The 54,933-nt window shown below is 57.2% G+C and carries 58 protein-coding genes and 4 pseudogenes (1 of these 62 only partly in view); 37 read left to right on the top strand and 25 right to left on the bottom strand.

Going from position 1 to position 54,933, the window contains the following annotated elements; genetic code table 11:
* Positions 1 to 53, top strand: partial view of a DUF6021 family protein gene (locus tag ACK1VC_RS25580; protein WP_232858851.1) — the 3' end only. It extends 112 nt beyond the left edge of the window; the window shows 53 of its 165 coding nt (coding positions 113-165); its start codon lies beyond the left edge, outside the window; its stop codon occupies positions 51 to 53.
* Positions 54 to 123: 70 nt separating this feature from the next.
* On the opposite strand, the gene ACK1VC_RS25575 is transcribed toward ACK1VC_RS25580, so the two are convergent.
* Positions 124 to 663, bottom strand: coding sequence for a type 1 glutamine amidotransferase domain-containing protein (locus ACK1VC_RS25575; RefSeq protein ID WP_012272634.1), 540 nt, complete (start codon positions 661 to 663; stop codon positions 124 to 126).
* A 166-nt stretch (positions 664 to 829) separates the two neighbouring features.
* On the opposite strand from ACK1VC_RS25575, the gene ACK1VC_RS25570 reads away from it, so the two are divergent.
* The 3 genes from ACK1VC_RS25570 to ACK1VC_RS25560 all read left to right on the top strand — a co-directional run bounded on the left by ACK1VC_RS25570 (position 830) and on the right by ACK1VC_RS25560 (position 3,186).
* Positions 830 to 1,072, top strand: a complete 243-nt coding sequence (locus tag ACK1VC_RS25570) for a hypothetical protein (RefSeq protein WP_049278007.1) — start codon at positions 830 to 832, stop codon at positions 1,070 to 1,072.
* The gene (gene xth, locus ACK1VC_RS25565) at positions 1,069 to 1,866 is read left to right on the top strand and encodes an exodeoxyribonuclease III (RefSeq protein ID WP_012272632.1); all 798 of its coding nucleotides are present in this window, start codon (positions 1,069 to 1,071) and stop codon (positions 1,864 to 1,866) included. The genes ACK1VC_RS25570 and xth overlap by 4 nt, the downstream gene beginning before the upstream one ends.
* A 180-nt stretch (positions 1,867 to 2,046) precedes the next feature.
* Complete coding sequence (locus ACK1VC_RS25560) at positions 2,047 to 3,186, top strand: glutathione-independent formaldehyde dehydrogenase (RefSeq protein ID WP_012272631.1); 1,140 nt, start codon at positions 2,047 to 2,049, stop codon at positions 3,184 to 3,186.
* A 92-nt stretch (positions 3,187 to 3,278) separates the two neighbouring features.
* On the opposite strand, the gene ACK1VC_RS25555 is transcribed toward ACK1VC_RS25560, so the two are convergent.
* The 7 genes from ACK1VC_RS25555 to ACK1VC_RS25525 form a co-directional block, all read right to left on the bottom strand.
* Entirely contained in the window at positions 3,279 to 3,527 is a 249-nt protein-coding gene (locus tag ACK1VC_RS25555; RefSeq protein ID WP_028698527.1) for a hypothetical protein, read from the bottom strand.
* 78 nt (positions 3,528 to 3,605) lie between these two features.
* Positions 3,606 to 4,070 (bottom strand): hemerythrin domain-containing protein, encoded by a 465-nt coding sequence (locus ACK1VC_RS25550; protein WP_232858855.1) that lies wholly within the window; start codon positions 4,068 to 4,070, stop codon positions 3,606 to 3,608.
* A gap of 93 nt (positions 4,071 to 4,163) precedes the next feature.
* Complete coding sequence (locus ACK1VC_RS25545) at positions 4,164 to 4,517, bottom strand: hypothetical protein (protein ID WP_449118095.1); 354 nt, start codon at positions 4,515 to 4,517, stop codon at positions 4,164 to 4,166.
* Positions 4,462 to 4,896: a trehalase-like domain-containing protein gene (locus tag ACK1VC_RS25540; RefSeq protein ID WP_449118094.1), complete on the bottom strand. Its 435-nt coding sequence runs from the start codon at positions 4,894 to 4,896 to the stop codon at positions 4,462 to 4,464. The genes ACK1VC_RS25545 and ACK1VC_RS25540 overlap by 56 nt, the downstream gene beginning before the upstream one ends.
* Positions 4,897 to 5,452: 556 nt before the next feature.
* On the bottom strand, positions 5,453 to 5,896 hold the full coding sequence (locus ACK1VC_RS25535) for a DUF421 domain-containing protein (protein ID WP_449118093.1): 444 nt from the start codon (positions 5,894 to 5,896) through the stop codon (positions 5,453 to 5,455).
* A gap of 9 nt (positions 5,897 to 5,905) precedes the next feature.
* Positions 5,906 to 6,412, bottom strand: a complete 507-nt coding sequence (locus ACK1VC_RS25530; protein ID WP_232858859.1) for a hypothetical protein — start codon at positions 6,410 to 6,412, stop codon at positions 5,906 to 5,908.
* 11 nt (positions 6,413 to 6,423) lie between these two features.
* Positions 6,424 to 6,927, bottom strand: a complete 504-nt coding sequence (locus ACK1VC_RS25525) for a CinA family protein (RefSeq protein WP_084966253.1) — start codon at positions 6,925 to 6,927, stop codon at positions 6,424 to 6,426.
* Positions 6,928 to 7,080: 153 nt separating this feature from the next.
* Between ACK1VC_RS25525 and ACK1VC_RS25520 the strand changes: the two genes are divergently transcribed.
* Entirely contained in the window at positions 7,081 to 7,242 is a 162-nt protein-coding gene (locus ACK1VC_RS25520; RefSeq protein ID WP_012272624.1) for a hypothetical protein, read from the top strand.
* A gap of 52 nt (positions 7,243 to 7,294) precedes the next feature.
* On the opposite strand, the gene ACK1VC_RS25515 is transcribed toward ACK1VC_RS25520, so the two are convergent.
* Positions 7,295 to 8,152: an SDR family oxidoreductase gene (locus tag ACK1VC_RS25515; protein ID WP_232858861.1), complete on the bottom strand. Its 858-nt coding sequence runs from the start codon at positions 8,150 to 8,152 to the stop codon at positions 7,295 to 7,297.
* Positions 8,153 to 8,348: 196 nt separating this feature from the next.
* On the opposite strand from ACK1VC_RS25515, the gene ACK1VC_RS25510 reads away from it, so the two are divergent.
* The 3 genes from ACK1VC_RS25510 (at position 8,349) to ACK1VC_RS25500 (ending at position 11,143) form a co-directional block, all read left to right on the top strand.
* Positions 8,349 to 8,873 carry a hypothetical protein gene (locus ACK1VC_RS25510; protein ID WP_232858863.1) on the top strand — a complete coding sequence of 175 codons (525 nt, stop codon included), beginning with the start codon at positions 8,349 to 8,351 and terminating at the stop codon, positions 8,871 to 8,873.
* A 32-nt stretch (positions 8,874 to 8,905) separates the two neighbouring features.
* Positions 8,906 to 9,979 carry a M42 family peptidase gene (locus ACK1VC_RS25505; RefSeq protein ID WP_449118092.1) on the top strand — a complete coding sequence of 358 codons (1,074 nt, stop codon included), beginning with the start codon at positions 8,906 to 8,908 and terminating at the stop codon, positions 9,977 to 9,979.
* A 216-nt stretch (positions 9,980 to 10,195) separates the two neighbouring features.
* Complete coding sequence (locus ACK1VC_RS25500) at positions 10,196 to 11,143, top strand: alpha/beta hydrolase (RefSeq protein ID WP_449118091.1); 948 nt, start codon at positions 10,196 to 10,198, stop codon at positions 11,141 to 11,143.
* Between the two features lie 24 nt (positions 11,144 to 11,167).
* Here the strand turns inward: ACK1VC_RS25500 and ACK1VC_RS25495 are convergent.
* Positions 11,168 to 12,046 (bottom strand): annotated as a pseudogene (locus ACK1VC_RS25495) (hypothetical protein); the annotation flags it as partial.
* 4 nt (positions 12,047 to 12,050) lie between these two features.
* Here ACK1VC_RS25495 and ACK1VC_RS25490 point away from each other — a divergent pair.
* The 6 genes and pseudogenes from ACK1VC_RS25490 to ACK1VC_RS25465 all read left to right on the top strand — a co-directional run.
* A pseudogene (locus ACK1VC_RS25490) lies at positions 12,051 to 12,296 on the top strand (catalase); the annotation flags it as partial.
* Between the two features lie 116 nt (positions 12,297 to 12,412).
* Entirely contained in the window at positions 12,413 to 12,706 is a 294-nt protein-coding gene (locus tag ACK1VC_RS25485; RefSeq protein WP_232858872.1) for a DUF6555 family protein, read from the top strand.
* 38 nt (positions 12,707 to 12,744) lie between these two features.
* Positions 12,745 to 12,903, top strand: a complete 159-nt coding sequence (locus ACK1VC_RS25480) for a hypothetical protein (RefSeq protein ID WP_232858873.1) — start codon at positions 12,745 to 12,747, stop codon at positions 12,901 to 12,903.
* A 16-nt stretch (positions 12,904 to 12,919) separates the two neighbouring features.
* Entirely contained in the window at positions 12,920 to 13,144 is a 225-nt protein-coding gene (locus tag ACK1VC_RS25475) for a DUF2188 domain-containing protein (protein WP_154211841.1), read from the top strand.
* On the top strand, positions 13,141 to 13,575 hold the full coding sequence (locus ACK1VC_RS25470) for a DNA methylase (RefSeq protein WP_449118090.1): 435 nt from the start codon (positions 13,141 to 13,143) through the stop codon (positions 13,573 to 13,575). Before ACK1VC_RS25475 ends, ACK1VC_RS25470 begins: the two co-directional genes overlap by 4 nt.
* An 82-nt stretch (positions 13,576 to 13,657) precedes the next feature.
* Entirely contained in the window at positions 13,658 to 14,092 is a 435-nt protein-coding gene (locus tag ACK1VC_RS25465; protein ID WP_232858876.1) for a response regulator, read from the top strand.
* Here ACK1VC_RS25465 and ACK1VC_RS25460 read toward each other — a convergent pair.
* Positions 14,089 to 14,505 (bottom strand): low affinity iron permease family protein, encoded by a 417-nt coding sequence (locus tag ACK1VC_RS25460; RefSeq protein ID WP_449118089.1) that lies wholly within the window; start codon positions 14,503 to 14,505, stop codon positions 14,089 to 14,091. The genes ACK1VC_RS25465 and ACK1VC_RS25460 overlap by 4 nt on opposite strands.
* A 165-nt stretch (positions 14,506 to 14,670) precedes the next feature.
* On the opposite strand from ACK1VC_RS25460, the gene ACK1VC_RS25455 reads away from it, so the two are divergent.
* Entirely contained in the window at positions 14,671 to 16,014 is a 1,344-nt protein-coding gene (locus ACK1VC_RS25455) for a cation:proton antiporter (protein WP_449118088.1), read from the top strand.
* Positions 16,015 to 16,073: 59 nt separating this feature from the next.
* Here ACK1VC_RS25455 and ACK1VC_RS25450 read toward each other — a convergent pair whose 3' ends face one another.
* A complete protein-coding gene (locus ACK1VC_RS25450) occupies positions 16,074 to 16,292 on the bottom strand; it encodes a con-10 family general stress protein (protein WP_004573951.1) in 219 nt (72 codons plus the stop codon).
* A 261-nt stretch (positions 16,293 to 16,553) separates the two neighbouring features.
* Positions 16,554 to 16,745, bottom strand: a complete 192-nt coding sequence (locus ACK1VC_RS25445) for a hypothetical protein (protein WP_232858924.1) — start codon at positions 16,743 to 16,745, stop codon at positions 16,554 to 16,556.
* Positions 16,746 to 17,079: 334 nt separating this feature from the next.
* Here ACK1VC_RS25445 and ACK1VC_RS25440 point away from each other — a divergent pair, with 334 nt between their 5' ends.
* A complete protein-coding gene (locus tag ACK1VC_RS25440; protein ID WP_049275154.1) occupies positions 17,080 to 17,328 on the top strand; it encodes a hypothetical protein in 249 nt (82 codons plus the stop codon).
* 53 nt (positions 17,329 to 17,381) lie between these two features.
* Positions 17,382 to 17,687 carry a hypothetical protein gene (locus ACK1VC_RS25435; protein ID WP_152906045.1) on the top strand — a complete coding sequence of 102 codons (306 nt, stop codon included), beginning with the start codon at positions 17,382 to 17,384 and terminating at the stop codon, positions 17,685 to 17,687.
* A gap of 124 nt (positions 17,688 to 17,811) precedes the next feature.
* Here ACK1VC_RS25435 and ACK1VC_RS25430 read toward each other — a convergent pair whose 3' ends face one another.
* Positions 17,812 to 18,177: a response regulator gene (locus ACK1VC_RS25430; protein ID WP_232896649.1), complete on the bottom strand. Its 366-nt coding sequence runs from the start codon at positions 18,175 to 18,177 to the stop codon at positions 17,812 to 17,814.
* Between the two features lie 168 nt (positions 18,178 to 18,345).
* Here ACK1VC_RS25430 and ACK1VC_RS25425 point away from each other — a divergent pair, with 168 nt between their 5' ends.
* Positions 18,346 to 19,467 (top strand): sensor histidine kinase, encoded by a 1,122-nt coding sequence (locus ACK1VC_RS25425; RefSeq protein ID WP_449118087.1) that lies wholly within the window; start codon positions 18,346 to 18,348, stop codon positions 19,465 to 19,467.
* 188 nt (positions 19,468 to 19,655) lie between these two features.
* Here the strand turns inward: ACK1VC_RS25425 and ACK1VC_RS25420 are convergent, their stop codons facing one another.
* Positions 19,656 to 19,889: a PLDc N-terminal domain-containing protein gene (locus ACK1VC_RS25420; RefSeq protein WP_114942200.1), complete on the bottom strand. Its 234-nt coding sequence runs from the start codon at positions 19,887 to 19,889 to the stop codon at positions 19,656 to 19,658.
* A 13-nt stretch (positions 19,890 to 19,902) separates the two neighbouring features.
* The gene (locus ACK1VC_RS25415; RefSeq protein WP_449118100.1) at positions 19,903 to 21,105 is read right to left on the bottom strand and encodes a zinc-dependent alcohol dehydrogenase; all 1,203 of its coding nucleotides are present in this window, start codon (positions 21,103 to 21,105) and stop codon (positions 19,903 to 19,905) included.
* Between the two features lie 205 nt (positions 21,106 to 21,310).
* On the opposite strand from ACK1VC_RS25415, the pseudogene ligD reads away from it, so the two are divergent.
* The 4 genes and pseudogenes from ligD to ACK1VC_RS25395 all read left to right on the top strand — a co-directional run.
* Positions 21,311 to 23,482, top strand: a pseudogene (gene ligD / locus ACK1VC_RS25410) (DNA ligase D); the annotation flags it as partial.
* Between the two features lie 438 nt (positions 23,483 to 23,920).
* On the top strand, positions 23,921 to 24,313 hold the full coding sequence (locus ACK1VC_RS25405; protein ID WP_114942198.1) for an NUDIX domain-containing protein: 393 nt from the start codon (positions 23,921 to 23,923) through the stop codon (positions 24,311 to 24,313).
* A gap of 234 nt (positions 24,314 to 24,547) precedes the next feature.
* Positions 24,548 to 24,781: a hypothetical protein gene (locus tag ACK1VC_RS25400; protein ID WP_080983681.1), complete on the top strand. Its 234-nt coding sequence runs from the start codon at positions 24,548 to 24,550 to the stop codon at positions 24,779 to 24,781.
* Between the two features lie 425 nt (positions 24,782 to 25,206).
* Positions 25,207 to 25,479 (top strand): PepSY domain-containing protein, encoded by a 273-nt coding sequence (locus tag ACK1VC_RS25395; protein WP_449118099.1) that lies wholly within the window; start codon positions 25,207 to 25,209, stop codon positions 25,477 to 25,479.
* Positions 25,480 to 25,541: 62 nt separating this feature from the next.
* Here ACK1VC_RS25395 and ACK1VC_RS25390 read toward each other — a convergent pair whose 3' ends face one another.
* Positions 25,542 to 25,994, bottom strand: a complete 453-nt coding sequence (locus ACK1VC_RS25390; RefSeq protein ID WP_449118086.1) for a four-helix bundle copper-binding protein — start codon at positions 25,992 to 25,994, stop codon at positions 25,542 to 25,544.
* Positions 25,995 to 26,308: 314 nt separating this feature from the next.
* Between ACK1VC_RS25390 and ACK1VC_RS25385 the strand changes: the two genes are divergently transcribed.
* Together ACK1VC_RS25385 and ACK1VC_RS25380 are read left to right on the top strand one after the other, a co-directional pair.
* The gene (locus ACK1VC_RS25385; RefSeq protein WP_449118085.1) at positions 26,309 to 26,896 is read left to right on the top strand and encodes a hypothetical protein; all 588 of its coding nucleotides are present in this window, start codon (positions 26,309 to 26,311) and stop codon (positions 26,894 to 26,896) included.
* A gap of 78 nt (positions 26,897 to 26,974) precedes the next feature.
* The gene (locus ACK1VC_RS25380; protein WP_449118084.1) at positions 26,975 to 27,400 is read left to right on the top strand and encodes a hypothetical protein; all 426 of its coding nucleotides are present in this window, start codon (positions 26,975 to 26,977) and stop codon (positions 27,398 to 27,400) included.
* Positions 27,401 to 27,459: 59 nt separating this feature from the next.
* Here ACK1VC_RS25380 and ACK1VC_RS25375 read toward each other — a convergent pair whose 3' ends face one another.
* Positions 27,460 to 28,362 (bottom strand): LysR family transcriptional regulator, encoded by a 903-nt coding sequence (locus ACK1VC_RS25375; protein ID WP_449118083.1) that lies wholly within the window; start codon positions 28,360 to 28,362, stop codon positions 27,460 to 27,462.
* An 87-nt stretch (positions 28,363 to 28,449) separates the two neighbouring features.
* Between ACK1VC_RS25375 and ACK1VC_RS25370 the strand changes: the two genes are divergently transcribed.
* Positions 28,450 to 28,950: an SRPBCC domain-containing protein gene (locus ACK1VC_RS25370; RefSeq protein WP_449118082.1), complete on the top strand. Its 501-nt coding sequence runs from the start codon at positions 28,450 to 28,452 to the stop codon at positions 28,948 to 28,950.
* Between the two features lie 221 nt (positions 28,951 to 29,171).
* Here the strand turns inward: ACK1VC_RS25370 and ACK1VC_RS25365 are convergent, their stop codons facing one another.
* The gene (locus ACK1VC_RS25365) at positions 29,172 to 29,510 is read right to left on the bottom strand and encodes a stress-induced protein (protein WP_449118081.1); all 339 of its coding nucleotides are present in this window, start codon (positions 29,508 to 29,510) and stop codon (positions 29,172 to 29,174) included.
* A 671-nt stretch (positions 29,511 to 30,181) separates the two neighbouring features.
* Between ACK1VC_RS25365 and ACK1VC_RS25360 the strand changes: the two genes are divergently transcribed.
* On the top strand, positions 30,182 to 30,373 hold the full coding sequence (locus ACK1VC_RS25360) for a hypothetical protein (RefSeq protein WP_449118080.1): 192 nt from the start codon (positions 30,182 to 30,184) through the stop codon (positions 30,371 to 30,373).
* Positions 30,374 to 30,552: 179 nt separating this feature from the next.
* Here ACK1VC_RS25360 and ACK1VC_RS25355 read toward each other — a convergent pair.
* Positions 30,553 to 31,035, bottom strand: a pseudogene (locus ACK1VC_RS25355) (DUF1264 domain-containing protein); the annotation flags it as partial.
* Between the two features lie 79 nt (positions 31,036 to 31,114).
* On the opposite strand from ACK1VC_RS25355, the gene ACK1VC_RS25350 reads away from it, so the two are divergent.
* Positions 31,115 to 31,840 (top strand): DUF72 domain-containing protein, encoded by a 726-nt coding sequence (locus ACK1VC_RS25350; protein WP_449118079.1) that lies wholly within the window; start codon positions 31,115 to 31,117, stop codon positions 31,838 to 31,840.
* A gap of 121 nt (positions 31,841 to 31,961) precedes the next feature.
* Here ACK1VC_RS25350 and ACK1VC_RS25345 read toward each other — a convergent pair whose 3' ends face one another.
* Positions 31,962 to 33,749, bottom strand: coding sequence for a thiamine pyrophosphate-requiring protein (locus ACK1VC_RS25345; protein WP_449118078.1), 1,788 nt, complete (start codon positions 33,747 to 33,749; stop codon positions 31,962 to 31,964).
* 146 nt (positions 33,750 to 33,895) lie between these two features.
* Here ACK1VC_RS25345 and ACK1VC_RS25340 point away from each other — a divergent pair, with 146 nt between their 5' ends.
* Positions 33,896 to 34,420: a cupin domain-containing protein gene (locus tag ACK1VC_RS25340; RefSeq protein WP_449118077.1), complete on the top strand. Its 525-nt coding sequence runs from the start codon at positions 33,896 to 33,898 to the stop codon at positions 34,418 to 34,420.
* A gap of 42 nt (positions 34,421 to 34,462) precedes the next feature.
* Here ACK1VC_RS25340 and ACK1VC_RS25335 read toward each other — a convergent pair whose 3' ends face one another.
* Positions 34,463 to 34,843, bottom strand: a complete 381-nt coding sequence (locus ACK1VC_RS25335) for a Rho termination factor N-terminal domain-containing protein (RefSeq protein ID WP_449118076.1) — start codon at positions 34,841 to 34,843, stop codon at positions 34,463 to 34,465.
* A gap of 589 nt (positions 34,844 to 35,432) precedes the next feature.
* The gene (locus ACK1VC_RS25330) at positions 35,433 to 37,976 is read right to left on the bottom strand and encodes a bifunctional diguanylate cyclase/phosphodiesterase (RefSeq protein WP_449118075.1); all 2,544 of its coding nucleotides are present in this window, start codon (positions 37,974 to 37,976) and stop codon (positions 35,433 to 35,435) included.
* Positions 37,977 to 38,456: 480 nt separating this feature from the next.
* Between ACK1VC_RS25330 and ACK1VC_RS25325 the strand changes: the two genes are divergently transcribed.
* The 8 genes from ACK1VC_RS25325 (at position 38,457) to ACK1VC_RS25290 (ending at position 52,094) form a co-directional block, all read left to right on the top strand.
* Positions 38,457 to 39,452, top strand: a complete 996-nt coding sequence (locus ACK1VC_RS25325; RefSeq protein WP_449118074.1) for a DNA-binding protein — start codon at positions 38,457 to 38,459, stop codon at positions 39,450 to 39,452.
* A 78-nt stretch (positions 39,453 to 39,530) separates the two neighbouring features.
* The gene (locus ACK1VC_RS25320) at positions 39,531 to 39,782 is read left to right on the top strand and encodes a hypothetical protein (protein WP_151884164.1); all 252 of its coding nucleotides are present in this window, start codon (positions 39,531 to 39,533) and stop codon (positions 39,780 to 39,782) included.
* Entirely contained in the window at positions 39,776 to 40,123 is a 348-nt protein-coding gene (locus ACK1VC_RS25315; RefSeq protein ID WP_151884163.1) for a hypothetical protein, read from the top strand. The genes ACK1VC_RS25320 and ACK1VC_RS25315 overlap by 7 nt, the downstream gene beginning before the upstream one ends.
* A gap of 573 nt (positions 40,124 to 40,696) precedes the next feature.
* On the top strand, positions 40,697 to 41,926 hold the full coding sequence (locus tag ACK1VC_RS25310; RefSeq protein WP_449118073.1) for a Druantia anti-phage system protein DruA: 1,230 nt from the start codon (positions 40,697 to 40,699) through the stop codon (positions 41,924 to 41,926).
* A 22-nt stretch (positions 41,927 to 41,948) separates the two neighbouring features.
* On the top strand, positions 41,949 to 43,616 hold the full coding sequence (locus ACK1VC_RS25305; protein WP_449118072.1) for a competence protein CoiA family protein: 1,668 nt from the start codon (positions 41,949 to 41,951) through the stop codon (positions 43,614 to 43,616).
* Positions 43,613 to 45,502 (top strand): hypothetical protein, encoded by a 1,890-nt coding sequence (locus tag ACK1VC_RS25300; protein ID WP_449118071.1) that lies wholly within the window; start codon positions 43,613 to 43,615, stop codon positions 45,500 to 45,502. Before ACK1VC_RS25305 ends, ACK1VC_RS25300 begins: the two co-directional genes overlap by 4 nt.
* A gap of 228 nt (positions 45,503 to 45,730) precedes the next feature.
* Positions 45,731 to 46,543, top strand: a complete 813-nt coding sequence (locus tag ACK1VC_RS25295; RefSeq protein WP_449118070.1) for a hypothetical protein — start codon at positions 45,731 to 45,733, stop codon at positions 46,541 to 46,543.
* Complete coding sequence (locus tag ACK1VC_RS25290) at positions 46,536 to 52,094, top strand: DEAD/DEAH box helicase (RefSeq protein WP_449118069.1); 5,559 nt, start codon at positions 46,536 to 46,538, stop codon at positions 52,092 to 52,094. Before ACK1VC_RS25295 ends, ACK1VC_RS25290 begins: the two co-directional genes overlap by 8 nt.
* Positions 52,095 to 52,312: 218 nt before the next feature.
* On the opposite strand, the gene ACK1VC_RS25285 is transcribed toward ACK1VC_RS25290, so the two are convergent.
* Together ACK1VC_RS25285 and ltrA are read right to left on the bottom strand one after the other, a co-directional pair.
* A complete protein-coding gene (locus ACK1VC_RS25285) occupies positions 52,313 to 52,618 on the bottom strand; it encodes a hypothetical protein (protein WP_449118068.1) in 306 nt (101 codons plus the stop codon).
* A 191-nt stretch (positions 52,619 to 52,809) separates the two neighbouring features.
* The gene (ltrA, locus tag ACK1VC_RS25280) at positions 52,810 to 54,576 is read right to left on the bottom strand and encodes a group II intron reverse transcriptase/maturase (RefSeq protein WP_349676079.1); all 1,767 of its coding nucleotides are present in this window, start codon (positions 54,574 to 54,576) and stop codon (positions 52,810 to 52,812) included.
* Between the two features lie 185 nt (positions 54,577 to 54,761).
* On the opposite strand from ltrA, the gene ACK1VC_RS25275 reads away from it, so the two are divergent.
* Positions 54,762 to 54,933: transposase (locus ACK1VC_RS25275; protein ID WP_449117878.1), on the top strand; the 172-nt coding region annotated here is incomplete at its 3' end.

Below are 54,933 nucleotides of genomic sequence, written 5' to 3'. Positions count from 1 at the left end.
TGGACCCACAAGGCCCGGCGAAAGCGCCCAGGGACGTGGAGAAGAAACCGTGAGCTTGCCTACCTTGAACCCTGCCTGAGCAGAACAGGAGGTTGAGGTGTTTGCTCGCCCACGGTCAGCAAACTAACCAGCAAGGGCTCTGATCAACTGCTCGTTGAAGGCGGGGATATCATCCGGCTTGCGGCTGGTGATCAGATTGCCGTCCACCACCACCTCTTCATCTACCCAGTGGCCACCTGCATTTCGGATATCATCCTGCAACGTCTTGAAGCTGGTCATGCGTTTGCCCTTGGCCAATCCACTCGATACCAGCAGCCAGGCGCCGTGGCAGATTACCGCCAGTGGCTTGCTGGCCGAGTTGTGGCTTTTCACCAGTTTCTGGGCGCCAGGTATCAGGCGAATAGTGTCGGAATTTTGTACCCCGCCCGGTAGCACGATGGCATCGTAAAGATCGAGGAGGGCGCTGTCGAACGTCGCGTCTACCGCAAATTCGTCGGCCGGCTTGTCATGGTTCCAGCCGCGGACAGTGCCTTCCTTGTCACTCAGGATGTCGACCACGGCCCCGTTTTTCTGCAAGGCTTCACGAGGCCCCGTCAACTCGACTTGTTCGAAGCCATCGGTGACCAGAAAGGCTACCCGCTTGCCACTCAATTTTGCACTCATCGTTCAATCTCCGTTTTCGTCAGGTGTGGATGTGGGACGTCCCGGACGGGGTTGGAAGTTCCAATGCAATACTTCAGCGGTAGGGGTGCTGACCGGCTGACCATTGCGGTTGAACATTCCAAGGCGGTTGGGTTCTCACTTGCAGGAATAGAACGAGGCGGCCGTCATGAGCATCGAACGCAGCATTCCTGAACTTGAAGCCTGGTACGCGCAGTACGACGACATCAGTTACCGGAGTGAATCGCCGGACGCCTACCACCATGAGCTGGTGCGCACGGCTGAGGCGCTCAGGGACGATGGTGCCATTGACTGGGATGACTGGCTGGCGCTGAAGTCACTGGCCGACCAAGCACATATCAGGGCACTGGAAGATGCCGTGCAGGCCCACGTGAATGACCCTGACGCATGAAAGCGCTGAAGATCGCCACCTTCAATATCAATGGTATCCGCAGCCGGCTGCCCGCACTGTTGGCCTGGCTGGAACGGGAGCAGCCGGACATTGCCTGCTTGCAGGAACTAAAGGCGGCCAATCAGCAGTTTCCTCGCGAGGCCATCGAAGCGGCAGGTTATGGTTGCCTTTACCAGGGGCAACCCTCATGGAACGGCGTGGCTATCCTGGCGCGTGATAGCGAGCCGTTGGAGGTACGTCGTGGGCTGCCTGGCATGCAGGACGATCAGCAAAGCCGCTATCTGGAAGCTGCGGTGCACGGCGTGCTGGTGGGCTGTTTGTACTTGCCCAATGGCAACCCGCAACCCGGCCCGAAGTTCGATTACAAACTGCGCTGGTTCGAGTGCCTGATCAAGCACGCCCAAACACTGCATGTCAGCAGACATCCTACGGTGTTAGCAGGGGATTTCAATGTTGTGCCGACCGATCTGGACATCTATAGCCCGCGCTCATGGCTCAAGGACGCGCTGTTGCAGCCTGAGTCGCGGGCGTGTTTTGAAGCGTTGCTGGCCCAGGGCTGGGTCGATGCTGTCCGTCACCTGTATCCCGAGCAGCGCATTTACACGTTCTGGGACTATTTTCGCAATCACTGGGCGCGTAATGCCGGGCTTCGTATCGATCACCTGCTGCTCAACCCGGGTCTCAGCCCTTATCTGAAGGGGGCGGGCGTGGATGCCTGGGTGCGCAACGAAGCCAAGGCCAGTGATCATGCGCCGGTCTGGATCCAGTTGGGCGGGCGCCGACAGCAACGCTAGCTGTCAGGGCGCAATCCCTCGCTTCCAACCTCATTGCTCACGATTCCTGTTCCGATGGGAGCGACAGCAATTAGCGCCACCGGTCTGCCTCTACAGTTAACACGCTGAACGTACGGACGCTGCGTTCACCTGAACAGAGTAGGGCGCATTTCAATCGCCCCTGATTATCGGGAGTTCAGCATGAAAGCAATCGTGTACAACGGCCCACGTGACGTCGCGGTGAAGGATGTACCGGACGCAAAAATTGAAAAGCCTACGGACGTGCTGGTACGCATTACCACGACCAACATCTGCGGTTCTGATTTGCACATGTACGAGGGCCGAACCTCGTTCGAAGCCGGGAGAGTTTTTGGTCACGAAAATCTCGGTGAGGTAATCGAGGTAGGGGCAGGGGTCGACCGGGTCAAAGTCGGTGACCGAGTCTGTCTACCTTTCAATATCGGCTGCGGGTTCTGTGAGAACTGTGAGAAAGGCCTCACTGGATTCTGCCTTACAGCGAATCCTGGTGCTGCGGGCGCTGCTTACGGTTTTGCCGAGATGGGCCCGTATCAGGGCGGGCAGGCCGAGCTGCTGCGTGTGCCCTATGCGGATTTCAACTGCCTGGTACTGCCGGAAGATGCCCAGGAGCGTGAGGATGACTATGTCATGCTCTCGGATATCTTCCCTACAGGCTGGCATGCAACAGAGCTTGCCGGTTTGCTGCCGGGTGAAAGCATTGCGATTTACGGCGCAGGGCCTGTCGGCCTGATGGCGGCCCATTCGGCAATCATCAAAGGCGCGTCCCAGGTGTTTGTCATCGACAACCAACCGGATCGCCTGCAACTCGCCGCGCAGCTTGGCGCAACCCCTATCAATGCAGTCGAGCAGAAGGCCGTGGAAGAGATCATGAACCTGACCCATGGCAAAGGTACTGACCGGGGCTGTGAGTGCGTGGGTTACCAGTGTTGCGACAAGCATGGCCATGAAGCGAACTACCTCACCATGAACAACCTTGTCGCTTCCACCAAGGCCACAGGCGGCATAGGCGTGGTTGGGGTGTTCGTTCCAGAAGATCCTGGAGCGAAAAACGAACTGGCGAAGGAGGGCAAGATGGCCTTCGACTTCGGTGCGTTCTGGTTCAAGGGCCAACAGATCCGGACAGGCCAGGCGAATGTGAAGGCCTATAATCGCCGCCTGGCAGAGCTCATCCATCATGGGCGCGCCAAGCCCTCGCAGATTATTTCCCATCGTTTGAAACTGGCCGAAGGCCCCGAGGCCTATAAACACTTCGATGCGCGGGATGATGGCTGGACGAAAGTGGTGCTGAAGCCTGCGGCTTGATTCGCTCTCACTGCTTCCAGGGAAGGAAGCTTGGCGAGAGGGACAACCTGCCTGTTTTAGAAGCTAGCCCTCACCGGGTTGTCAGGGCATTATCACCCGGCAATTTCCAGTTGCGTGTTCTTGCGCCACCCTCGCAGATTCATGGCGCAGAGGCAGAACTGCAGGATGATCAGAGCCCAGGCATGTGCTTGCCAGCCCCACACAGCCCACAGCACGTTGCTTGCGATGAAGCAGCAGAACCCTATCTTCCTTCTACCCGGACGGCGCGAACCAATGCACCAGGCTGCCAGTACGGTCATCACCATGGCGGGCCATTCAAGTAATCCAATCCAATATTCCATGAAACCTTCCAACTGATGATGGGGTATCTGAAGCTGATCACCTGCCAGCGTCCTGAGCGCTGGCAGGTGATCGCTCGACTAAGCCGCTCGCTGCTCGCCCTTGAGCATCTTTTTCTGCATTTCCATCGTTCGCCCCAGCTCCTCGAGGGCGTCCTTGCTGAGCAGTTTTTTCGCCGTGGGGAAGAGCTCGCCTTCTTCTTCCTCGATGTGATGCTCCAACAACTCTTTCATGACCTTGACCCGCCCGGCGAATTCGACGGTGCCGGTTTCGGTATGCAGAAGGTCGGGTAGGACGAGGGCGTCAACAGTCCGGTGTTCTTCCTTGGCCTCGTAGTACATCTTCGCTTCTTCCTTGCCTCCCGCTTCCTTGATGGCCGGGTAGAGAATTTCTTCTTCGAGCGCGGTGTGTATCTGCAGCTCTTGCTCGATGCGGTGCAGCAGTTCAGCGCGTTTTTTCACAGCCCTTTCGGTGGTGGTAGATAGCTCCTCAAGCAGCTTCTTTACCAGCTTGTGGTCTTGAATCAGCAAGTCGATAGCGTTCATGGCGTTACCTCATCACGGATTGAAAGAATGGAGAACTTGCCTGTGGTTGAGTAGCCGCCAAGCGAGACGGTTCAACGCAGATGATGACTGGCCTCATCGTTCAGGATGGCAGCCCCCGATGGCCATTGCGGCTTTGAGGGCTGCCAGGTGAGTCAGGCCCTGCGGAAGGTTGCCCAGATAGTGTCCCGTCTGCGGATCGATCATCTCCGAGTAGATGCCTACACCGTGTGACAGCCCTTCCAAAGCATCTGCATAGGCGGCTTCGGCGCGCTCCTGGTTACCCAGAATGGCCCAGGCTTCGATTAACCAGAATGTGCAGGCTAAGAAGCAACCTTCCTCTTCCTGTGCATCGGTGTAGCGATAATGGAAAGCGCCGGCTCCCAGATCATGGTCAATGGTTTCCAGCGTGCTGCGTAGACGTTTCTTGCTGGGGTATTCGACCCGCATGAAAAACACAGGCATTGTCATTCGGCGCCACGTAGGGGCTTACCGTGTCGGCTTGGGTTCCGAAGTCGATAGCGATGTCTAAGTCGACCTTACCCTCGATACCTTCGATGCGTCTGCCAAGTTCGGCCCAAGGCAGGCGTCCAGCAGGGCCACTGTTCAAGGATTCCGTCAGCCGGGCACGACCCTGACTGGTAATGAAGATTGTCTCAAGGACGTTGCTGCCTGGCAGGTAGCGGCGCTCAGCAACGAAGGGCTCGCTAGGGGTAATGGAAAAGAAGCCTCCTGTTTCAGGGGCCAGCAGCTTGTCGAATAGGGGCGGTGAATCCATGTGCGGCACACACCACCAGTCGATGGAACCGTCCAGGCCAATCAGTGCCACGGAACGTCCATCGCCGAGTGCACCATACTGCTCCAGGGGCAACCATCCACCCTCATCTCGCTGAGGGGCACCCTGTTGAGCTTCTACCGGTTCTCTTTCCATCAGTATGCCTTCGAGATCACGTGTTCTGATTCCGACATGGCTATCTGGCGTCTGGTTCGTCTTATGTGAGCGCTGCGCAAATAGAGGGAATTTAGGATTGGCATGGATATCTCATGTAAAGCGAGACATAAGGGAGCTTCGTCCCTCGCATTTACCCTGCAGGGAACAAGAACAAAAGGGGGCTTACATGAGTTGTCTGATTTGCGCGGGGCAAGCTGACTCCGTCGAATGCACCGGTGACTGGGAAGAGCGACACTGCTCTCAATGCGGCTGTTACCGAATGTCCCAAGCGCTCATTCTGGTGATGATGGAAGAGGGTCAGATTTTTGATACCGAGCGCATGCGGGCCTGGCTGGTCTCTCGGCGCGAATTGATGCCCATCCCTACCATAGACCATAGCCAGGCGATATTGGCACTCTAAAAGGCCTGGCTCCAAGAGGTGGAGACTCGTGCCTTACTCGGCAGGAATGATCGAAATCTTTCCATTGCGTTCGACGATGGCGAACTTGACCTGCTCAATGTTCTCGATGCCTTGGCTGTCCCGCGCTGACTCAAGGATATCGTCCTCCGTGAGTCGTGCCCGACGCATGCGGTGATGCAGGAAGCGCCCATTTTCAACCACCAGGGTAGCGTGCCCATCCAAAAACCTGGCCAAGGGCTTGGAGTTCAGCTTCGCGAGTGAAAGGCCGACGTCCAGAACGATCAGTGTGGCAATCACCAGCATGGCATTGATGAATGAGAAGTCGTCACCCAGAAGCGCCTGCTGGGTGGCTTCCCCGATGATAAGCAGCAAGACGAAGTCAAAGGTCGTCAGGTCGGCCAGTGAGCGCCGCCCGGCTACGCGAAACAGCAGCATAAGGGCGACGTACATCCCGGCTGCGCGGAGGATCGAATCCATGACGCACTCCTAGGGGTAAAGGAATGTGGAGAAGTGAACGACGCTTTCAGGGCCAGCCCTGACGCTGCCCCCCAGCGTCCCCACGTGCTCACTTCGAAGGGTCAAGTACAAGGTGGCGATCCCATCTTGCTTAGTACCCAATTGGAACAGCATGGCCTGGCCATGCGACATCGACTGTTGTGGCTCCGGTTGCAACGTCTCAATACTGGCGTCCCGGAGCAATGATCCCTCGAGTTGCACCTCCACGGGCTGACCAGGGATACCCTGAACGGTGATGAAAATGCTGTCTGTCGTGCCGCTTCGACTGAGGCGCTGGTACTCAACCCGTACCCGTCCATCCTGGCTCACCACCTCCGCATCGCTCAATGGGCCATTACCGAACAGGCCTGCCAAGGCAAGCAATACGATGGCCACAAGCACGTACCACCCCACGCGCTCGAAGCGCCAAACACGCTGCTGCATCGGCATGTCTTCTTGAACAGGATGACGCCTGGATAGCAGTTCATCTTCCGACATGATCACACCCCTCAGGCGCGCTCACCGCGTAGCCAGCGCTGGTGATAGTGGGAAAGCCGGGTCAACCCGAACAGGGCACCTTGGCGCATGACCTCAGACCGCTCGCCGAAGAAACGTTGAGTGCGCGTGAAAACGGCAATTGGCTCGCCGGCGAAAGCCCACGCGAAGCACATCGTCCCCGGGGGTATCCCGGACTCTGGCGCCGGCCCGGCTACTCCGGTGGTGGCGATCACAACATTCGCATCGCTGTCTCTCAAGGCGCCCAAGGCCATTTCCCAAGCTACTGCTTCGCTGGTCAGGCCGTATCGTTCGATGGTTTCGGCGCTGACCCCCAGCAGGCGTTTCTTGGCGCTGGGTGAGTAGACGACGTAGCCGCTTTCCAGCACCTCTCCGGTACCCGGTACCGCCGCCAATAAAGCCACAAGGCAGCCTGCAGTGCACGATTCTGCTGTACTCAAAATCAGTTTGTTGTTTTTGAGATATCCAAGGGCGGCCAGTACAGGGTCGTTTTCCATTTCAGAGTCGACTCGCTTGTTTTGCGGTGGACGCGATGCTGGGGTATTTGGTTCATCGAATCTAACGCCCGGCTATCTCGAGGCGTGAACCTGACCTGAACTTTGCCTCGTACATTGGCTTCTTTTACTCAAAGGCACGGGTAGGAGAGCAAGATGAAGAAGGAGAGCGATAGGCAAAAGGCAGGTGCGCAGACGAAGCCGCATGGGGAAGAGGAGCGAGATAACGATGCTCATCGTCCGGATGGATCAACGGGGACAGACCACGACTCCACGGCGCAAAAAACGGCCCGTGATCACGATCAGCAAAAACGCTGAAACTGCCCACGAAAAGGGTTTGAGGCTCGCCAACTTGGCGAGCCTCTTTTCGCTAAAGGATCGGTTTACCGCCAGTCACTGCGTAACGTGAGCCACTGATGTAGCTGGCCTCGTCGGAGCCCAGCAGCACGTAGATCGGCGCGACCTCCACCGGTTGACCCGGGCGACCCATCGGGTAGCTGGAACCAAAGTTCTGGACGGCCTCGTCCGGCATGGTTGCCGGAATCAAAGGCGTCCAGATAGGGCCTGGCGCGACGCTGTTGACCCTGATGCCTTTCTTGGCTAGCAACTGAGCCAAGCCAGCAGTGAAGTTGGCAATGGCCCCCTTGGTCGTGGCATAGGCCAGCAGGCTGGGGGATGGATCGTCGGAATTGACCGAGCTCGTATTGATGATCGAGCTTCCCTTGGGCATGGAAGGCAGAGCCGCCTGGCAAATCCTAAAGATCGCGGTGATGTTGGTATCGAAGGTCTTCACCCATTCGTCATCGTCGATTTCTTCCAGGGTCTCGTGGGACATCTGGAACGCCGCGTTGTTGACCAGGATGTCGATACGCCCGAACTGGCTAACGGTCTTGTCGACGATGTCGTAGCAGTGCTTTTTCTGCGCCAGGTCTCCGGGCAACAGCAGGCATTGACGGCCCGCGGACTCAACCCAGCGCGCGGTTTCTTGGGCATCTTCATGCTCATTCAGATAAGCGATGGCGACATCGGCCCCTTCACGGGCATAGGCAATCGCTACTGCACGCCCGATGCCGCTGTCTGCTCCGGTGATGAGTGCAACCTTGCCTTCGAGTCGATTGTGGCCGGTATACGACTGCTCTCCACAATCCGGGTAGGGCTCCATCTTGCGCTGTGAGCCGGGGACATCTTGAGGCTGCGAAGGGAAGGGCGGGGTAGGGAAGTCTCGCATGGTAGAAGCTCCTGCAGTTGAGAACGTTCATACCGGTTCGAAAGGCCCTGCCTCCGCGTGTTGGTTTCAATCTGCGGTTGGTACGACGAGCGGTGCGGGATATGAATCCAATTGAATTCCATGCCCCGTCGCCTGTTCTACCGGACTCAGCTCCAGGCTCATCTCGTCGCTCGGAGCCCAATTCCCGGAGTAGCGAGTGCCTCGAATCATTACCCCAACGACCCCTGAGCATGAGATCAGCGAACACAATGCCAGGATGTTTGGCTCTCCCAAGGAGCGTCTGGATTTTTACCGGTGTGAGATCCAGTACGAAACCAGCATCCTGGCCAACCGCACGGATGCCTACCTGGCGGCGCAGTCATTCCTGGTTATCGCCTTCGTCTCTTCCATGGGCAACCTCAATCAAGGATGGGGCGAGATGTTCACCCTCATCGTGCCCGCGTTCCTCGCCTTGCTCGGGGTACTGAGCTCGCTCAACGCCTGGCCTGGCATCCGGGCGGCGTACAACATTATCGAACACTGGCAGCTCAAGCAGAGCCACTTGCTGCGCAGCGAGCCGTTGATGGGGTTGGCTTACGACGAATCGCCGCTGTTCTGCGAGGCGGAAACCTCGCGTACAGGGCATCGAAAGTCATTGTTGTTCTCGCTACGGACGCCGTGGATCTTTTTGGTGTTCTGGGTGCTATTGGGTAGCTACTCGGTGTACATCCAGCTGGCCTGAACGCGTTTGCGTGCAAACATGGAGGTAAGTTTTTGAAGACTGAGGCATTACTGACCGAGCTCCTCAACGCCCGAGGGCCGGGCGGACAAGAAGATGAAGTACGGGCCATTTGTCTGCGCGAGCTGCGCCTATTCTGTGATGACACGCACGTCGACCCTGCTGAGAATGTGGTGGGGGTGATTCGTGGGGGCCGCGCTTGTACCCCCGAGGCAGCCATACGCGTTATGGCCCACCTCGATGAGATCGCGATGATCGTCAAAAATGTGCTGGAGAACGGCACCCTGGAGGTGCTCGCTCTAGGGGGTTCGCAACCGATAAGCTTCGGCGTCTGCCCTGTCGATATCCTGGGCGATGAACACATCCTGCCGGGTGTTTTGTCCTACGGTTCAATGCACAACAGCGGTCGAACTTCGAATGGAAGAGACGTGCTGGCAGGTAATGTTCAGTGGAAAGATGTCTACATCGTCACGCGCAAGAGCAAGTCAGAGCTCCAGAAGCTGGGCGTTCGGCCTGGTACTCGAGTCGTGCTCAGTCAGCATTGGCGTAAGCCCTTCAAGGTACATGACTGTATTGCCGCTCACTTCCTCGACGACCGAGCTCCGCTGAGCGCTGTCATTCTCTGTGCGAAGCTGCTGAGTGAACGGCGAGAAAAGCTGAAGCAGGACGTTTGGTTCGTGCTTACGACGCTGGAGGAAGAGTCGAATGCCGGCGCCATGTACGCAGCTTCCCGGTTGCCCGGCGACACCACAATCGCGGTCGAGGTCGGCGCTGTACTTGAGGAGTATGGCACGGAGCTTTCGGCCAACCCGATCATCAATACCGGCGACCAGAAGGGATACTACGGCCGCACCGTGGTGCAGGGCCTGATCGCCGCTGGCCGAAAGGCCGGCTTTAAGCCCCAGTCGGCATTGCTCGTCGATTTTGCGTCGGATGCGAGCGCGGTGATGAGCGCCGGGATGGATGCCCGGGCTGGTTGCATTGCGATACCGACCGAGAATACCCATGGCTTCGAAATGGTGCTTCTGGAGGGGACTACAGCCTGCGCCGCAACACTGGTCGAATTCCTGCTGGATGCCCATCTGTCCGACATTTCAAGAACTGGCTGAACGCCATTGGAGTAGGGCGCCCTGAGCTTAGAACAGGCGAAGAAACCTTCGCCCTCGCCTTGGGAGTGTCCTATGCAAAAGTGCCATTGGGTAGCTGCGGTTTCGGTCTTGGGGATCTCGATAGCGCTGGCCGGGTGCGCACGCGATCCTGAAAAACGCTCGGTCTCCGAGATTGCTGTGAGTGGCACCAAAAGTCTTTTGCGCACGGATTCCGACATGCAGAAGCTGCTGAACAAGTTTGCCAGCTTCGATGCCAAGGCCATCGAGAAGACCACTCCACAGGAGGCCCGTCAGCAGCCGACCATGGCCGATGCTGTGAAGGGCGTGCTGGAAGATCAGAAACGCAGTTCGAGCCCCGAGTCATTGGTGCCCGGCGTCACCACGCGGGAAATCTCGATACCCAGCCCGTCAGGCTCCATGCCGGCCACGGTGTATACGCCGCCAGGCAATGGCCCTCACCCAGCGGTGCTGTTCTTCCACGGCGGCGGCTGGGTGATAGCAAATCGGAAAGTTTACGATGGCGGCGCACGCGGGTTGGCCAAGCAAGCCGATGCCGTGGTGGTATCGGTCGATTACCGTCTGGCGCCAGAGCACAAATTCCCCGCTGCGCATGACGATGCCCTGGCGGCTTACCGTTGGCTGGCGAGAAACGCCGCCTCCGTTGGCGGCGATCCAGAGCGCCTGGCATTGGCCGGCGAAAGCGCAGGCGGCAACCTCGCCGTCGCTACTGCAATGGGCGCCCGAGATGCTGGCCTGACAGCACCCAAACACGTGCTGTCGGTGTATCCGGTTGCGCAGTCGAGCACCGATACCGCTTCCTACCTCAAGTACGCCGATGCCATGCCGCTGAATCGTCCGATGATGCTGTGGTTCATCGGCCAGGTCACCAGCTCGCCTGCGGATGTCCAGGATCCACGTATCAACCTGGTCAAGGCTGACCTGCATGGCTTGCCCCCGGTGACCATCATCAACGCGGAAATCGATCCGCTGCGCGACGATGGAGCCCAGTTGGAACAGGCACTACGCACAGCCGGTGTGGCGGTAGATCGCAAAGTCTATGACGGCGTGACGCACGAGTTCTTCGGCACTGCCGCCGTAGTGAAGAAGGCCGAAGACGCCCAGGCTTATGCGGGTCAGCGCCTGAAAACTGACCTCGCCAAATAGAGCGCACGCATGCGTTAACGCCAATCAGTGCCCTTGAGGCAGCCGGAGAATCCTGATGAATAACCAACCGGATACACCCGTTGCAATTATGCCGCTGCGCTTCCAACCCTCTTTCGAGCAAATTCCGGATGACGAAGCCGAGACGAGCAGGGAGTTGGCTGAAACCCTGCGGCAGATCATGGAGACCACGTTCAAGGACAACGGCCACGCCAACCGCAGTGTCCATGCCAAGGGACACGGGTTGCTGCGCGGGAAAGTGACCATCCTTGATGCGTCCTCGATGGGCATCTTCTCGATGCCAGTGGCCAGCTGCACACGCAGTTCCCAGGTGCCGCCGCTCTGCCTGAAAAACGCCTCGACGGCATGGCGAAGCCCATCCGGATCGTCCTTCAGATCCACTTTGAGATCAGTCAACGCGGTCAGCGAGGTCGACACAGGAACAATGGCCAGCTTGGCGTAATAGGGGCCGTAGAGGATCGGCACCACGGTGGTGAAGGTCTCGCCCAGGATATGCGTCTGGGGATGGCCACCAAGGCTCTTCAGCGTAGCGCTTTCGCCGCCAACCGATTCGACCAGCGATTCCACTCCCCGCAGTGCAGCTGAGAGTGCCTTCTTCATACCAGGTGCCTTGTCCGTCGTCTTCGCGAGCATCTTCAGCGTTTTCAGGAACGCCTTGGGCGTTGCCGCGGTGAAGGCTTTGGCATTCTCGGTGACGAAGTCCTGGGTCACCTGCCCCTCACTGCCAGGTAGGCGGGAGCCTTCGACACCCACGATCTTGAGTGCCAAGCCCCTCGGGGTCGATACCTTGTCATCGAGCACATCCCCTGGGTTGGTGGAAAACCGCAGATAGGCCGGTAGCGTACCGGGCTTGGCAAAGGCACCTTGTGCCAGTTCCGTTGGCAGTCCTTCAGTGAAATGGTCGGAAGCGTTGAGCCCGTATGTGACGGTCGCCAGGGTAGAGGTCGAACCACAGGCAGCCTGGGATGATGAAAAGGTGCGCGCCATCGATGATGGTATGGCGTTCAGCCCCTGGCATGGGTTGGCTGTGCATCGTCCCCTCGGAGGCATCATGCGGGTGCGCAGGCCCTCATACGAAATGTCAGCGCAGTTTCGCGCTACGCACAATGGGTGCCCGATTCACGAACCGCGTTGAATTTACGCCGTTGGCATATTTCCCATCCATGAGCGATGTGCATGCCCCCTGGCGATCCGATGGAATTATCTCTTCTACGGCTTGCTCAATAGCGTATGAACTAGGGAGCGGATCTTGTGCCAGCACTTCAATTGTACGTAATCGAGTATGACCTGCACGGTGACCATCGGACGTTCATCATCCGCTTGGAAAAAATGGACAACGCCGTGGCTTGGCACTGGGCCAGTTGTGATGCCGGCGTTGGCATCATCCCAAGATTCAGTCAGCAGAAAATCAAGTTGGTCAGTCGACCGATGGCCGAGCGCTATGGCATCGCTCAGGTGAAGTGGCGGCTCGCCGGCGATGGCCCTGAATTCGTAGCGCAACCTATCGATGTCAAAAAATTCTCGGGGGTTGCTGAAGGTACTTGAAGCCCGGCGCCCCGATCCATCTGCTTTGAGGTATTGCCATGCAGCCGAAAACCGAAGGCTCCGAAAAAAAAGGGCCAAGCGATGTGCCCTTCATTAACGATCCGGAAAAGCCCACGTCGCCGCCACTCAATGACGCTGATGCAACGGAGGCAGCCGAGGCAGAGGAAGACATCCAGGATGACGGCAAATCCATTTAACCAAGAGGAGCACACGATGGACAATTACCACCTCAGCCCGACATCAGAAGGATGGGAATTGAAGAAAGCCGGTGCTGAACGCGCCTCCAAACGAGCGTCGACGAAGCACGAGCTCGTCAGCGCCCTTGCGGACTTCTTTGATGGCAAGACGGCGTCGGTGAAGATCCATAAAGCGGATGGCACTATCGAAGAGGAACGCACCTACCCACGATCTGCTGATCCGCGCCGTAGTAAAGGTTGAAGACTATAACTGCCTGTGACCTCGGCATCGAGGTCACGGATGCCCTTGGCGTGTTCAGATGGTTGCTGGCCAGTTTTCTCATGGGGAAGCGCATCCGCGCCACCGTAGCAGTGCAGGCGTACCGGATGCTTGTCGATCAGCAGGGCCTGGATACGCCGATTAAGCTTGCCCAGACTTCTCATTCCACACTGGTCAAACTCCTCGGCCAGGCCGGCTATGCGCGCTACGATGAATCCACTGCCCGACGACTGCATGATCTTGGCAACAAGGTAGAAGTGGAACTGGCTGCTCAACTTGAGGCACTGCAGGAAGAATCAAATGCTGAGGGATTTAAGCGCTGGCTACTGAGTTTCGAGGGCGTAGGCCCAAAGACCGTGGAGATTTTCATACGTGAAGGCTTGGCCCATTTGACGAAGTTGGAAGGCCATTGAGCATGGGTGGCCTTTAGCCCCCATCGACGCATGTCCGGATGAGTGAAACACTCGAAAATCTAACCATGGACTGGAGAAGGTGATGAAGCTCGACATCGAGGGTTTGTCGTTGTCAGGTAAGACGGTGATTGTGGTAGAAGACGATCCAACGCTTCAGACCCTACTGGTGGACATCCTGATCGAGCTGGGCGCTACCTGCGATGCGTTCGATAACTCCGAAGATGCCTTGATTCACTTGATGGGACTCAAGAGCGACTGCTCGTTGGTCATTGTCGACCATGGTGTTCCGGGAAGCATCAAAGGTATGGAGTTCATCTCCATGGCACACGAAAGGTGGCCTGGACTACCCGCTATTCTGACCTCGGGCTACCAGCTTGATGCTTCTCAGGTCACACCACCCGTTACCTACCTCTTCAAACCGTGGTCGATAGACGAGCTCGCTCAAGCTATTGGCCAGGCGCTACACTCTGCAAATGTACCTTCAACTCTCCCGCCGTCCGACCAACAAGGTCTCTAGCGCTGCAGGTTATCCCGAGCAGCATCGTCCGTCTGATGTTCAGCAGGCGCCTGATGGTGGGGATAACATTCGCTGCCCATCGCCTGATATTCCTTGCGAAGTTTATGGATTTCCCGGTTATCGAGCGCTTCGAGATCCAATACCGACTGCTCCGCAGATTTTGTAGCGCGGATGAGCTCGTCGAGCTTCACGTGGATGATGTCGTTATCCCGGTTCTGGGTGTTCTGGATCAGGAAAACCATCAGGAATGTGATGATGGTGGTCGACGTGTTGACGATAAGTTGCCAGGTATCGTTGTAATGAAACCAGGGCCCGGATGCAGCCCACATGGCAATCAACACCACGGCGATCAAGAAGGTGCTCGGCTTACCGGCGTGGTTGGCGAGCCATTGGCAGAACTGGGCGAATTTCATGACGTAATCTCCACTGCGATCTATAGGGTTTGACCGCAGCAGAGCGCTGAAATCTTTTTTTACATTTACCTCTGGTATTGGGTGAGCCCACTAAGCGCAGCTGAACGACGTGGCGTGCCGGAAAGTCAAAAAATACTCGGAAACCTTCCCTGGGCTTCTGCGGAAATGACCTTCACCGTCTGGTTCGCCATGCTGGGCGCAGTCTTGCTGCTGCTCGCACTCTCATCCTCCTACCTGCGCTGGATCCCTGTGACCTCGTCTGTAGTGTGCCTTGCCCTGGGCATCGGCCTGGGTACATCGGGGCTGGGTTTTCTTCAGCTGGACTTGAGCAAGTCGAGCGGGTGGATGGAGCACCTCACAGAGGTCGCGGTGTTGTTTTCGCTGTTCTTCAGTGGGTTGAAATTGCGCCTGCCTTTGCACAATCGCCGTTGGTGCAGCGCCTTTTTTCTAGCGGGGCCGGTGATGCTGATCTGCATCGGTGGGGTAACGCTGGTGCTGCATTACGGCCTGAACCTGGGGTGGGGCGTCTCGCTGCTGATCGGGGCCATCCTCGCACCCACTGACCCCGTGCTCGCAACCCTGGTGCAGGTGGTTGATGCCCAGGACGATGATATTGTCCGCTTCAGCTTGTCGGGTGAGGCAGGGCTCAACGACGGCGTGGCGTTTCCCTTCGTCATGCTCGGGCTGTTCCTGCAACAGGACAATGGCCAGGCCTGGTTCAGTGACTGGTTGCTCAAGGACATGCTGTGGGCAGTAACCGCAGGCCTGTTGCTTGGCTACTGGATGGGGCGCGGCCTGGGCAAGCTCACGCTGTTCTTGCGTCTGCGCAACGACGACAGCACCGTCTCGCCCAATGACTATCTGGCCCTTGCCCTCATTACGTTGGCATACGTGAGCGCCGAGTCGATACAGGCCTATGGGTTCCTTGCGGTGTTCGCTGCGGGCCTCGGTCTACGGCAGGCGGAGGTTCAGACCGCCAATAGCCCAGAAGAGCCGGCTGCTGAACATCTGGTACAGCCTGTGGTGGGTCACCAGCACGTTGCGCCGGAGCTGGCCGTAAAAGGCGACGTGAAAGGGCTCGATGACTCGCAGGTAGCAGCGGGGATCATGTTGGGTGACATGCTGGCTTTCGGTAGCCTGATCGAGCGGGCAATGGAAGTATTTCTGGTGACCATGCTCGGGGTAGTGCTCATTGAGCACTGGGACTGGCGGGCAGTGCTGGTTGCCGGCGCTTTGTTTTTTGTCATTCGCCCCATCAGCATCCTGCTGTTCCCGGCTCGAGGAATGCTGGATATCCGTCAGCGCGGGCTTTTAGGGTGGTTTGGCATCCGCGGTATCGGCAGCTTCTACTACCTGTTCTATGCCCTGAATCATGGGCTGCTTCCCCCCTTGGCCGCGCAGAGCGTCAACCTGGTGCTGTCCGTGGTGGCGTTGAGCATTCTGCTGCATGGGTTGAGCGTCCAGCCACTCCTTGCCAGATACGAAGCGTGGAAGGAGAGGGTCTCCTGATGGCCGTTCAGGAGAAAAGTGCCAGAGCAGCTAATGCCCTGGCACTGGATCACCGCCAGTTAGCGGTTTTCGCTACCGCGACCGCCGCCGTGGCTGTTTTGCCCGCCTTTACGGCCTGCCTCTGAGGCACGCTCACGGTCGTTGGCAAAATTGCCGCCTGAGCTCTGCCCGCCTTTGCGACCTGCCTCCGACGCCTTCTCGCGATCATTGGCAAAATTGCCAGGATTGTTCTGAGCAGTACCACCTTGATGGCCACGATTGGTTTGGTTATTAGCCATGATCTTTCACCTCATGTCGTCACACAGGAAAGTCTGTGTTCAACTCGGACGTCGCGTCGCGGGGTGTTTACTCCGTGAGTTTTGGCCGAGGCCGACGGGTTGCGCGAAAGAACCGGTGCAGGCGTGTGTGGCGTCCTTAAGCTTTGTTCGCGAACGTTTGGGTAACGATCAAGCTTGCATCCAGTCTGCAGACGCCGAGCTGTTAGCCCCGCCGGCGTTGTTGAGCTGAGAGCAGAGGAGTTACTGAAGCCGGGTTAGTGTTCACGGTTTAGCCAGGAACTCCGCACCTGGCGGCACCAATCGTCCTGCAAATTCGTAGTAGCCGCTCATTACGATGATGCGCGTCGGAGGTTTTTTGCTGGCTTGTAAACCAGGCGTTTGTACATCCGTTAGCAGCAGCGTCCAATCTTGCTTCCTCAACGCCTCATTGCCGTCATCGGCAGTTGTCAGCATGGCCACCTAGTCTTCTAGGTACAGGCTTAAAAGCTCTCGGATCATGGGTTCGTCCTCAACGACGAGGACACTGGGTGAAGAGGATGTAGATGCGTGATCCAGCTTTTACATGACAATACTCAAAATTCGCCTGCCTGAAGGGAAAGGACATCCAGGTCTTCTCGCTGGTCGCCAGCGAGACGTAGCAGTGCGCCATCAGTCTGACATCGCGGCTCTTCAAAAAATTGGAAGGCCGAGCGTGCCCATGTGAATTTAGTTGCGAGCCGCTGACACTGCTGTACTGAACCTCTGGGAGCAAGGGCGACTCAACCCTCCATCAGGGTGAGGTACTCAGATGCGAACGCTCGAGAAAAACCTGTCTGCTGCCCAATTGCTTAAGCTCAACTGTTTGGCGCTTTGGTATCGGGTGCTTGAAGACAAGGTATTGCGCATGGACTCGCCTGACGACTATCACGAGGAACTGCTTCGACAGGCTGATGAGATGGATCGGCGTGGGATTATTACCTGGCAGGAGTGGCGTGACCTTCGTATCGAGGCCGACGAAGCGTATCTGAGGGTAGTGGCGGGAGAGGACTATCATTGAAATTTTTTATTAATTGGATTCGAGCTCAGGGGGATTAGATAGGAGAACAGATTATGAAATTCGATTATGTACCTGCTGCTGACTCGCTAGCTGCCATGCGACGACGGAATCGGGAGATTGGTGTTTTAGCTTCTATTATCTTTGATGCGGTTAGATATAGTAACGTCTGTACAAGATCTACGAGTAATGTCTTGCTTGGTTTGCTATGGGACTGGTGCGGCAATGCACCTGGTGCGGCGGATTATGTAGTGAAAAAAATATTTGAGTTGGAGCGATGTGGAGCGCTCAGCTACGGGGAAGCAGACTTTGTAATTTCACAAGTTTATTTCTTGGAAAGTTCAAGGGGGATAAACGGATAGCAAAAAAGGCCCGCCTTTCAGCGGGCCAAACCTGATGTGAAGAGACACAGACCCTTCATTTCATATGAAGGCCGCATCCCTCCCGAATTCACCGTGAATTTAGTTAACAGGATGAACGGTATCCTTAGTGTTCATTTGGCGATAATAAAATTTTTATGGTGCTGCTGAGTCCGTCAATGGTACACGGCTTTTTGAGAAATCTTGAATTCGCTGGCAAGAAACCAGGTGGCAATTCGGTGTGGCCTGAGATGATGAGCACAGGTAAATCTGGGCGGGTCAACCAGACGATTTTGGCTAGACCTAACCCATCGATACTCCCCGGCATCCTGACGTCCGTGATGAGGAGAGCAAAAGACTTAGCCCGCTCCAGCACGCCCAAAGCCTCGTCGGCACTGGCGCACTCTGTTACTCCATAGCCCAAGTGCTCAACAGCTTCTGCCATCAGCCATCGAAGCGTCGGATCGTCTTCGACCACCAGCACGTTGCTCATCATAGATCTTCATATTTATGGGCTTAGCTCTCAGATTCAGCTTATGCCGAGTCGTTTCAAACGCCAGACGGAAGGATTACTTTCCGTTGCTTTGCCCATCCTAAGGTATGGGCTAGGCTGGTTAAAAATGGCATGAGCACAGCCCCACGTTAGGTGAAAGGGATCGGCATGAGACTGTATGAGTTTATAGAAACCGATATGGAGGCAATCCTTCAAGGTTGGGAGAATTTTGCCCGCACTGTAGAAACCCCGCTCCCTGCTCTAGATGCGGCTGGCCTCCGAAATCACTCGGAAAAGATCCTGCGCACCGTCGCGGCTGACATGCGAACCCTGCAGAGCACGCATCAACAATCTGAAAAATCTCAAGGCAGAGGCCCCAAAAAATCCAGCGAAACCGCTGCCCAGACGCACGCCATGACGCGCCTGATCGCCGGTTTCTCCATGGATCAAATGGTTTCTGAGTACCGGGCCTTGCGCTCGAGTGTGCTCTCGCTATTGCTTGCACAAGAAGTCCATGAAGCGTCCTCCCACGTCCAAGACATGATTCGATTCAACGAAGCGATAGATCAAGCGCTTGTCGAATCGATAGCCGCTTACGGTGACGCAGTCGAGTCAACGAGAAAGATGGTGCTAGGGGTTTTGGGGCACGATCTGCGCTCGCCATTAGGTGCCGTCCTGATGGCCGGCGATCTGATTCGCCGGCAAGAAGGGCTAGATGAGAAAAGCAAAGGGTATGCCGCACAGGTATGCACGAGCGCCCGGCGTTGCAATGACATGGTGAATGATCTGCTGGATCTGGCGCGCTGCAATCTGAGCACGGGAATTCCTGTTCATCCAGAGCCGACCGAGTTGAATCGGATATGCCGGGACGTAGTCCAAGAGCAGCGAGCCGCTCATACTAATGCGCGGATCGTTCTGCACGAGACAAAAAGCGTCGTAGGTGAATATGACCCGGCCCGCATAGCTCAGGTGTTCTCGAACCTGGTTAGCAACGCTGTGCGACATGGCGATCCATCACTGCCAATTCAGGTGACTATCGGCCAAGATGCGGACGCTGCCCGCGTCACTGTGCAGAACTGGGGGGAACCTATTCCACCCGAGGCTATGCCTTACCTCTTTAAACCAGAAGGTCGGTATTCCAATTATGCCTCCCAGGAGACCGGCTCATCAGCGGGACTGGGTCTCGGCCTGTTCATCGCCGCAGAAATTGTGGCGAGTCACGGTGGCAAAATCGAAGTCGAGTCGTCAGTGGAGCACGGAACGACATTCGAGGTAATTTTTGCTCGGTAGCCCTTAAACCACAGTGGGTAGGTTTCGTGAAACGCTGCCCAGCACTTGCCGCGAGCACTAAGCGCGCACCTTCGCAGAAAAAAGCACGGGTCTCGGCCCGTGCCGCTGGATGTGCCCACCTAAGACCTTGCTACTTAGCCATTGTGTTGGACGATCATTACAAACCCCTTAGATGGCGTTCAGAAATGTCAGCCTTTGCTGTGCTCGTCGGAAGTGGGCCCAGTGCCTCGCTTGATGCCTCGCGGGCCGGCAACGCCCCAGATACCCAGACCAACCAGCGGTAGCGCTAGGATCAGCAGGGCCCAGGCAGCTTTGACAGCATCGCTTTTGTCACTTCTGAACACGCTGACGATGGCCCACAGGTCGATGAGTAAAAGGATTGCCGCGACGGCAATCCAGAAGTAGCTGGCGACTTCATTCATGACCTTGTCTCCTCTACACGTAGTCAGGGCCCAAGGTGCCCGGTGCAGCGCCCGGCACCAGGATGACTTTGCGACAGTTGTCCTGCTTCTGGTCGAACATCTTGTAGCCCATGGCCGCTTCTTCGAGGGCCAGGCGGTGGGTGACGATCAGTTCCGGTTGCAGGCGTCCTTCTTCGATGTGCTCTAGCAGTTCGGGTAGGTATTTCTGGACATGGGTCTGGCCCATCTTGAAGGTAAGACCCTTGTCGAAGGCATCGCCGAACATGAAGGCGTGGATGAAGCCGGCGTACACACCGGGGACGCTGACAACGCCACCACGACGCACGGCAGCAATGCTCTGGCGCAGCGCCTTGCCGCTGCTGCCTTCGATCTTCAGCGCCGTCATTACCGTTTCGGCAGTGCTGCCCTTAGCCTCGAAGCCGACCGCATCGATCACCGCATCGACGCCGCGCATGCCTGGCGTCTGACGGATGATGCTATCTGCGGGGTCGTCGTCCTGTTCGAAGTTGATGGGTACCACACCGTAAGCGTCCCGGGCATATGCCAGGCGGTAATCGTTGTCGTCGACCATGAAGATGGTCTGAGCCCCGAGCATCCGCGCACAGGCGGCGCTTAGCAAACCCACTGGCCCGGCGCCGTAGATCGCCACCGATGAACCCTGGCCAATCTCGGCATTGATGACCGCCTGCCACGCGGTCGGCAGGATGTCTGAGAGGAACAGCACCTTGTCATCAGCCAAGTCGGTGGGCACTTTGAACGGGCCGACGTTGCCCTTGGGTACCCTCACGTAATCCGCTTGGCCGCCGGGGATACCGCCATAGAGATGGCTGTACCCGAACAATGCGGCGCCCGGGGGAATGCCTTTTTTGTTAATGATCGAGCCACGACCCGTATTGGTGGTTTCACAGGCAGCAAAGAGATCGTGCTGGCAGAAGAAGCAGCTGCCGCAAGCGATCACGAAGGGAATCACGACCCGGTCACCGATCTGCAGATTGGTGACGGCACTGCCGGTGTCTTCGACGATGCCCATGAACTCATGGCCGAAGATATCGCCCGCTTCGGTTTCTGGAATTTTGCCTCGGTAGAGGTGCAAGTCAGAGCCGCAAATGGCCGTGGCGGTGACCCTGAGGATAATGTCGTCTTCTTGCTCGATGATGGGATCGGGGACGCTATCGACCCTGACGTCGTGTGCTCCGTGGTAGGTCAGTGCTCGCATAAGGTCAGCTCCTGCAGGCGTTTTTCCGTGATAGGTATGCAGGGGAAGCCAGGACAGATGGCAAAGTTCAGACCAACAAGTTCGGTGGTACTTAAAACTCATTCTCGACGCCACCATTTCAAGCTGAACATTCCTGATCACACCGGTATCGAACGATCTGAGCCCGTGCCACAAGAGCCAGGCCGATTAAACGAGGGGCGTGGCGATGGACGACACGATGTTGGCATTCATGGTGTTCGCTGCCTCACGACCTGAAGTGCTTGAGCAGGTACAAGCGCTTACGGAAGCGGAGGCATTGGAGGCTGGCGAAGCACTCCCGGATCTGCGTGAAACCATGGCCGTACAGATCCTCAGTGCTGAAGCCAAGGCTCAGCGCAAAACCCTGGCCAAGCTCGTTGAGGTGATTTTGGGCAAAGTCGTCATCGAGCCCGATACGGCCACCAATCCCGGTGCCTCCAGCCTTGAAAAATACAACCGGATGCGAGATTTCGACTCGTCTCCTGAGCCCTCTGGAAATCGTAAGCAGTCGAAGCGGAAGGTTCACGCCCTCCAATTTTGCGTCCAGAAGCATGACGCCACACGGCTGCATTACGACTTTCGCCTGGAGCTCGATGGCACGTTGAAGAGTTGGGCGATCCCCAAAGGGCCCTGTCTTGACCCCAAAGTCAAGCGACTGTCGGTGCACGTGGAGGATCACCCGCTGGACTATGCCTCGTTCGAAGGCACCATTCCCGAAGGCCATTACGGGGCCGGTGATGTGATCGTCTGGGATCGCGGCGTTTGGATTTCTCAAGGCGATCCAGCTGAGGCGTATAAGAAGGGACGCCTGAAATTTGAGCTTCAGGGTGAGAAGCTGTCAGGCTTGTGGAACCTGGTTCGGACGAACATGGAAGGGAAGCAGGAGCAGTGGTTCTTGATCAAACATCAGGACGATGCTGCTCGCCCCCTTGCTGATTACGACCTGGTAAGCGAGTTGCCCAATAGCGTATTGAGCGACCGAACCATCATTCCCAGAAAGCGTGGTGGAGCCAAGACGACGAAGGTGAAGCCTGAACAGACTGCACGTTCAATGTCCATGGAGGGGGTGGTAAAAGCGCCGTTGCCGGAGAAGCTCCCCCCACAGTTGGCAACTCTTGTCGACTCAAGTCCGCGAAGTGAAGACTGGCGCTACGAGATCAAATTCGACGGTTACCGCATGCTTTGCCGCGTAGACGGCAAGGACGTCCGGCTCTTCACCCGTAACGGACATGATTGGACGTCGAAATTGCCCAAGCAAGCGGCTGCGGTCGCTTCGCTTGGTCTGCAAAGTGCCTGGCTGGACGGTGAGATCATCATTGCCGATGATGACGGAGTACCCGATTTCCAGATGTTGCAGAATGCATTTGACGCGGGTAAGAGCCAGCACATCGTTTACTACCTGTTCGACCTTCCGTACTTGAACGGTACGGATCTTCGCTCCATCCCAGTCGAGAGCCGCAGAGCATTGCTCAAAAAACTGCTAGAAGATCCCATCGACCCGACACTGAGGTTCTCCGAAGACTTTACCGAGGATGTCGATGCCCTGATGAACAGCGCCTGCCAGATGAAAATGGAAGGGCTTATCGGCAAGCGTCTTGGCAGCCCCTATGTCTCTCGGCGTAGCGATAGCTGGATCAAACTCAAGTGCAAGCATCGCCAAGAATTCGTGATAGTGGGCTACACCGATCCGAAGGGAGCAAGAAGCGGATTCGGCGCGCTCGTCCTGGCCCTTACAGATAAGGCTAACGCAGCTCTGAGATACGCCGGTAAAGTCGGCACTGGATTTACCGAGTCAACGCTCGCCACCATCCTGCAGAAGTTGAAGCCACTGGAGCAGAAAAAAACACCTGTGGCCAATCCTCCTCAAGGTGTTGATGGCAGAGGCATTCATTGGTTGAAGCCGAGCTTACTGGCCGAAGTTTCCTTCGCTGAGATCACCTCTGACGGGGTCGTCAGGCATGCCGTGTTCCAGGGCATACGAACAGACAAGCCGCCTGAAGAAATCACCCAGGAGGAGCCGGCTACGCCGAAGCAGCGATCCGTATCCAAACCATCGGCATCACCTTCCAAGACGGCTCGGATTACGCATCCCGAGCGTGTGATTGATCCCAGCAGTGGTCTGACAAAGCGAGACCTCGCCGAGTATTACGCCCAGATCTCGCCATGGATCCTTCCCCATCTCATAGATCGACCCATTGCGCTGGTGAGATCACCGGAAGGTATCAATGGTGAGCTGTTCTTTCAGAAAAACGCTGATCGGTTGGCCATACCGGACATCACCACCGTGCCCAAGGCTGAGGCGGGTAAAGCCGGCATGGTGATCAATTCAGTTGAAGCGCTTGTCGGCGCGGTGCAGATGATCAACCATTGTCTTGTCCTCCTACTCCATGTGCTGCTTTGGTTCCAAGGCGGATAGAGCCAGCGCATGACCTCAGCCAGCACCCCACGCCATGGCTCAAGTCATCGATTCAACGGAGCATTTTGCATAGCCTTCCTCAGTCCTTGCCAAGCCCGAGCGCTCGTAGACCCCGACGAACAACAGCGTGTCCCCAGTGCGGGAGAGCTGAACCTGAATATCGAGCTTGGCTCTGTCATTTAGCTCTTCCTGGTGGAAATGGAGAGCAGCGCCCATCCAACAGAGGTGATTGTCCGAGCCAGGCATTTACATTTCTTCGCCAGTGCAGCTTCCATATCGCTGTTGAACAAGTCGTCTTATCCAGGAGTCTCTAAGGGAGAATCCCTTCTCAAAGCCACAGCGAGTTGGACTAGACCCTGATGTGAACAGCTGAGCCTGCGGATGCCAGACAGGAAAAATAGAAGGCTTAAAGCGAGAGCCACAATCATCTGCCTGCGCAGTGGTAGGGTGCTGATGGTGCGCAAGAAAGGCGGCAAATGGAATTTCCCTGGTGGTTCGATTGAAGCAGGCGAAACGCCTTTTGCAGCGGCTGCTCGGGAACTTGAGGAAGAGACGAGCATCACCGGTCATGACTTGCTTCACCTATGCACCATCACCGTGGAATCGACCATTCACCACATTTACACCACCCACTTTCAAGCCGGAGATAAAGCCGTAGCTTGCAATGAGATTGCGGCGTGCAAATGGGTGCCGCGCGCCAAGCTCAAACCTTCCTTTCTCAAAGCCACGGCTGCGGGCCTTATCGCGATCCACCTGCCGGCCCTGATCGTTTAATGGTGCGATGTTGCTCGGCGCTCGCTCATAGCGCGGCGTGGTTTTGAGGGGCTATCCAGCCTGGAACTATGCCAATAGCTCTTGCGCATGGTCACTCGCACGAGCCGTGCCTGTCCTAATTACTCAACCTCGACGCCTCCAGCGGACATTTGCCGGTAACCTCAGACACGCAGCATGAGTAGCCTTGAGGTTTCTGCATAATGGAACTAATACTTAGGTCACGCCGGATGAGGGATGGTCATGCAGAAGCGCTACGTCGTGGTTCCCGCTGTACCGACCGTCAAAGAAACCTTTCCTCGAGCCGTGGGTTTTCCCAGCGCGCTAGGAGAGGGCTATGACCTCTACGACACTCTTAACAAAGTTCGGCTTTGCCTCGGCTTATCAACGCGAGCTGAGGCGGATTACGAGTGCGCCTCTCGCAACGGTGAGGAGAGTGCTAGTGGTTCAACTTGCATGGGAATGGGGTAGGTCCAGTCTGATTTTCTCGCAAGCCGCCGATGAGCGTCGTTACCCTGGCTGCGAATGCTAAGCCAACCTGGGGTGCCCTATGAAAGGTAGTTCGGTGATCCTTCAGATCCTGTTGACGTTTTTGATCGTTATTCCGTTACTGGCTGCCCTCGAAGGCTCCGACAGTGCGGCCCTGTGGGCGATCCTGTCCATCATGATGGTGCCCGGTATCCTTTCTTTGGGCCAAAGGTTCATTAAGCGTCAACGCTCAGTGAGGCAGGTGAGTGAAGGTTAATTGCTCGGGCGTGATCATCTGGTGGTTACGTGGAATAGGAAGGAGAGGGCTTGGTAATCTTTCGTGACTCTGACGGGCTTCATCTCCGACTGAACCCTGACGAAGAAGGCTCGGTCGCATGCTCACATTCACAGCGAAAAGGTTGTTAGCGATGAAAGCGATGACTCGACTGTTCATGGGCCTGGCATTGGTTGGTGCTACGGGGGCTTCTTCCGCTTGGGCTGATACGCCCGGTGCTGACTGGAAAGTAAACAAGGATCAGGCCGAGGCAGCACTGAAAGGGGCAGGCTACACCCAGATCACCAAGATCGAAGCCGACGACGGTCATTGGGAAGGCGAAGGTATCAAGGCTGACGGCAAGCAGTACGAATTCCAGGTTGACCCGCACGACGGCAAGATCATCAAGGACGAACTGGATAATTGATGCCTGCCGACTTAAGCAAGCCCGCGCCTGTGCGTGGGCTTGAACCACCTACGTGGTGATCGTTAAGCCGCTATGGTATTGCACGATTTGAGACATTCCGCGCATGAGTCAGCACAGGCTTTGCATTCAGCGTGCTGTGCCTCGTACTTCCGGCATTGCTTCTCGCAACTGGCGCATACATCGGCGGTGAGCTTGGCCATTGCCGGTGTGAACTTGGACTTTTGCGAGGCAAGCTTCATCAAAGCATCGCAGGCCGCCAAGAGCTCGCTGACTGACTGAGCATAGGCCGCCATTTCCTTATCACCTTGGCCCAGCAAGGTAACGCAGTGAGCGAGGCAAGCTTCTCCGGTCTTGAGGCAGTCGGCGCTACTGTCGATCACTCCCGCGAACGGATTACTGCCTGAAGCGTCATGTTCGTGGTGATGCTCATGGTTTTCTGTGGCGGCCATTACCGAGGTGGTCATTGCCACCGCAACAGTACCCGCGACAGCTTTCAGCATTTGACGTCGTTGCATCGCTCGTTCCTTTCTATAGAGTTGGCAGGAGTGCCGCCGGGGGCTTCCGTATGCTGCCCTGAACGATCCAAACATAGTTTCTAATCGTTTAAACCGAAAGTTTCAGTCGCTTGTCAGGGCACTTCACGATATCGACAATGTCCTACTTGCCTGGCCGGGCAGGTCTCCTCGACTGTCTCAAACTTCCCTCAAAATCCCAGGCTCCGTCCGTGTTCGAACCCACTTCCTCCCGGATTGCACGACGCTGTGCTTTGCGGGCGCCGAAGAGGTTCGGAAATCTCTGAGCTTTAGACCTCCTGATCAAAGGACTGACAATGTATCTGCGCATCGCCCTTGCCCTGGCCGCCACCCTCCTGAGCGGCTGCGGTTCAATAGAGCACAAATCAACAGAGGCCAGGCAGCACATCAAGGAAGACCTCAAGCTGTCTGCGATCACCGACACCTCGGTTACCAGTTTTTGTTGGATGCCTATCGGAGGCCCGGCATCCTGCCGTGCCACACCGGGTATCAGTGTTCTCACCCCGGATAGCTTGCTCTTAGTGGACTATGAAAGTGGTGCCTACGTGCAGAAGGACATGATCAAAACGGAGAATGTGAGGTGCATTCACCACGGTGACGGCAAGATTTTCTACGTTTTCACTGACCGAGTGGCTGTGATGGTCATGCCGTTGACCGACGAGCCAGGCTCCCCGGTCGTGGACAATGCTGCGTATCGGGAAAAGGCGATCAAGATGTTGCTGAGCAACGGCCAGTCCTACGTGAAGCGGGAGGTTGCGCCGATGATCGTGAAGTCGAACGACAAGTATTATCAGGTTGCAACCACCAACCTGCCTAGCGGGCCGATTACCACCACGGTGGGCATCAACGTCGACCAGATAGTCAGCCCCTGCCCAGTTAAATGACGCACGCCTGAGTGCAGCCACATTAAGACTGCATGCAGTCACTCTTAAGTGAGCCGGTTAAGCACAAGGATGAGCCCATTGCACACCCGCAACCCAGTCATCAGCGCGTTGATCTTTCCGCTCGCACCTATTGCAGTGATTTTTCTGACCCACATGCTGTGTCGAGAGATCTGGATGGAGAGCTACTACGTGCCTGGTGAGGACGGCGGGGAGGCAGAACCAGCAATGGCCCTCATCGGTGTTCCTCTCCTGCTGCTCGTAGGCTCATTACTGCTGGGCAGCCTAACTTGGCTAAACAAGTGGGGCTCACCACGCTGGCTGACCGCCTTTGTGCGGGTACCGCTTGCAGGCTTTGCACTGCTGCTTTGGCTGACTGCGACCATATTCTTCATGGGGCAAGCGGAAGCGGTGTTCAGCCATTGGCAGGTTGCGTCCGCTTGGCTGGCCTGGCTTGCAAGTGCGGGTATGTTTGTACTGCAGCAGTGGGATCGATTGCGCAGGTAATCGTTTTGGGATGCACAGGCAAAAGAAAGCCCGCTGGGGGGCATGGGAGCTTCTAGATTTCAATTCCCGCAGGTTTCAAACAGGACTGATCGCACCCATTTTTGTCCATCATCTCGCTCCGTTCTCCCATGCCAAATCATCGCTTTGGTAAATCCGGGAATATCGACTGGTGGCTGTCTCACGACAAGGGCGTCATTCGCTGACGTTAGACGTTCTGGCACTACTGCGATCAGGTCACTGGTGCTGAGAAGTTCGGGGAGAATGAGGAAGCTGGAGACAGAGACGCTGACTCTTCGGTGCCGATGAATCTCCGACAACGCTTCGTCAGTCACTCCGCTGAAGGAACCGCCTGTTGGCGAAACGAGCACATGGTCGAGCTCACAGAAGCGATCAAGCGACAATGTGGGGGATCGTGCATCAGGATGCTCTGCCCTCATCACACACACATAGCGCTCATCGAATAGGTTCTGAGAAGAAACGCCTAGCGGGGTCATCTCTGGCGTGACCAAGGCGATGTCGACCTCGCCCTGCTCCAGTTGAATTGGCAGATTGGACATGTCTACCGCTTGTACGGCTACGCGGATGTTGGGAGCCTGTTTGCGAAGGGCGCTTAGAAAGGGCACAACGACCGCTCGAAGAGCGTAGTCAGTCGCGGCCACCGTAACGAGGATGGTACTTGTCGCCGGATCGAAGGCCTCAGGCTGCAGCAAGGCCTCCAGGTCGCTGATGAGTTGCTTGACCGGAGCTGCAAGCTGTTGTGCTCGCAGCGTTGGCACGATACCGCGCTGTGCTCTGACGAAAAGAGGGTCATCGAAGCTATCCCTGAGACGGGTAAGCATGCCGCTTACGGCGGGTTGGGTCAGTGACAAGCGCTGGGCAGCTTTGGTGACACTGCGTTCGTCCAGGAGCGCGTCCAGAGCCTTCAGCAAATTGAGGTCGAAATTCCTGATATCAGATTTCATGATGCCCTGGATAACTAGTGACGATTGGCGTTATTTGACCTTACCATTGATTATCCCTCTATCCCAAATTCAAGAGGGCGTCCGACTATGAATGAGATCATCTGGCCTGAAGGCTACCTACCAGGTTTTACCGACAACTTTGCTTCGAACGAAGTCATCGTTGCAGGCTTGAAAGCGGAGGACATATGGCCGCTTCTAGCTTCCCCGTCCTGCTGGCCGACCTATTACTCCAATTCTGCCAACATCCGGCTTTACGACGACGCTGGCCCGGAGCTCGCGAACGGCGTCCGCTTCTACTTTGAGACGTTTGGTTTTCCTGTTGAGGCGCAGTGCAATGAATTTGAGCCCCCATCGGCAGGCCGTCCCGGTCGAGTCGCCTGGCATGGCTGGGCCGGGGAGGGTGATACCAGATTGGACGTTCACCATGCATGGCTGATAGAAGACTTGGAAGGTGGTCGCGTCCGGATCCTCACGCAGGAGACGCAGATTGGAAAACCTGCACAGGAGCTTGCGAAGGTCAAACCGAACCCGATGATCAATGGTCACCAGGACTGGTTGGAATGTCTGGTCGATGCTGCAAGGGCGTGAGGTTCTAATCTCCCCTTTAAAAGTCACATGTGGCGAGTAGTTACACCCAAGTGGTGCCGCAACTCGTCAATGACTCGCTTGGCTCGGCACGACAGAGGCCACTTCGATCTGTAGATGAGCCAGAGCGTGTCCACCACAGGGTTCCACACTCCACTACCTGCAAAGCGAGCGGGGGCCATGAGCAAGGCCAGGGCTTCGAGCTCCCCTGGCCCTAAACAACCTTACCGGTTGTCTTCAGTCATGCCGCTGTCTTCGTCTTGCACCGCTTGCGAAGCTTCGTCAATTTCGCTTTGGCCATTGTCCGATTTGGGCCCCGTGGTATGACCTCCCATGCCGCCTCGATGAGCGGCACCAACTGCTCCCTGGTGGTCGCTTTGGTGTCCACCGCCTAAATCCTGACCACCTCTATGGAAATCTCGATGAAGGTCGGATTCGCTCTCCGACATCTGTCCACCTCGTTGACCAGGCTCAAATGGTCGGTGTGGATCGTTCTCGAAGCCATCAGGATTGTTTTGAGTGGTGCCGCCTTGCTGGCCGGTCTTGTCTTGATCGTCTGCCATGATCTTGCACCTCGTGGAGTCACACAGCGAACCTGTGTTTACTTCGGATGCCGGCCAGAGGGGGCCGCTCCCATTACTTTTGTATTAGCTGACAAGATGCGCGAATGATCCAATAGAGCAATCTGTTGCGCGATAAAGACCTCTACTGCCGCAGAAGTGCACTGTCTGCTGAATAGCGCTATCTGGCTTGCTGACGGTCGAGTTGCTGCCGGAGGTCGGCCATAACACGCTGGCCAGCAGCTTCAACCAAATCCCCATAAAGACCAGCAGCTTTACAGACCTTGCATGTAAGAATGGCCTTCCTGTTCAGCCTCACAGATATGACCAGCTCATCCGCACTGCACTCTAGGCATTTCAAGGTGACGCTCATGACATTCCACTCCGTGGATGGTGTTCAGATTCCTTTCAGCGCCCTGGCGCTTGCGAACCAGGGTGCGAAACATGGAGTGGTTCGATGGCCAAAACGTTCATTCGAGAGTGGGCGAAGATTGCCTTTGATGTCGGTGCGCTTTGTGATCGATCACTGATAGTCGTCGGCACCACCAGACCAGTAAACGCGTTCCCTGAGAGGTTTGGCGCCGCTTACTGCCACAACAGTTCCCCACACCTGCGTTAATAGGCTGTAGTCTGTAGGCTGAAAAAAGATGCGCGAGACTATTCAAGGAGATCGAATGAAGGGACAAGGAAAGGTTGTGTGGTCGCAGGTACTGCTCTCAATGCTGGGTATCGCTTTGGGCGCTGCCTTACATGGCTGGGGGATAGTCGGATTTTGGGGGATGATCACCATCATGATGATCCCAAACGTCGTTTTCATGGTCATGCAGGTATACGCGGAACGCTACAAGCCGGATGTCGCGCGATGAAGACCGTTCCGACTTGACCCCGCAAGCGGAGCGCGTAGCCCATGGAGGGGCGGAGGCGTGAGGATGGAAGCCCGAGTAGGGCCGTGACCCTGGCATCGCCAGGGTGCGGTACACGACAGCCGCTCTTCCGAAGGGGGACCCGCCCAAGGCCCCATCCACTCAAAGCTGATGCAGGGCTGTTGGCTGGATCGGCTATTTGTAGTGGATGGTGTAGCTGTTGAAGGGCGATGTACATGGGCACCGGTTGGATCGGTGATTTGAATGACGTTACCGTGCTGCCAGCCATCCGCCTTGGGATCAGCATCAGGAATCCGAATGTCAACCCGCTCAGCTTTGGTTTTCGCAGCATCCACACCCAGGCGCTGATTGCGGTGTTCGACCATCGCCGGGTCAGCCTGCCCATCTGCGGTAAAGCCCATCATCAACTGCGGCATACCCATAGGTAGCGCCTTGTCCTGATCGGTGTGCCAGGTGTGCCATGTCTTCCCATAGGTATGCGCCAGGCGCTCCATCAGGGCATGCTCAACATGTGCAGGAATGCCTGGGGCGATCAACTGCCCAGAAGAGACCTCATAGCCATGGCTGTGCCACATCGCTTTCTCCTTAGCCGGCAACGAAGCAAAAAGCTTCTCGTCGATTATGTACTCGACGCCCATGATCTCGAAACGTTAGGGGTGATAGGACATCGTGAGTGCACCTGGCAAGCACCCTTACAAAAGCCGGATACCAAGGAGCATCGTAATGATTTACATTGGATGCGCCGGCTGGTGCCTGTCACGGCCCTCCCTGGATGAGTTTCCCCTTTCGGGTAGTCACTTGCAGCGTTACGCGACTCGCCTCTACGCAGTAGAGATCAATAGTTCTTTCTATCGACCGCATCGGCCCGAGACTTATGCTCGGTGGGCCGCGTCGGTGCCAGAAGGTTTCAGATTCTCGGTCAAGGCGCCGCAGAGCATCACGCACGAATGTCGGTTGATGAATTGTGAGACACCGCTGAAGGCATTTCTAGAGCAGTGCAGCCAGCTCGAAGGCCGGCTGGGTTGCATTCTGCTGCAGTTACCACCGTCACTGGAGTATGGAGCAAAAATTGCTCAGAACTTTTTTGAGCTAATGCGCAAGCACTACTCGGGGCCACTGGCGCTAGAACCTCGGCATTCATCCTGGCGGGATGCAGACACTACATTGTCGGCATTTCAAATCGCCCAGGTAGGCGCGAATCCACCCCGTTTCGGTGATGATGAGCAGCCCAGTGGTTGGCCAGGCATGGTGTATTGGAGACTGCATGGAGTCCCCCGGATTTACCACAGTTCATACCCGCAAGAGTATCTGCAGCGCTTGTTGGAACGGCTCGAAGTCAGTGGTGCCAAGAATGTGCCCACCTGGTGCATCTTCGACAACACAACGTCCGGAGCTGCGTTATGCAACGCGCTTTTGATGCAGGCATTCCTCAACCCTGGCCAGGCCTGAGAGGTCATGGATCATCGCGCTCATGGTGGTCCTCAGGTTCAGGGTTCGCGTCGTCCGCTGCGTCTCTGTTGTGCGACCGGGCCGGCTGTTCAAACGTTCAGCCGGCTCGCCGAGGTGCCGATCACTTCTTGCCAGGCAGCACCGAGCTGAGCACCTGCTTGGCTGTCTGCACGATGATGCCCGCCTGGTCGGGGTCGCCCTTGAACAAGGTAGTGGCAAACTTCTTCGCCTGCTCCAGCTTGATGTGGGGTGGCAGGGGCGGCACGTTCGGGTCGGTCTTGAACTCGATCAGTACTGGCCGATCAGCAGCCAGCGCGCGCTCCCATGCAGCGGCGACGTCCTCTTCGCGATCTACGTAGATACCTTGCAGGCCAATGGAAATGGCGAACAAATGGTAGGGCACGTCAGGGATCGACTGCGAAGCTTCGAACTTGGGGTCGCCCTCCATCACCCGTTGCTCCCAAGTTACCTGATTTAGGTCCTCATTGTTGAACACGGCACAGATCCATTGTGGGTTGTCCCACTGCTGCCAGTATTTGGCCACGGTGATTAGTTCGGCGAGGTTGTTCATCTGCATCGCCCCATCGCCCACCAAGGCAACCACAGCCCGTTGCGGGTGGGCGAACTTGGCTGCAATGGCATAGGGCACGGCGGCGCCCATGCAAGCCAGGCCGCCGGACAGCGAACACTGCATCCCCTGGCGAATCTGCAGGTCACGGGCAAACCAGTTGGCACAGGAGCCAGAGTCGCTGGTGATGATGGCGTGGTCGGGCAGGCGAGGGGACAGCTCATGGACCACGCGTTGCGGGTTGATCGGGTCGGCTTCGACCAGCGCGCGCTTGGCCACCGTCTTGTCCCACTGCGCACGCCAAGTCTCTACCTTGTCGCGCCACCGCCGGTCGGTCTTGTGCTCAAGCAACGGCAACAGTGCGCGCAGTGTTTCGCTGGCGTCGCCGACCAGGTTGACCTCCATCGGGTAGCGCAGGCTGAGCATGTCGGGTTGCAGGTCGATCTGCACGCCACGCGCCTGGCCTTCCTTGGGCAAAAACTCGGAATAGGGAAAGCCGGAGCCGATCATCAGCAAGGTGTCGCATTCGGTCATCAGCTGATAACTGGGTTCGGTGCCGAGCAGGCCGATCGACCCGGTGACCCATGGGAGGTCGTCCGGCAGCACAGCCTTGCCCAGCAGCGCTTTGGCCACCCCGGCGCCGAGTTTTTCGGCAATTGCAATGACCTGCTCTGTCGCCTGCAGTGCGCCCGCACCCACCAGTATCGCCACCTTGTGCCCAGCATTGAGTACATCGGCGGCGCGCTGCAGGTCTTCCTCGAACGGCAACACCCTGGGCTTGCTGTAGCCGATGCCGGAATGCACCGTACCGTGAGCCCTCGGCGGTTCGTTGTAGGGCAGGTCCTGCAGGTCGTTGGGGAGGATGATGGCGGTGACGCGGCGTTCGCCGACGGCCGTGCGCACCGCACGGTCGAGCAGGTGGCGCACCTGCTCCGGTGTCGATGCCTGCTGGACGAACGCACCGGCGACGTCCTTGAACATCGACAGCAGATCCAGCTCCTGCTGGTAGTGCCCGCCCAGTGCCGCACGGGCTTGTTGACCAACAATGGCCAGCACCGGCTGGTGGTCCATGCGTGCATCGTACAGGCCGGTGAGCAGGTGGGAGGCGCCTGGGCCGGAGGTGGCCATGCAAACACCGAGCTCGCCGGTGAACTTGGCATGGGCGCTGGCCATGAAGGCGGCCATTTCCTCATGGCGGGCCTGGATGAATTCAATCTTGCCGTTGGCCCGGCTCAGCGCGCCGAACACGCCATTGATGCCGTCGCCGGGGTAACCGAAGATGCGCCGTACGCCCCATTGATACAACCGTTCCACCAGAAAGTCGCCTACCGTGCCGGTCATTGCCTGCTCCCGTTCTGTTATCGATAGGTGTCTGGACTTGGCACCTGCGGGTAAAGTTTCAATGGTTTGCGCACCGGTCTGCCGGCTGGAACCTGGAAACAGCTGGGGGTTCGAAGGTGAACCGATAACCCCTCAGGGTGCGCATCATGACGCTCATGAATACACAAGATGCCAGCGTGCAGGCCTTGTACTTCGAAGACGACGGCGCCACGCCGAACAGCCGTTTTCCAGTACTGTTCTACCGGTTGAAGTTCGATCCGTCGGGGGACAATGCCAGCGCATTCGAAGCACTGTTTGCGGCTCACCAATGGACCCCGCTGTGGCGCGACGGAATCTTCGATTATCACCACTTTCACCCTAACGCTCATGAAGCGCTGGGCATTGCCTGTGGGCAGGCGCGATTGACGCTTGGCGGGGAGTCAGGGCAAAGCGTTAGCGTGGAGCGGGGCGATGTGCTGGTGCTGCCAGCGGGTACGGGCCACCGCTGCATCGCGTGCAGCGATGACTTCCTGGTGGTCGGCGCCTATCCCCACGGGCAGGAAGACTACGACATCCAGCGGCCCGACAGTGCAGCGCACCCGCGCAATCTCGCGCGCATCGCTCAGGTGCCGTGCCCTGAACAAGACCCGGTCTGCGGTATTCGGGGCATGTTGATGACGCAATGGCGTTGAGTGTGAAGCGAGTGAGCCTTACGCTGCGCCGACCTTCTAGGATCACCCCTGTTTTCGCAGGGCTTCGATCAACTCGGCCTTGTTCATGCTCGAGCGCCCCTTGATGTCTTTGCTCCGCGCCTCCTTCATAAGGCTTTCCTTGCTTTGCGATTCCAGCGACGCGCGCGAAGGGCGTGAATGCCCCTGGCGAGACACGGCGGCCCGCTTGGCTGAATCTGTGCGTGCGGTCTGCTTCTCGCGCGACGAAGTCCTGCTCCCCGAGCCTCCCGGCTTCTCACCGCCACCGGATTGTTTGTTCACGGTGGCCCAGGCGCGCGCTTCAGCTTCGTCCTTACCCACGCCCTTGTCCTCGTACGATTGCTCGATGTGCTCGGCCGTGCGTTTCTGCTTGTCCGTATACTTCTCCTTGTCACCGCGTGGCATGGCATTCACTCCTTAGTGAGTTGCTTGATCAATGGCGAAACTGAAACGTCGGGCCATGAACGGGAGATCTACCGCCATTGGCCATTCCCACCTAGCTGCCCGATCCTGCACCTGATCCACTACCGGTTGAGCCATCGCTTCCACTCGCCGGACCTGCACCGCTACCATCCCCCCTGTTACCGCCAGAGCCCGAGTCAGTATCGGTACCGTCTCCTCCCGTGTTGTCCGTTTCATTGTCATGGGTTCCGCCGTTACCCGTGCCCATGCCATCGGTTGGTGTTCCTGAACCTGTCGCACCGTTTTGTTCGTTCATGTGCCCGTTGTCATGCCCTTGCGTGCCCGGCGGGCGCTGATCGTTCAAGCCAGTGGCGGCCAGGGCAAGTGGCGCCGCGCACCCCAAGCACATTGCGAGCAGCAACGCGTACGTTTTTTCTGCTTTCATGGTGAAACTCCCTTTGTGGTTGTTCACCCTGTGTTCGGCCTGCTGTTTACCGAAGGGTGCCCACAGCGCGACGGAAGGTTCTGATGCAAGGAGATGAATGATTTCTGACAGCTTCCAGATGGCGCACCCTCCGAGACGTGAATGCGCTCATGGTATCGGCTCTCTCATCATCCCTATCAGCGCTTCGTTTTCCAGCGGTTTGCTGAGCAGGAAACCTTGCACTTCATGGCATTGGTCATCGCTAAGGAGGGCTAGTTGCTCAGCTGTCTCGACACCTTCGGCGGTTACCGTCATACCCATTGCGTTGCCAAGATTGATGATGGCCTGGACCACGCTACGGTCGCTGCCGCTCTTGCCCAGATGCTGAACGAAGCGCTTGTCAATCTTGATGCTGTCGAACGGGTAGGTACGTAGGTAACCCAGGGAGGAGTAACCGGTCCCAAAGTCGTCCATGTTCAGGCGCACGCCCAGCTCCTTCAGTGCGTGCATGGTATGCAGAGCGCCTTCGACGTCGTTGAGCATGACGTTTTCAGTGATTTCCAGTTCCAGTCGATGGGCCGGCAAGCAAGTGGTGCGCAATGCGTCGCCGACGTCGCGAACTACATCGCTGCGGCTGAACTGGGCCGGCGACATGTTTACCGACACCATTATTGCCTGTGGCCACCCGCGCGCCTTATTGCAGGCTTCCTGCAATACCCAGTTGCCAAGCAGCACGATCAGGTCAGACTCTTCGGCCAGCGGGATGAATCTATCCGGGCGTAGCAGACCCAGGCGTGGGTGTTGCCAGCGCACGAGGGCCTCAGCCGATGCGAGCGAGACCCCGTCGACCTTGAAACGCGGCTGGAAATGCAGCACAAGCTCGCCACGTGGTATGCCGTCACGCAGTTCGCTTTCCAGCACACGCTTGTCCATCAATGCTGCATTCAGTTGCGCTGAAAAAAAACGCCAGGTGGTTTTGCCGGCCTGCTTGGCGTTGTAAAGGGCCACGTCAGCGTAGCGGATCAAATCGCTTGGCGTACCGGGATATTCGGCCGACATCACGACACCAAGACTCACACCCACTTGAACGCTATGCCCCTCGACTCGCATGGGTCGTTTGATCGCCTCGATCAAGCGCATGCAGAATCGCTCCATGTTGTTGTGATCCCCTGGCCGGGTCACCACGACGATGAACTCATCGCCTCCCAGACGGGCGACCAGGTCACTGTCGCGGGTAGCCTGGCCAAGGCGGCCGGCCACCTCGAGCAACACCGCATCGCCGGCCGGATGCCCAAGGCTGTCGTTGATTGGCTTGAAATTATCAAGATCCAGTATCAGCAGCGCTACCTGGAGGGGCCCAGTGCCAGTCATGGTTTGTTCGAGGAACCGGAAAAGCTTGTTGCGATTCGGCAGCCCGGTAAGAGCGTCGTGCAAGGAGAGATGCTGAATCTGGGCATGTGCGGCTACTTCGTCGGTGATGTCGCTACAAGTGCCACGAAACCCAGTACAGACGCTCTGATCCACGATTGCGCGGGAAGCGATTCTGCAAATACGCTGTTGGCCAAGATGATCCTGGTACTGGCAGCGTAGGGTACCTGAAGAGCCTGTCGCAGCCAGGCTATGAAGCCAGTTCTGGAGATGGCTGGTATCACACGACAGCAGCTCGGTAATCGGGCGCTGTCGCCATACGTCGACAGGATGCCCGGTCAGTTCGCTGAACCGGTCCGACAGGTAGGTTAGCCGCAGGAGCACATCCGTTTCCCAGATCCAGTCCGACGCGGCGTCAGCAACGGCCTTGAAGCGCTCTTCGCTCGATTGCAGGGCAGCCTTGGAGATCATGAGCGCACGGTGGCTACGATCGATCCTCGTGCTGGCCCGCATCGCATAGCGTGCAAACCATGCAATGCTCATCGCAATCAGCAGCACAGCGATAGCGAGTGGCGTGAACACTGTCTTGATCAATTGGGTACCAGGCTGCGGTAAATCCCAGGTAAGGGCGAGACCGATACCTTCGAGGCCAAGAGTACCGCGCCCTTTACGCTGATCGGTCGAATCGCTTACAGCCACGCCAGACAACCCCGCTGACTCGCCCAGCACCAACAGCACCTTCGGCGAGAGAACGCGAATGAACACCATCACTGCAGTAGGTTCCGGCAGGTGGTGGGGTTGGGCCTGTGGACGTATCAGTGCAGCGCTGTACACCGCTGGCAGGCCACGAAATACGATATACCCTGAAGTCGCCTGGTCATGCTGCGCGGCTTGGCGAGCCAGGTGCAAGATCTTGCGTGCACTGGCGGTGAGCTGCTCAAGCCCCTGCTCGCTGAGCTGACCTTCCAGCATGGCGTACCGGGTAGCGTCATCGTCGAGCACGTATACCCCGTCGTACCCATCGGAGGTGAAGAGCGTGGCTCCTACGTTATCCTCGATGTATGCCCAATGCGCGTCGACCTGTCTCCCCAGGTGATCGTAGGCGGCCTGCCAATCGGAGTGGGTCAGCAGGAACGTCCTGTCGTTCTTCTGCAGTTGGTTGATGGCCGAATCAGCATGGAAGCGGCTTTGCTCCATTTGTTGAACATCGAGCGCCTCGGCGAGGCGGTAGAGGGCGAACAGCCCCAGCAACAGGGCAAACAACAATATCAAGGAGAACACCATGATAAGTTGCCCCACCACATGACTACGGGTCGACAATTCATTGTCAGTGAGCACATCCATTGATTCACCGTAGCGGTCGAGGTCTCCCAAGGTTGACCGAGGAGCTGGCTTGGAGGTCGATGGAGCTGACGACCGGTGGTGGGCGAAAGGCGCCGTTGATCGACCAACACTGGCAGCAATGCTGGGCACATCCGCTGGTTTCACGCCCGCCACAGGTGAACTGCCATTCCGGTCAGGGCGCAAGCGAACAGCACCCATGGGGCGGTACCCACTGAAATTTCCCCCAATTGGCCCAGTCGCGTAGGCGACCCGGTCCTCTGGTGCAAAGCCCCCGACACCTTCTCCCACTGCGACAACAACATCTGCGTCTTCAAGCCCCAGGGCCGCTTGTAGCGCTATTGGGGCTGCGCCGTTGCGCTAGGTGACATCCTTTGGGATGACTGTATTTTTTAATACGGTCAACGTATTATAGAATTAGTTTAAAAGTTATAAGATCGGATAAGATTTAATTATCAGACCTAAATGGGTGGAGGGTAGGGCATGGCAGTAGGCGTACCGGAAAACGACGTGTTTGCCGCGGCAGACGCAGTCCTGGCCCGTGGTGAGCGGCCGACGGTGGAGCGGGTACGCTTAGAGTTGGGGCGCGGTAGCCCGGCGCGGGTCGGTGGCTTGCTCGATCAGTGGTGGGAACAACTGGCCGGGCGCCTGCGCGGCGAAACCCGCCTACCCGGCTTGCCGACAGAAGTGGCGCAAGCTTTCGTGGCCATCTGGCAGCAGGCCACGCTGATGGCGCAAGGTGTCGCCGAGGAGGCTCTTGATACCCAGCGGCAGGTGCTGGCCGAGGAGCGCGAAACACTGGGGGCGCTGGAAGCCCGCGCCCGTCTGGAGGTAGTCCAGGCACAGCAGCAAACCACTGAGGCCGTCACCACACGGCAACGCGTGGAAACCCGTCTGGCCGATCTGGAGCAGTTGCTGGTCCAGCGCCAGGCGCAAATCGACGATCTGCGTGCGCAACGCGACGAGTTGCAGACGCAGCGTGACGAATCTCACGCGCACCTGGCCGAGGTCCGGCAGCAGTTGCACAGCACTCGTGAGCAGGCCGAACAGGCGCGGATGGAGCAGCAGCGGTACACCCGCGATGTGGAGGACCGGGCCTATCGCGAGATCGATCGGGTGCGCGAGGAGCACAAGGTGGTCGCGGGCCAGCTCAAGGACCTCAATCAGCGCCAGCACGGCCTTCAGCAAACACTGCTGGCCAGTCAGATTGAGCTGACCGAAGCGCGCGAACAGCGGGCCATGGCGCACACACAACTTCAAGCCCTGCAGGGTGAGCAGGAGCAGCGGCAACATGTACTGGCCGACTTGAACCAGCGCATCGAGGCATTGCAACAGCAGTTGCAACTGGCTCAGCAGGATTTCCTCAGCGCTCGGGAACTGTCAGCAGCGGCAACGGCCCGAGCAGACGCGCTGGCCCAGCAGCTCGGCACCGCCCGCGCGGTGCCGAGTAAAAAGCGGACGCCGCGCAAGCCCGCCTGACCGATTGACCTCCCCAGGCAGAGTGTTTGTTTTTTGATTTTACCGGCAGCGGACGACTGCCTTGTACTAGGAAGCGACATGGACATCAGCACCCTGGTCAAAGTCATTGCCGCTGTGGGCGGAATATTGACCGCGGCCAAGGTAATACACGATTTTTCCCTCGGCGGCCAGGCGCGTCGCCGTGAGGAGTACCGCTTCGCCAAAGAATTTCTCAAAGACCTACACGTGTCAGAGGGGGCGACAAACTTCATCCGTTGGCGGTTGAGCGTGGCCTGTATGCGATTGCTGGCACGGCCAGCATTTGCCCGGAAGATGTCGAATATTTGCTGACGTTTGCATCGCCGGACCGCGCACTCAAAGATGTTGCAGCATCGCTGGCTTACGTCGAAATTGATCACAAGCTGCAGCGCGTGCAGTTCAAAGCCAAATACCGCGGAGGGCTTTCTCGCACTTCGCGCAAGGTGGGCTGGCTCCTGTGCTATTTCGGTGCTTCGTTTTTAGCGGCCTCGCCGTTACTGCTAGCCGGTCACTTGGACTATCCGTCGCGCTTCATGTGGTTGGCATTGGTGACCCTGCCTTGCGGTGGTCTGTATGCCTACTTGGCGCTGCGCGATTACATCAGGATTACCCGCTCAGAAACCTTGGTAAAGGATCAGAAAAGCATCGTTTGACCATACAGGTGTACCACGCCCAGCGCTCAATGCGCATCCCTCAGAGGGCCAATATTGACTCAAGCGCACATCGCTCGCGGCAGGATGACCCAGCAGCCGGTCTGACTTAGCTAGGCGAAGGATCTTTGCCGATGGCAGCCGCGTCGCGGTCGCCCCAGCGCCCGCCCAGCTACTGAAGCAAGCGAAACTCACTTCTGGCAAGGGATCCTGTTTAGCCTCTGCCACGATGCGATTAAGTTCCGTACAGACATCACCGCGGATTTCGATGAGGCTGCGTCCTATTGCCCCCCGTAGTCCTCGCGTTGGCTCACACATCGGCTGGGAAGGGCAGGCAGAGCTCCACCGGACAGAAGGCCGCAAAATCCACTGTAAAGGGCTGGCGCAATGCCACCTCTAAGCTTTAGGCTAGCGCCGGCACGAAAGTTCAGGGAAGAAACGGATGTTCCACCTTTGGCGCCGAGATTTCTCTACAGCTCTGGTTTCCTGCCGCTGCCCAGCGTAGCAACCACGGCAGGCGTCAAGTGATGAGCGTCATATGTTCAAGGCCGCATGACAATGAGCAGGAAGCCGTAGATGCCTCAAGGCAACATCATTATCGCGGGTGTGAACCCGAGGGAAGCAAACCTCAAGCGAAAAGTTCGCGAACACCTGCATACTTTGGGCTTTACCCGAACCGATGAAGGTGCCTTGCGGGCACCTGGCAGTGACAAGGAAGCGATTCGGGTGTTGCATGGTGCCCAGAGGGAAGAACGACTCACTGCCAGCAGCAACTTCGTCGCCCGCGCGGGTGTGAAGCTGATGCAGTATTTCGCCTCCGGCACTGAGGTAATTCCTAAGAAGATTTCGCCTGCGCTGGAACGGGTTTCGTCAGGCACTTGGCAGAGTGACCTGTTCAGGCTGGCATCGCTTTCATGGTCAGTACCCGTATCTAGTGGATTTGGCAGACGCTTGCGCTACCTGGTGTGGGACCAGTCCAACGGTAAGCTGATGGGTATCATTGCCGTGGGCGATCCGGTCTTCAATTTGGGTGTACGTGACAAGTTCATCGGCTGGAACTCGCACGATCGCGGCGCGCGACTGGTCAACATCATGGATGCCTATGTCCTAGGCGCGCTCCCGCCTTACAACACCTTGCTCTGTGGCAAGCTCATCGCGTGTCTGCTCCGCAGCCGAGACCTGTACAACGATTTCGCCCATGCCTATGGGGCATCCACGGGCATTATATCTCAAGAGGAGAAGCGGGCGCGTCTGATGGCTGTCATCACCACCTCCTCAATGGGGCGATCGTCGGTATACAACCGCTTGAGGCTTGATGGCACGGAATACCTCAAGTCGATTGGCTACACCGGCGGTTGGGGACACTTCCATATCCCAGACTGGTTGTTTTTGGAACTCCGTGACTATCTACGCCACATTGACCACACCTACGCGGATCATCACGCCTATGGCCAAGGGCCCAACTGGCGGCTTCGAACCACTCGAGCTGCTCTCAAGGCCTTGGGCTTTAAAGATGACTTGATGCGACACGGCATTCAGCGGGAAGTTTTTATCTGCCAACTGGCTGCTAATGCCAACCAGATCTTGCAGACCGGCAAAGGCAAACCGGACATCCGTTCCCTTCAAACCGTCAAGCAGATCGCGGGAATGGCTCTGGAGCGCTGGGTCATCCCGCGCGCTTCACGTGTGCCTGACTACAGGCGCTGGCGATCATCGGATCTGATTAGCTTGTTTGGTAGCCAAGCGCAGTTGCTCCGCCCCGAAATTCAACTCGACCAGGGGCCGGTGCCCGCTTTCGGAAACTAAGGCACGAGGGAGGGAGCCGGCCGTGCACTATGCCGTTAACACGATAACCAACCAGATCGAGACAGCAGACCAGGCGACGGCCAAGCGCAGCTACGAGTGTCCAATCTGTCGCGCCAAGGTATTGCTCCGCGCCGGAAACAAGCAGAAAAGGTGTTTTGCCCACTGGCCAGGCTTTGGCTCAGCACGGTGCGAAAACTTTGTGCCTGGTCTCCACGGACAGAACGGTGCCGGACTCGCATTGGCGGCGCGACCCATGCGCAGCATGGAGTTACGACTGAAAATCGAGCGAGGGGAAAACCGCGCTGCATGGTATCTGGAACTGACGCTACCGCCATGTCGACCTTGCCAGGCGACCGTCACGCTCGACGTCGGCAATGGCATGCTTCAGGAGGTCGACATGCGTGGCATGTCGACAGGTCGTCGCGTGACCGCAGAACTGTCCCAAGAGAGTTTCCGGATCGTATCCTTTCAGGGCAAGCCTGATCGACACTTCGTCGAGGGTGTGGAACGGGCCTGCCAGGGGCTCCCTACATTCGGAGCTGCCGTGTTCACGGCTTCCGGCGGTGATGGTGCGGCAGGCTTCCCCCGGGCGCACGAGCTCCGAAAGTCAGGTGCATATGCACTGCTGTGGAAGGCACCTGACCTCCTGAAAATTCCTGAAGAACTGGTACCCGACAAATTTGTCTGCCGTCAGGGCTGGAATTTGGCGTTAGTCACGTTGCCTGCAGCGCCGTCGAGCTTCTGTGCTGAATGGCTGGAGTCCTTGACGGGCTTAACCGTCAGCGGTTCGACGCCCAGTATTTCCATTACCTGGCCGTTCTTAACTCGCAGTTCAAGTTTGAATTCCACTGAATGCTCCGCCTCTGCCGCGCTCATTGTAGCTGCCAAGGGAATGCCGCTTGGGCAGAACGACGCTGGCCCCATCATGCTGTTGCGTGGCGGTCAACAGCGGTTATTTGCAACTGGGGTGGAGCGGGATACGGCATTGTTTGCCCTAGTACCGGACAGCCTTCAGCAGTTTTGCGTGGCCAAAGCCGGGGCGGATGATATTGAGAAACTTCTTTCTACGACGTTCCTGGTTGACATTGTGGCCGACTTGCCGGCAGTGGAAATGGCGTTTACCAACCCCGCTGGCGTACGACTGGTGGTGCCCTTCGGCAGGGATCGCTGCAAGGACTATCTCAAGTTGGCCAGGCAGAACCAGATGAAACTGGAGTACATGGCTGTCCCTCCAGGCGCACGTGGTTTGCTTTACGTAGCGCGAGCTTCGACCGGCATCCAGTACGAACTGTCTACCAGCGACCTGGGCGCGCCCCATAGCCCGGATCAACGCCTGCTATTGCCTGAGCTGCAAGCGACCCTTGTTGATTCCCTAACAGATGCAACATGCCACGTCGACCTCGACTTTGGAGGATTCGGCAGGTTGCGTCTGAAAGGCTGCGAGCCGCGCATTTCAGATGTCGTCGCCCCAGTTCTGGGGACGGCGATCCGCTTGAGAGTACGGAGCTTTATCTCGCAAATGCAAAACGACACGCCGGTCTACGTTGACGCCGACGATGCTCAACTGGTGCGCGCGATCGGCACCATCAATCCACAACCCGCGCTCATCCCGCATTACCGTGCCTTAATCAGGGACGTAATCGCCTGCGGTTTTGAGATCAAACCAACAGGGAAAAGTGTCTCGCCATGAGTTATCACTACAGCCAGGAGGCAAGAGTTCGGATCTCGGCGTTCGAACAACAGTATCTGACCGACTTCATTGAGGAAGTCCCGCATAGCTATCGGAAATCCTCCTATAGCCGCCTATCCGCGATTGACGGCTTTCGCAGCGGCTCGCCGGCAGAGTTCAAAGCGAAGCAGAAACGACTCATTAGTCATCTTTTGCATCCACAAGGCGGTGCGAAAGGTGAAACCGATTGGAAGACTTTCGCCAACTTCTGGGTAGCATGGGCGAGACACCATCTGCATAGCGACTTCCCCGCAGGCGACAAATTGCCGCCCGCTGATGACGCCGGCCCTCTTTTCCTCACCGAGCTTGTAGAGCGGTTCCCGGATGCCCCGCGCGAGATGGTAGAGCGATTGATGGTGTTCAGTGGGTTCGCTGATCACGACGATAGCCAAATAGTGCTGGGCAAATTCCGGCCCGCGTCGACGGTGGCGCGTGATCGACTGCTTGACGCCTTACCGAATCGCGTCGGAATGATTGAGGACAGCATTGAGGTCCTGCAAGCCGACACTGAGGAGGCTGCCGCAGCGATAGGGTCCTTGCGCTCTAAGGTCGAGCACCTAATCCAGGACGTGACTGATGTCAGCGATCGAGCAGCACACTCGACGAATGACTTGGTCGAACTGCACGCCCTGACGGAGCGTCTGCTTGCCGCTGATGAGCAACTGGTTTCGGCGCTTAGAGCACTGAAAGAGAATGCTCAGCACGCAGATGCAACGGCCAAAGCAGCCGATGAGCGCGCGCGATTGTTGCGCGAGGTGGTTGAAGTATTGGCTGGCCGAGCAGACGGCTGGGATGAGGCAGTGGCGCAGTTGGTTGCCATGGGCGACCAGCTTAGCGCGCTCACCGCTCGTGAAAAAGCATGGGTCGAGACCACTGAAGCGGTTGCGCGACTCTCTGAACGCCAAGAAGCGATGCAAAGCAACCTCGGCACTGCGCGCAACAATACGGCCCCCACATCGCAGATTCGCCTGTTCGAGTCGGAGGCGCAGGGCCCGGTTGTCGAGATCCACAGCGTAGAGAGTGCATGTGAGCTGATCTCGAACAACTTACAAGCTTGCGGTGTTGTCAAGGGCGCATCGCAGACTGTTGCCCGGCACATCTTGGCTGCCCTAGCTGCCGGACAGTTGATCCAGTTTTCCGGATCCTTGGCGGACGTGGCGACTGACGCTGCGGCAGCGGCCGTGGGCGGGCCAATCTGTCATGAGTGGCGTGTGCCTGTTGGTTTGGTGTCGGATGAGGCCGCGGCAGAATGCCTGGATTTAGTGGGCGATAGTTCGGATTGCCTGGCTCTGAAAGGGGCCAATCGCTCCGCTTTCGAAGTATATGGCTCCACCGTTCGTGATGCGATCACCCGCCGTCAGTTGGGCTTGCCAGCCTATCCCCGCCTTGCACTGATCGCTTCTTGGGCGCAAGGCCCTGCAGCGTTTCCCGACGGCGGCACCCTTGCCGAACTAGGCCCGGTCTTCGACACCGACATGCTGCCTATGCGCGGGGTGACCTCCCGCGTGATAGGTCTAAAGTACGGCCACCTTACGTGCGATTCATGGGATCAGCTTGAGGGTTTTGCCAGCGATATCTCTGGCAGTCTCGTTTCGGAATTGAAGGCGCTGATCAATGAGGCGGACTTCCAGCCGGGCAATTTGTGGAAACGATGCGCTGAAAGGGTTTACCTCCGCATGCGGGGCGCACCGGGTGGTAGCGAAGCCGAGGACCTGCACGCCATGTTGATGCACTGGGCGCTGCCCTGGGCGAAAGCCACCGGCGGCCCCATCGCCGATTTGACCCGCTTGGCGGAGCAGATCATGACGCAGTACCAGGTCGAAACGGCCGACCTCGAGGGCGCCTAGATGAAGTGGCAGGCGGTGTCTCGAGACGAGGCACAAAGAATCGTGGCCATCGGCCTGGGTTGCACCAGCCAAGGCGAAGGCCTGCGGCTTGCCGCCATCGCAGAGTGTCTACGAGCTGCTTGCCTACTGTGCTCGATGCCGATGGATGGGCGTGGGGCATGGACGCCTGCCGCATCCCTCAGTCTGACCAGCCTGGCCCGCAAGCATCTGTCGACGATGTGGCCAGACATGCTGGAGGACGCAGATTCCAAACCAGGGGTACTGAGCGTTCTGGAAAGCCTAGGGCAGATAGGCGATTTGGCCCGGGTCGAAAAAGGGTGGCTGCCTCCGCCACCTCGCGCAATCAGAGCGCTGGAGGGCAACGCGCTCGTGCTGGGTGGGGGGCCGTCACCGCGCTTCCCGCGCGGCATCAAAACCCAGGCATTCGGGCGTGTACGTGTAGTTCCGACCTCGCTCTGCGAGGGATGGATCGATGTGAGCGATCCGGGCGACTGGATAGGTGCGCCCATTGAGGGTTTAGCCGACTGGTCTTCACGCTTAGTGCTGCAAGCGACCAAACGCTTCATCCCGTGCCCTGAGGCGCAAGAACCCGTATCGGTGTACCTACAGGGACGTTGGGTTGAGCTGGCATCCCACCCCAATGCCTCAGGCCAACTGTTAGGCAGGTTCCCCACTGGGGCCACTGTCAATTATTTCATCGGTAGGTTTCAGTCCGGCCGCCTTCAACATTTGGCTTCAATAGACGCGGCCGATGTTCGGCGCCTGCGTTTCCAGTTGGATCTTCAGGCTGGCCGCCCTTGCACAATGGAAACAGAAACGTCGCCACGTTTCGTAACGCTGAAATCTTATCGCCGACTCCCGCCAGAGCAGGAGAAAGCGCTGTTGCTGGGTTGGGAGTTACCCAAAGCCGAAGGTGAACATCCTGGGCTGAAAATCCACGTCATACCTGTCGAGACATTCCCCATCGTGCGCCTTGCGCTTGAGGGACTGGGCATTGTTTTGGTCGAGCGCAAACGGCGCAAGGAGGGATCTGATGAGTAACACGTCGATGACCGCAGAGGCGGCCGGGGTCCACGAGACCGCCAAGAGCCTAGCTGAAAGCCTGCGGCAATACATCGAAGCGCAATACCATATCCGCGATGAAGGACTGGTCAGAGAACGGCACGCCTTACTGCGAGCTAATGAAACGATCGCTCAGACCCCCTACGTCGAGGCCACTCAGGTCTACAAAACAGGTGAGACCTACACGAATTTGGCCATACCAGCAGCAGCGGCTTCGGCATTGAGTAACCTCTCGGCGATGGGATTGGGTATCTATCCTCGCCCGTACGAACACCAGTCGCAGGCACTTACTGCATTCTTGGGTGAGGATGCGGCGGATTTGGTCATCGCCACTGGCACGGGCTCAGGAAAAACCGAGAGCTTTCTCATGCCAGTCATTGGCTCGTTGGCGGTGGAGGGTGCCGAGCGCCCCACCTGCGCCGCAATGCCAGGTTGCAGGGCCATGCTCCTGTACCCCATGAACGCCTTGGTCAACGATCAATTGGCGCGAATCCGTCGCATCTTCGGCGACACCGATGCCGCGGGCATCCTCCGACAAGACCGGCCATTCCCCATTCGATTTGGCAGCTACACGGGACGCACGCCTTATCCGGGTAAGCGGGACAGTGGCCGCGATGAGCGCTTTATCAAGCCGCTGTTCGAGCAGTTCTATCAGAAAGTCGCCAAAATCCCTTCAGTGCAGGGCGAACTGGCGCGGATCGGACGCTGGCCGAGTAAGGATCTGGTTGGCTTTTATGACGATGACTCGGTGCAGACCAAGACATGGGCTGCAGGTAAGCGGCAAGGCAAACAGTTCATCTCGAAGAATTGGAAGGGTCGCCTGCTTACTCAATCCGGCGACCGCGAGTTGATGACACGTGACGAGATGCAGGTGCGATGCCCCGAGCTCTTGATCACCAACTATTCCATGCTCGAATACATGCTAATGCGCCCCATTGAGCGCGATATCTTCGAGCAGACCAAGGACTGGCTGAAAACTGACGTTCGCAACGAGTTTATCCTGGTACTGGACGAGGCGCACATGTACCGCGGAGCAGGTGGCGCTGAGGTAGCGCTGCTGATCCGTCGGCTGTGTGCCCGCCTGGACATTCCACGCGAGCGTATGCGCTGCATTCTCACTAGTGCCAGCTTAGGAAGCGAGGATGCCGCAGTTGCTAATGGAGAGCGATTTGCCCGTGATCTGACGGGTTTACTTGATACCTCCCCGCGCCAAATCCGCGTGATTCAAGGTACTCATGAACCGCGATCCCCTGATCGCAACGTCACCAATTCGCACGTGCAGGCGCTGGCTTCCTTGGATCTGCCTGCATTTCAGCGAGTGGCGAACGACCTCCCGGCGGCGACCCAGGCGCTGAACGACCTGGCTCAAAAGCTCGGCTGGCCCACGTTCCAAGGCTCGCTACACACTGCGCTGCGTGACTGGCTATTTAATAACCTGACCGGTTTCGCCCCCTTGGAAAAGTTGATCGAGTTGGTGTCAGGTAAAGCGGAAAAACTTGATGACCTGGGCAGAAAGCTATTTGATGAAGCTCCATTAGCAACTGCGGATAAAGCCACAGATGCATTGCTGGCGTTGGGCAGCCATGCTCGACGACACACAGACGGCCGAGTATTGTTGCCGACACGACTGCACCTGTTTCATCGAGGTTTACCGGGACTTTATGCATGCGTTGATCCCGGCTGTACCAGTCGACAAGGCGAGCACCAAGGCCCAACCATCTTGGGTCGCTTGCATACCAAACCCTCCACACAATGTAGCTGCCAGTCAAAGGGACGTGTTTTTGAGTTTCTGACCCACCGCGATTGTGGTGCCGCCTTTATTCGCGGCTACGTGAACGAGGACATGGACTTCGTTTGGCATCAACCCAATGGACCATTCTCCGAAGCGGGTACAGCGGCACTGATGCCGGTGGACATTTTCGTCGAGGAAACGACTCACCCGCGAAGCCGCCATCGCGACAAGTGGCTACATATTTCGACTGGCATCATGAGCTCGACCAGCCAAGAAGGTGTTGAAGGATTTCGCAGGGTTCGAGTGCCGGATAAGCCACCGGCTGGCGAGGCCATTACCTTCGACAATTGTCCCGTTTGCACGCGAAAAGTGCGCAACGGTAGGGATGAACCTTCAAAGATCATGAACCATGTCACCAAGGGAGAGGCACCGTTCACCACCTTGGTTCGTACTCAGATGGCCAGACAGCCAGAGAGCAGGGTGGTGGACTCCCGTCACCCCAACGGTGGACGTAAAGTTTTGATCTTTTCGGACGGTCGGCAGAAAGCGGCCCGCCTGGCGCGGGACATTCCGCGCGATATTGAGCTGGATGTGTTCCGCCAAGCGATAGCGTTGGCCTGTCATAAGCTGCGCCACATTTCTCGTGAACCCCGGCCTACTCAAGTGCTTTACACAGGTTTCCTAGCTGTTCTCACCGAGTTCGACTTGCCGCTGTTTGATGGGATCGATGCACGCAAGGTTGCCGACGCCATTGCGGTGTTCAAACGCGATTGCGACGCTGACCTGGAGGAGGCACTTCAACAGAACGGCCTGCCCCCAGAACTGCCGCCACGTTACCGCGTTGCCTTGCTCAAGCTCCTTTGCAGTAGCTACTACTCTCTGACGGGTACAACTATTGGCTATGTCGAGCCAGTCGAGGCCAAACGAAAAAAAATCAGACAGGATCTTAGCGCGGCAGGTGTCTCGCTCGCGGATGGAGATCTGCGAGCGCTCGCCATTGGCTGGATAGAAACGCTGCTGCAGGAATTTGCGTTTGATAAATCCATTGATCGCTACCTACGTTTTAAAGCGGCAGGCTACGTAAAATCACCGTGGGGCAGCAACGGTATGTTTGACAAGGCGCTGCGAGAGGGGCTAGCGGCCCATTTGCCAGGCAGTATGTCGACGCTTGAAACCATCGAGGCGACTTTCCGCAACCATCTTGCTGACGAGGAGAACGGCACGTGGTTCCTATCGCCCAATTCAATTAGTCTGGTCGTAGACCTGGAGCACGTTTGGGCCCAGTGCGGCCAATGTACCGCAGTCACGCCACTTGCATTGGCCGGCAGAATTTGTCTCGCGTGCGGGAGTGATCGTGCCTCGCTTGTGGATCCTGCTACCAGTGAGTACTTGTCCGCTCGCAAGGGACTTTGGCGGGAGCCGGTCCGCGAAGCCCTACAGCCGGGAGCCAGGCTCACTAATCTCAACGTGGAAGAACATACAGCTCAGTTGTCGAATCGTGATCGCAGTAAGGTCCATGCGACGACAGAGCTTTATGAACTGAGGTTCCAAGACGTTCTAATTGAAGCTAAGGATCGTCCGATAGATGTGCTCAGTTGCACGACCACCATGGAGGTGGGCGTCGACATCGGCTCTTTGGTTGCTGTTGCACTACGAAACGTCCCCCCTCAACGCGAAAATTACCAGCAGCGCGCGGGGCGGGCAGGGCGCCGTGGTTCCTCCGTTTCCACGGTGGTCACCTACTCGCAGAACGGGCCTCATGACAGCCACTACTTCCTCAATCCGCGGCATATCGTTTCCGGACCGCCGCGAACACCAGAAATCAAGGTGGACAACGAAAAAATAGCCCGTCGTCATGTCCATGCGTACCTTTTCCAGACATTCTTTCACGAAGTCATGGCGCAAAATCCGTTGGTATCTAAGCCCAAGACCGCACTGCTGGAAAAAGCACTGGGCTCGACCCATGATTTCTTTTTCGCCGGCACCGACTCCGGCCTCAATCTGGAGCAGTTCAAGTCTTGGATTTCAAGCAAGCTCCTTCAAGATAGCGCGCCTTTAAAAACCTCGGTCCTGGCTTGGTTGCCGCCGAATCTCGACACGCAAGGTCTGACCTTAGCGGAATGGCTGGAGGACACTGCGCGTGCCCTGGCGCACAAGTTAGATGAGTTGGCGGCACAGTTACCGCAACAAGTGATCAATGAACAAAACCGAGATGAATCGGCAACGGAAGATGCCAATGGCGATGAGAGCAAGGTTTCCCCATCTGAAATAGAACAAAAGGAACTGCTCGAGTTTCTGTTCCACCATAGCTTGCTACCCACTTATGCGTTTCCCACCGATTTGTGCAGTTTCCTGGTAGAAAACATTGCCAGGGTCAATGGCATGCCGGAAATTCAGACGGTTCAACGTCCGCAACAATCTATTTCAAAGGCTCTGAGCGAATATGCACCGGGGCGGCTCATCGTTATCGATCGGCACACCTATCGATCGGGCGGTGTGTTCGCTGACCTGCCCGGAAATGTGGTGAACCGCGCTGCGGCACTGTTCAAAAAGGCTAAGCGACATGTTCACTGCAAGACCTGCTCCTTCGTGCGAAACCCAAATTCACCGGTGGGAAGTCATGGACCATGCCCGGTTTGCGGTGGCGAGTTGGTTGCGGAGACGATGATTCTTCCGGAAGTATTCGGTCCGGAAAACGCAGAAGATCTACCGGAGAACGATCGTGAGCAGGAGATCACCTTCGCCACCATGGCCCAGTTCCCGCAACCGGTTAACCCGGATGAATTGACGTTCCAAACTTGCGGACCGAAAGCCAGTTTTACCCATGCGACAAACCAGACTCTGGTGACGGTCAACCGGGGTCTCGAGGGTGCCGAGTTTGGCGGCTTCTCGGTGTGCGTTGAATGTGGTCACGCATCGGTGTTCGACCGCAACGCTCATGTCGGCGCTCATGAGCGCCCTTACAAGCTGCTGAGCCCTAAAGGAACGCGCGACCTATGCTCCGGTAGGTTTGAGAGGGTCTTGCTCGGTCATGATTTCAAGACTGACTTACTGCTACTGAGGTTGAAGGTCGAAGCGCCACTGGTCAGCAACACCGCTGAGGTCGTAGTCCTGCACATTCTTGAGGATGCCTTGCATTCCATCGCGGAGGCGCTGCGATTGGCGGCAAGTCGTCACCCGCAATTAGATCTCGATCCCTCTGAGTTCGGTTCGGGCTTTAGAATCGACCCTGGCGTGCAGGGCGAGGCACGGATACTGGAAGTATTCCTCTACGACACCCTTTCGGGAGGAGCAGGCTATGCTGAGATTGCCGCTAGGCACATCAAAGAGATCCTCGAGGAAACTCTCAGACTGTTGGAGGGTTGCGACTGCGAAACGTCTTGCACCGAATGTCTCAATCACTTCCATAATCAACATCTCCAGCATCGGCTCGATAGAAATCTCGGTGCTATGTTGTTGAGGTATGCAGTGCATGGTACTGAGCCGGGTTGCGCGTCCTTGGATAAGCAATGGCATACACTGTCGCAACTGCGCGCAAGCCTTGAACTTGACGGTTTCCAGTGCATGTTCAACGCAGTAGAGGCGGTATCGATGCTGGTTCAGCGAAACGGTCGCAGTTTAGCTGTCGGCTGTTTCCCAGGGCTCATCCATACCCCCGCGCTTGCACATGCCGTGGCGACAGCGGAGAACGTCCAGGGCCACCTAGCTCTGAATGAGTATTTGCTTAGATCAGATATGCCCGGTGCGCATCAGAGAGTTAAGGCATTGCTTGAACGAAGCACACCCCTGAAGCGCTAATGAGATCGTAAGGATCAGGCTCAACTGGCCACCTTAAAGGTGGTCAGTTGAATCCCGTTCAAGGGGTAAGCGGACCGATTGCTGCTCTGAATTTCCTGGGTATGCACGAGGCCTGTCTAACTAGACGTCGAGATTACTTTTGTGTCTCCCTTCTGTCACGCTACGACGTGCTGAGCCTGCCAGAGTGTCTAATTGCTTGATCTGTACCCCAATATGCGTCAGTGGCCATCGCGAAAATAATCATCTTGAGACAACAAGCCCAGCTCGCCCTTAGACAGTTGGGAATGCTCCTCAAACAAATTGGAAGTCCTCCGTTCTTGCTTGAGATACGCTAGAGTGGCGAAGAAGCAGGACTCACATAAGTGCACCTCGTAATGCGAGCCATCATGAGAAGCACCGTAGCCCCAATGTGCTTCGAGCCTCCCATATTGGAAATTACCGTCAACCAGCCGGGCACTAACACCGCATACATCACAAAGGACATCTTTCACGGCGTCGATTTCAACTCGGCCAAAGATCTTCATAGTCCCACCTCAATCGCGGCATTTACTCAGCATTAAACGGAACTGATCATGTGTTTGACTTGATCGAAGCACTAGGCGGGCGGACGCGTGAAGCAGGTTTGCGGTGTCAGGAGGTTTTAGAGGTTTCATAACCGGTCGCGGTAGGGACGGCAGTTACCTGCCGCCCCCCGCACAGATCCGTACGTGCGGGACTACCGCATACGGCTCCTGCCTCGGGTATGTGACGCGAAGCGATCCTCAGGGTAAGGGTGTGCATTTCTGGGCCTAGGTATGTAGAGATCAGCAAGGCGTCCATAGCGTGACCATTGAAGTCGATTACGCTGGCTACGACGTTTGAGGGCTTGCCGCCATAAACGGCAGACCGCCGAACGAAAACCACCCAGACGTGTCAGGTTTCCCGGCACCGCGTGGTAATTGAAGTAACCGCTCACCACCCGTGTGAGCCATTGCCCTTGAACCCAGATGGGTTCATGACGTCGGTGTTTCAGCTCATCCCGCATGGCCAGCAGCATCGCACGCATTCGCTTCTTGACCGTCAGTCGCAGTATTTGAAACCCACCGCTTCTGTTGGTACTACAACAGTGCGTGAAGCCCAGGAAGTCAAACGTCTCCGGTTTACCTAACCCTCGCTTCCTGCGATTTCTCGCAGCAAAACGACCGAACTCAATTAGCCGTGTCTTCGAGGCGTTCAGGGATAAACCGAACCTGGCCAACCGTTCCTGCAACTGCACCAGAAACTGCTGAGCCTGCACTTTCGTCCTGAAACCCACCACGCTGTCGTCCGCATAACGCACAATAATTACATCGCCACGGGCATGCCGCTGGCGCCACTGCCTTGCCCACAGATCCAGCACGTAGTGAAGATAGATATTCGCCAGCAATGGCGATATCACTGCGCCTTGAGGCGTCCCCTTGGTTGCAGCAACCCTACGGCCATCTTCCATAACACCCGCCTGAAGCCATTTGCAGATAAGCCCGAGCAGGCGCCGGTCTGCAATCCGGTGTCCCAGAAACATCAGCATCCATTCATGGTCGATCTCATCGAAGAACGACGTGATATCCGCATCCAATATCCAGTTCACCTTCTGACCCTTGAGCGCGACCGTCAGCGCATCCAGCGCATCGTGCTGGCTACGTCCCGGCCGAAACCCATACGAGAAACCCAGAAAGTCCTCTTCATAAATCGCATTCAGAACGGTAACGACTGCCTGCTGTACGATCTTGTCCTCCAGAGAGGCAATGCCCAGCGGACGCTGCCTGCCGTCGGCTTTGGGAATGTAGACCCGCCGCGATGGCGTTGCCCGATAGGCTCCACCGTGGAGCCTTGCGTGCAGATCAGTTACCCGCTGGAGAAGACCTTCCTCGTATTCCCGCCACGACATGCCGTCCACGCCTACTGCTGCATCCCGGCGCAGAGCATAGAAACTCTGCGCCAGTAACTGCGGTGTGATGTGGTGCAGCAAAGCCGTGAACTGCATGCCCTTGTTTCTTCTGGCTGCTTCACGTACACCTTCAAGTCCCATCGACGCGCGACTGATCCGGCTCAGTGTCCGGGGCGCGGGAGGCTTGTTGGTGTTTCCCTTGGCTACGTCCCTTTCCTCCACTATCTCCGCAGGGCCAGGCCCTTTGTTCGATGGCTTCTCAGGTACTACGGACGTATCCGACTTCTCGGCAGCGTAGGCAGCAGGGTTACAGCTTTTGGCCTTTCCTGCTCCGCCCGATGCTTGCGCACCGGGCGCCGCTGAGATCTCCCAGTTTCCGTACGAAGGACTTCCCGACGTGCACAGGGTCTCCGACCGCGCGGGATCAGAGCATGACTGGCGTATAACGCCATGCTCCGTATTGCCTTCTGCTTCGCTTAACAGCATCGGCATCCCGAATTCCTGATTACGCGGCTCAATGGCTGGCCCATCGGTTTCCCCTGTCAACGCTTCACCCTGCACCTCACGGTGCAACATGCATGACTCGGGGTCTGGTTGATTCGCCATTTCTTACCAGTATCGAACTTTCATCGACTATCCTCCGCCAGCTTTAACTGGCGCTCTAAGCGTCCGGCGAACTCACCTTCCGAACTCCAGCTTTAAGGGCGATGGTGTCCGCGTATTTTTAAGCGGACGCGATCACCCTTATCGCCAGGATCTCCATGCGCCAACGAAGCTCTTATCCCAAACCGTTCAAGGCCCAGGTTGTTCAGGAATGCCTGCAACCTGGCGCAACCGTGTCCAGTGTCGCCATCAGCCACGGCATCAACGCCAACGTCATCCGCAAATGGCTGCCGCTCTATCGAGACCCGCCCGCAGCAACCTCTTTGCCAG

The organism is Pseudomonas sp. XP2 (assembly GCF_053557975.1).
Note: the sequence above shows the minus strand (reverse complement) of the source record. Positions and strands in the feature narration are given on the sequence as shown.

Bases quoted from the DNA above. Each gene is read 5' to 3' on its own strand.
- ACK1VC_RS25575 (WP_012272634.1), bottom strand. From the start codon at position 663: ATGAGTGCAAAATTGAGTGGCAAGCGGGTAGCCTTTCTGGTCACCGAT.
- ACK1VC_RS25570 (WP_049278007.1), top strand. From the start codon at position 830: ATGAGCATCGAACGCAGCATTCCTGAACTTGAAGCCTGGTACGCGCAG.
- xth (WP_012272632.1), top strand. From the start codon at position 1,069: ATGAAAGCGCTGAAGATCGCCACCTTCAATATCAATGGTATCCGCAGC.
- ACK1VC_RS25560 (WP_012272631.1), top strand. From the start codon at position 2,047: ATGAAAGCAATCGTGTACAACGGCCCACGTGACGTCGCGGTGAAGGAT.
- ACK1VC_RS25555 (WP_028698527.1), bottom strand. From the start codon at position 3,527: ATGGAATATTGGATTGGATTACTTGAATGGCCCGCCATGGTGATGACC.
- ACK1VC_RS25550 (WP_232858855.1), bottom strand. From the start codon at position 4,070: ATGAACGCTATCGACTTGCTGATTCAAGACCACAAGCTGGTAAAGAAG.
- ACK1VC_RS25545 (WP_449118095.1), bottom strand. From the start codon at position 4,517: ATGCGGGTCGAATACCCCAGCAAGAAACGTCTACGCAGCACGCTGGAA.
- ACK1VC_RS25535 (WP_449118093.1), bottom strand. From the start codon at position 5,896: ATGGATTCGATCCTCCGCGCAGCCGGGATGTACGTCGCCCTTATGCTG.
- ACK1VC_RS25530 (WP_232858859.1), bottom strand. From the start codon at position 6,412: ATGTCGGAAGATGAACTGCTATCCAGGCGTCATCCTGTTCAAGAAGAC.
- ACK1VC_RS25525 (WP_084966253.1), bottom strand. From the start codon at position 6,927: ATGGAAAACGACCCTGTACTGGCCGCCCTTGGATATCTCAAAAACAAC.
- ACK1VC_RS25520 (WP_012272624.1), top strand. From the start codon at position 7,081: ATGAAGAAGGAGAGCGATAGGCAAAAGGCAGGTGCGCAGACGAAGCCG.
- ACK1VC_RS25515 (WP_232858861.1), bottom strand. From the start codon at position 8,152: ATGCGAGACTTCCCTACCCCGCCCTTCCCTTCGCAGCCTCAAGATGTC.
- ACK1VC_RS25500 (WP_449118091.1), top strand. From the start codon at position 10,196: ATGCAGAAGCTGCTGAACAAGTTTGCCAGCTTCGATGCCAAGGCCATC.
- ACK1VC_RS25480 (WP_232858873.1), top strand. From the start codon at position 12,745: ATGCAGCCGAAAACCGAAGGCTCCGAAAAAAAAGGGCCAAGCGATGTG.
- ACK1VC_RS25475 (WP_154211841.1), top strand. From the start codon at position 12,920: ATGGACAATTACCACCTCAGCCCGACATCAGAAGGATGGGAATTGAAG.
- ACK1VC_RS25465 (WP_232858876.1), top strand. From the start codon at position 13,658: ATGAAGCTCGACATCGAGGGTTTGTCGTTGTCAGGTAAGACGGTGATT.
- ACK1VC_RS25460 (WP_449118089.1), bottom strand. From the start codon at position 14,505: ATGAAATTCGCCCAGTTCTGCCAATGGCTCGCCAACCACGCCGGTAAG.
- ACK1VC_RS25455 (WP_449118088.1), top strand. From the start codon at position 14,671: ATGACCTTCACCGTCTGGTTCGCCATGCTGGGCGCAGTCTTGCTGCTG.
- ACK1VC_RS25450 (WP_004573951.1), bottom strand. From the start codon at position 16,292: ATGGCTAATAACCAAACCAATCGTGGCCATCAAGGTGGTACTGCTCAG.
- ACK1VC_RS25445 (WP_232858924.1), bottom strand. From the start codon at position 16,745: ATGCTGACAACTGCCGATGACGGCAATGAGGCGTTGAGGAAGCAAGAT.
- ACK1VC_RS25440 (WP_049275154.1), top strand. From the start codon at position 17,080: ATGCGAACGCTCGAGAAAAACCTGTCTGCTGCCCAATTGCTTAAGCTC.
- ACK1VC_RS25435 (WP_152906045.1), top strand. From the start codon at position 17,382: ATGAAATTCGATTATGTACCTGCTGCTGACTCGCTAGCTGCCATGCGA.
- ACK1VC_RS25430 (WP_232896649.1), bottom strand. From the start codon at position 18,177: ATGAGCAACGTGCTGGTGGTCGAAGACGATCCGACGCTTCGATGGCTG.
- ACK1VC_RS25425 (WP_449118087.1), top strand. From the start codon at position 18,346: ATGAGACTGTATGAGTTTATAGAAACCGATATGGAGGCAATCCTTCAA.
- ACK1VC_RS25420 (WP_114942200.1), bottom strand. From the start codon at position 19,889: ATGAATGAAGTCGCCAGCTACTTCTGGATTGCCGTCGCGGCAATCCTT.
- ACK1VC_RS25415 (WP_449118100.1), bottom strand. From the start codon at position 21,105: ATGCGAGCACTGACCTACCACGGAGCACACGACGTCAGGGTCGATAGC.
- ACK1VC_RS25405 (WP_114942198.1), top strand. From the start codon at position 23,921: ATGCCAGACAGGAAAAATAGAAGGCTTAAAGCGAGAGCCACAATCATC.
- ACK1VC_RS25400 (WP_080983681.1), top strand. From the start codon at position 24,548: ATGGTCATGCAGAAGCGCTACGTCGTGGTTCCCGCTGTACCGACCGTC.
- ACK1VC_RS25395 (WP_449118099.1), top strand. From the start codon at position 25,207: ATGAAAGCGATGACTCGACTGTTCATGGGCCTGGCATTGGTTGGTGCT.
- ACK1VC_RS25390 (WP_449118086.1), bottom strand. From the start codon at position 25,994: ATGCAACGACGTCAAATGCTGAAAGCTGTCGCGGGTACTGTTGCGGTG.
- ACK1VC_RS25385 (WP_449118085.1), top strand. From the start codon at position 26,309: ATGTATCTGCGCATCGCCCTTGCCCTGGCCGCCACCCTCCTGAGCGGC.
- ACK1VC_RS25375 (WP_449118083.1), bottom strand. From the start codon at position 28,362: ATGAAATCTGATATCAGGAATTTCGACCTCAATTTGCTGAAGGCTCTG.
- ACK1VC_RS25370 (WP_449118082.1), top strand. From the start codon at position 28,450: ATGAATGAGATCATCTGGCCTGAAGGCTACCTACCAGGTTTTACCGAC.
- ACK1VC_RS25365 (WP_449118081.1), bottom strand. From the start codon at position 29,510: ATGGCAGACGATCAAGACAAGACCGGCCAGCAAGGCGGCACCACTCAA.
- ACK1VC_RS25360 (WP_449118080.1), top strand. From the start codon at position 30,182: ATGAAGGGACAAGGAAAGGTTGTGTGGTCGCAGGTACTGCTCTCAATG.
- ACK1VC_RS25350 (WP_449118079.1), top strand. From the start codon at position 31,115: ATGATTTACATTGGATGCGCCGGCTGGTGCCTGTCACGGCCCTCCCTG.
- ACK1VC_RS25345 (WP_449118078.1), bottom strand. From the start codon at position 33,749: ATGACCGGCACGGTAGGCGACTTTCTGGTGGAACGGTTGTATCAATGG.
- ACK1VC_RS25340 (WP_449118077.1), top strand. From the start codon at position 33,896: ATGACGCTCATGAATACACAAGATGCCAGCGTGCAGGCCTTGTACTTC.
- ACK1VC_RS25335 (WP_449118076.1), bottom strand. From the start codon at position 34,843: ATGCCACGCGGTGACAAGGAGAAGTATACGGACAAGCAGAAACGCACG.
- ACK1VC_RS25330 (WP_449118075.1), bottom strand. From the start codon at position 37,976: ATGGATGTGCTCACTGACAATGAATTGTCGACCCGTAGTCATGTGGTG.
- ACK1VC_RS25325 (WP_449118074.1), top strand. From the start codon at position 38,457: ATGGCAGTAGGCGTACCGGAAAACGACGTGTTTGCCGCGGCAGACGCA.
- ACK1VC_RS25320 (WP_151884164.1), top strand. From the start codon at position 39,531: ATGGACATCAGCACCCTGGTCAAAGTCATTGCCGCTGTGGGCGGAATA.
- ACK1VC_RS25310 (WP_449118073.1), top strand. From the start codon at position 40,697: ATGCCTCAAGGCAACATCATTATCGCGGGTGTGAACCCGAGGGAAGCA.
- ACK1VC_RS25300 (WP_449118071.1), top strand. From the start codon at position 43,613: ATGAGTTATCACTACAGCCAGGAGGCAAGAGTTCGGATCTCGGCGTTC.
- ACK1VC_RS25295 (WP_449118070.1), top strand. From the start codon at position 45,731: ATGCTGGAGGACGCAGATTCCAAACCAGGGGTACTGAGCGTTCTGGAA.
- ACK1VC_RS25290 (WP_449118069.1), top strand. From the start codon at position 46,536: ATGAGTAACACGTCGATGACCGCAGAGGCGGCCGGGGTCCACGAGACC.
- ACK1VC_RS25285 (WP_449118068.1), bottom strand. From the start codon at position 52,618: ATGAAGATCTTTGGCCGAGTTGAAATCGACGCCGTGAAAGATGTCCTT.
- ltrA (WP_349676079.1), bottom strand. From the start codon at position 54,576: ATGTTGCACCGTGAGGTGCAGGGTGAAGCGTTGACAGGGGAAACCGAT.